The 56,596-nt window shown below is 71.2% G+C and carries 56 protein-coding genes and 2 tRNA genes (2 of these 58 running past the window's edge); 46 read left to right on the top strand and 12 right to left on the bottom strand.

Annotation, left to right across the window (positions count from 1 at the left end; all coding sequences use genetic code 11):
* The 8 genes from obgE to IM770_RS02680 form a co-directional block, all read left to right on the top strand.
* On the top strand, positions 1-920 hold the 3' portion of the coding sequence (gene obgE / locus IM770_RS02715) for a GTPase ObgE (RefSeq protein WP_203579572.1). Its footprint begins 589 nt before the window's first position; 920 of the gene's 1,509 nt are visible here — the last part of the coding sequence; the start codon falls outside the window, past its left edge; it ends in the stop codon at positions 918-920.
* Positions 917-1,759 carry a glutamate 5-kinase gene (proB, locus tag IM770_RS02710; protein ID WP_203579571.1) on the top strand — a complete coding sequence of 281 codons (843 nt, stop codon included), beginning with the start codon at positions 917-919 and terminating at the stop codon, positions 1,757-1,759. The genes obgE and proB overlap by 4 nt, the downstream gene beginning before the upstream one ends.
* On the top strand, positions 1,756-3,015 hold the full coding sequence (locus IM770_RS02705; protein ID WP_203579570.1) for a glutamate-5-semialdehyde dehydrogenase: 1,260 nt from the start codon (positions 1,756-1,758) through the stop codon (positions 3,013-3,015). Before proB ends, IM770_RS02705 begins: the two co-directional genes overlap by 4 nt.
* A 54-nt stretch (positions 3,016-3,069) precedes the next feature.
* Positions 3,070-3,294: a hypothetical protein gene (locus tag IM770_RS02700; RefSeq protein WP_203579569.1), complete on the top strand. Its 225-nt coding sequence runs from the start codon at positions 3,070-3,072 to the stop codon at positions 3,292-3,294.
* Between the two features lie 10 nt (positions 3,295-3,304).
* Positions 3,305-3,901, top strand: coding sequence for a nicotinate-nucleotide adenylyltransferase (nadD, locus tag IM770_RS02695; protein ID WP_109211199.1), 597 nt, complete (start codon positions 3,305-3,307; stop codon positions 3,899-3,901).
* Positions 3,898-5,115, top strand: a complete 1,218-nt coding sequence (locus IM770_RS02690) for a hypothetical protein (RefSeq protein ID WP_203579568.1) — start codon at positions 3,898-3,900, stop codon at positions 5,113-5,115. The genes nadD and IM770_RS02690 overlap by 4 nt, the downstream gene beginning before the upstream one ends.
* On the top strand, positions 5,115-5,495 hold the full coding sequence (rsfS, locus tag IM770_RS02685) for a ribosome silencing factor (RefSeq protein ID WP_203579567.1): 381 nt from the start codon (positions 5,115-5,117) through the stop codon (positions 5,493-5,495). Before IM770_RS02690 ends, rsfS begins: the two co-directional genes overlap by 1 nt.
* 71 nt (positions 5,496-5,566) lie before the next feature.
* Positions 5,567-5,639: transfer RNA gene (locus IM770_RS02680), tRNA-Ala, on the top strand.
* A 111-nt stretch (positions 5,640-5,750) separates the two neighbouring features.
* Here IM770_RS02680 and IM770_RS02675 read toward each other — a convergent pair.
* A complete protein-coding gene (locus IM770_RS02675; RefSeq protein ID WP_203579566.1) occupies positions 5,751-6,320 on the bottom strand; it encodes a dihydrofolate reductase family protein in 570 nt (189 codons plus the stop codon).
* Between the two features lie 160 nt (positions 6,321-6,480).
* On the opposite strand from IM770_RS02675, the gene IM770_RS02670 reads away from it, so the two are divergent.
* From IM770_RS02670 to IM770_RS02650, 5 genes are all read left to right on the top strand, one after another.
* Positions 6,481-6,957 (top strand): VOC family protein, encoded by a 477-nt coding sequence (locus IM770_RS02670; RefSeq protein WP_203579565.1) that lies wholly within the window; start codon positions 6,481-6,483, stop codon positions 6,955-6,957.
* Complete coding sequence (locus tag IM770_RS02665; RefSeq protein WP_203579564.1) at positions 6,954-8,093, top strand: PQQ-dependent sugar dehydrogenase; 1,140 nt, start codon at positions 6,954-6,956, stop codon at positions 8,091-8,093. The genes IM770_RS02670 and IM770_RS02665 overlap by 4 nt, the downstream gene beginning before the upstream one ends.
* A 39-nt stretch (positions 8,094-8,132) precedes the next feature.
* Positions 8,133-9,218 carry a zinc-binding metallopeptidase family protein gene (locus IM770_RS02660; protein WP_203579563.1) on the top strand — a complete coding sequence of 362 codons (1,086 nt, stop codon included), beginning with the start codon at positions 8,133-8,135 and terminating at the stop codon, positions 9,216-9,218.
* Complete coding sequence (locus IM770_RS02655; protein ID WP_203579562.1) at positions 9,215-10,894, top strand: acyl-CoA dehydrogenase family protein; 1,680 nt, start codon at positions 9,215-9,217, stop codon at positions 10,892-10,894. The genes IM770_RS02660 and IM770_RS02655 overlap by 4 nt, the downstream gene beginning before the upstream one ends.
* A 130-nt stretch (positions 10,895-11,024) precedes the next feature.
* Positions 11,025-12,233 carry a glycoside hydrolase family 3 N-terminal domain-containing protein gene (locus IM770_RS02650; protein ID WP_203579561.1) on the top strand — a complete coding sequence of 403 codons (1,209 nt, stop codon included), beginning with the start codon at positions 11,025-11,027 and terminating at the stop codon, positions 12,231-12,233.
* Between the two features lies 1 nt (position 12,234).
* Here the strand turns inward: IM770_RS02650 and IM770_RS02645 are convergent, their stop codons facing one another.
* The 4 genes from IM770_RS02645 to IM770_RS02630 form a co-directional block, all read right to left on the bottom strand.
* Positions 12,235-13,104, bottom strand: a complete 870-nt coding sequence (locus IM770_RS02645; protein ID WP_307785352.1) for a 3-methyladenine DNA glycosylase — start codon at positions 13,102-13,104, stop codon at positions 12,235-12,237.
* A gap of 46 nt (positions 13,105-13,150) precedes the next feature.
* On the bottom strand, positions 13,151-13,864 hold the full coding sequence (locus IM770_RS02640; protein ID WP_203579560.1) for an SOS response-associated peptidase: 714 nt from the start codon (positions 13,862-13,864) through the stop codon (positions 13,151-13,153).
* Between the two features lie 125 nt (positions 13,865-13,989).
* The gene (locus IM770_RS02635) at positions 13,990-15,045 is read right to left on the bottom strand and encodes an App1 family protein phosphatidate phosphatase (RefSeq protein ID WP_203579559.1); all 1,056 of its coding nucleotides are present in this window, start codon (positions 15,043-15,045) and stop codon (positions 13,990-13,992) included.
* A 12-nt stretch (positions 15,046-15,057) separates the two neighbouring features.
* A complete protein-coding gene (locus IM770_RS02630; protein ID WP_203579558.1) occupies positions 15,058-15,726 on the bottom strand; it encodes a DedA family protein in 669 nt (222 codons plus the stop codon).
* A gap of 42 nt (positions 15,727-15,768) precedes the next feature.
* Between IM770_RS02630 and IM770_RS02625 the strand changes: the two genes are divergently transcribed.
* From IM770_RS02625 to holA, 5 genes are all read left to right on the top strand, one after another.
* Positions 15,769-17,082 carry an anthranilate synthase component I family protein gene (locus tag IM770_RS02625; RefSeq protein ID WP_203579557.1) on the top strand — a complete coding sequence of 438 codons (1,314 nt, stop codon included), beginning with the start codon at positions 15,769-15,771 and terminating at the stop codon, positions 17,080-17,082.
* A gap of 60 nt (positions 17,083-17,142) precedes the next feature.
* Positions 17,143-19,749, top strand: coding sequence for a leucine--tRNA ligase (leuS, locus tag IM770_RS02620; RefSeq protein WP_203579556.1), 2,607 nt, complete (start codon positions 17,143-17,145; stop codon positions 19,747-19,749).
* A gap of 91 nt (positions 19,750-19,840) precedes the next feature.
* Positions 19,841-20,467, top strand: coding sequence for a ComEA family DNA-binding protein (locus tag IM770_RS02615; protein WP_203579555.1), 627 nt, complete (start codon positions 19,841-19,843; stop codon positions 20,465-20,467).
* A gap of 2 nt (positions 20,468-20,469) precedes the next feature.
* Entirely contained in the window at positions 20,470-22,854 is a 2,385-nt protein-coding gene (locus IM770_RS02610; RefSeq protein WP_307785350.1) for a ComEC/Rec2 family competence protein, read from the top strand.
* Between the two features lie 94 nt (positions 22,855-22,948).
* On the top strand, positions 22,949-23,986 hold the full coding sequence (gene holA, locus IM770_RS02605; RefSeq protein WP_203579553.1) for a DNA polymerase III subunit delta: 1,038 nt from the start codon (positions 22,949-22,951) through the stop codon (positions 23,984-23,986).
* A 76-nt stretch (positions 23,987-24,062) separates the two neighbouring features.
* Here holA and rpsT read toward each other — a convergent pair whose 3' ends face one another.
* The gene (gene rpsT, locus IM770_RS02600; RefSeq protein ID WP_203579552.1) at positions 24,063-24,323 is read right to left on the bottom strand and encodes a 30S ribosomal protein S20; all 261 of its coding nucleotides are present in this window, start codon (positions 24,321-24,323) and stop codon (positions 24,063-24,065) included.
* A 244-nt stretch (positions 24,324-24,567) separates the two neighbouring features.
* Here rpsT and IM770_RS02595 point away from each other — a divergent pair, with 244 nt between their 5' ends.
* Both IM770_RS02595 and IM770_RS02590 read left to right on the top strand, forming a co-directional pair.
* Positions 24,568-25,944 (top strand): GH1 family beta-glucosidase, encoded by a 1,377-nt coding sequence (locus tag IM770_RS02595; RefSeq protein WP_307785349.1) that lies wholly within the window; start codon positions 24,568-24,570, stop codon positions 25,942-25,944.
* Positions 25,941-27,191: an MFS transporter gene (locus IM770_RS02590; RefSeq protein WP_203579551.1), complete on the top strand. Its 1,251-nt coding sequence runs from the start codon at positions 25,941-25,943 to the stop codon at positions 27,189-27,191. The genes IM770_RS02595 and IM770_RS02590 overlap by 4 nt, the downstream gene beginning before the upstream one ends.
* On the opposite strand, the gene IM770_RS02585 is transcribed toward IM770_RS02590, so the two are convergent.
* The gene (locus IM770_RS02585) at positions 27,180-27,905 is read right to left on the bottom strand and encodes an alpha/beta fold hydrolase (RefSeq protein WP_203579550.1); all 726 of its coding nucleotides are present in this window, start codon (positions 27,903-27,905) and stop codon (positions 27,180-27,182) included. The two genes, IM770_RS02590 and IM770_RS02585, sit on opposite strands and share 12 nt — an antisense overlap.
* Before the next feature lie 41 nt (positions 27,906-27,946).
* Between IM770_RS02585 and IM770_RS02580 the strand changes: the two genes are divergently transcribed.
* The 13 genes from IM770_RS02580 to IM770_RS02520 all read left to right on the top strand — a co-directional run bounded on the left by IM770_RS02580 (position 27,947) and on the right by IM770_RS02520 (position 40,676).
* Entirely contained in the window at positions 27,947-29,089 is a 1,143-nt protein-coding gene (locus tag IM770_RS02580) for a pyridoxal phosphate-dependent aminotransferase (RefSeq protein WP_203579549.1), read from the top strand.
* Positions 29,090-29,150: 61 nt separating this feature from the next.
* Complete coding sequence (lepA, locus tag IM770_RS02575) at positions 29,151-31,001, top strand: translation elongation factor 4 (RefSeq protein WP_203579548.1); 1,851 nt, start codon at positions 29,151-29,153, stop codon at positions 30,999-31,001.
* 27 nt (positions 31,002-31,028) lie between these two features.
* Positions 31,029-31,679 carry a DUF1990 domain-containing protein gene (locus IM770_RS02570; protein ID WP_203579547.1) on the top strand — a complete coding sequence of 217 codons (651 nt, stop codon included), beginning with the start codon at positions 31,029-31,031 and terminating at the stop codon, positions 31,677-31,679.
* Positions 31,680-31,686: 7 nt separating this feature from the next.
* Complete coding sequence (hemW, locus tag IM770_RS02565) at positions 31,687-32,904, top strand: radical SAM family heme chaperone HemW (RefSeq protein WP_203579546.1); 1,218 nt, start codon at positions 31,687-31,689, stop codon at positions 32,902-32,904.
* 236 nt (positions 32,905-33,140) lie between these two features.
* Positions 33,141-34,181, top strand: a complete 1,041-nt coding sequence (gene hrcA / locus IM770_RS02560) for a heat-inducible transcriptional repressor HrcA (protein WP_203579545.1) — start codon at positions 33,141-33,143, stop codon at positions 34,179-34,181.
* Positions 34,182-34,232: 51 nt separating this feature from the next.
* Positions 34,233-35,345 (top strand): molecular chaperone DnaJ, encoded by a 1,113-nt coding sequence (gene dnaJ / locus IM770_RS02555; RefSeq protein WP_203579544.1) that lies wholly within the window; start codon positions 34,233-34,235, stop codon positions 35,343-35,345.
* 3 nt (positions 35,346-35,348) lie between these two features.
* Complete coding sequence (locus tag IM770_RS02550) at positions 35,349-36,089, top strand: 16S rRNA (uracil(1498)-N(3))-methyltransferase (protein WP_203579543.1); 741 nt, start codon at positions 35,349-35,351, stop codon at positions 36,087-36,089.
* Between the two features lie 82 nt (positions 36,090-36,171).
* Positions 36,172-36,519 (top strand): HIT domain-containing protein, encoded by a 348-nt coding sequence (locus IM770_RS02545; protein WP_203579542.1) that lies wholly within the window; start codon positions 36,172-36,174, stop codon positions 36,517-36,519.
* A gap of 70 nt (positions 36,520-36,589) precedes the next feature.
* Entirely contained in the window at positions 36,590-37,621 is a 1,032-nt protein-coding gene (locus IM770_RS02540) for a PhoH family protein (RefSeq protein WP_239065724.1), read from the top strand.
* A complete protein-coding gene (gene ybeY, locus IM770_RS02535; protein ID WP_203579540.1) occupies positions 37,618-38,088 on the top strand; it encodes an rRNA maturation RNase YbeY in 471 nt (156 codons plus the stop codon). The genes IM770_RS02540 and ybeY overlap by 4 nt, the downstream gene beginning before the upstream one ends.
* Positions 38,085-39,446: a hemolysin family protein gene (locus IM770_RS02530; RefSeq protein ID WP_203579539.1), complete on the top strand. Its 1,362-nt coding sequence runs from the start codon at positions 38,085-38,087 to the stop codon at positions 39,444-39,446. Before ybeY ends, IM770_RS02530 begins: the two co-directional genes overlap by 4 nt.
* Positions 39,433-40,392: a GTPase Era gene (gene era, locus IM770_RS02525; RefSeq protein ID WP_203579538.1), complete on the top strand. Its 960-nt coding sequence runs from the start codon at positions 39,433-39,435 to the stop codon at positions 40,390-40,392. The genes IM770_RS02530 and era overlap by 14 nt, the downstream gene beginning before the upstream one ends.
* A 95-nt stretch (positions 40,393-40,487) precedes the next feature.
* Entirely contained in the window at positions 40,488-40,676 is a 189-nt protein-coding gene (locus IM770_RS02520) for a hypothetical protein (RefSeq protein WP_203579537.1), read from the top strand.
* Positions 40,677-40,682: 6 nt separating this feature from the next.
* Here IM770_RS02520 and IM770_RS02515 read toward each other — a convergent pair whose 3' ends face one another.
* Positions 40,683-41,312 (bottom strand): hypothetical protein, encoded by a 630-nt coding sequence (locus tag IM770_RS02515; protein ID WP_203579536.1) that lies wholly within the window; start codon positions 41,310-41,312, stop codon positions 40,683-40,685.
* Positions 41,313-41,572: 260 nt separating this feature from the next.
* On the opposite strand from IM770_RS02515, the gene leuA reads away from it, so the two are divergent.
* Positions 41,573-43,333 (top strand): 2-isopropylmalate synthase, encoded by a 1,761-nt coding sequence (leuA, locus tag IM770_RS02510; RefSeq protein WP_203579535.1) that lies wholly within the window; start codon positions 41,573-41,575, stop codon positions 43,331-43,333.
* A gap of 95 nt (positions 43,334-43,428) precedes the next feature.
* Here leuA and IM770_RS02505 read toward each other — a convergent pair whose 3' ends face one another.
* From IM770_RS02505 to IM770_RS02495, 3 genes are read right to left on the bottom strand one after another with little or no spacing between them, the layout of a single operon-like run.
* On the bottom strand, positions 43,429-44,115 hold the full coding sequence (locus IM770_RS02505; RefSeq protein WP_203579534.1) for a trimeric intracellular cation channel family protein: 687 nt from the start codon (positions 44,113-44,115) through the stop codon (positions 43,429-43,431).
* Positions 44,116-44,153: 38 nt separating this feature from the next.
* A complete protein-coding gene (locus tag IM770_RS02500; RefSeq protein ID WP_239065609.1) occupies positions 44,154-44,807 on the bottom strand; it encodes a hypothetical protein in 654 nt (217 codons plus the stop codon).
* Positions 44,804-45,271: a MarR family winged helix-turn-helix transcriptional regulator gene (locus IM770_RS02495; RefSeq protein ID WP_203579533.1), complete on the bottom strand. Its 468-nt coding sequence runs from the start codon at positions 45,269-45,271 to the stop codon at positions 44,804-44,806. The genes IM770_RS02500 and IM770_RS02495 overlap by 4 nt, the downstream gene beginning before the upstream one ends.
* A 136-nt stretch (positions 45,272-45,407) precedes the next feature.
* Between IM770_RS02495 and recO the strand changes: the two genes are divergently transcribed.
* The 11 genes from recO (at position 45,408) to IM770_RS02440 (ending at position 55,794) form a co-directional block, all read left to right on the top strand.
* A complete protein-coding gene (gene recO / locus IM770_RS02490; protein WP_203579532.1) occupies positions 45,408-46,145 on the top strand; it encodes a DNA repair protein RecO in 738 nt (245 codons plus the stop codon).
* Entirely contained in the window at positions 46,142-46,954 is an 813-nt protein-coding gene (locus IM770_RS02485) for an isoprenyl transferase (protein WP_203579531.1), read from the top strand. The genes recO and IM770_RS02485 overlap by 4 nt, the downstream gene beginning before the upstream one ends.
* 76 nt (positions 46,955-47,030) lie before the next feature.
* A complete protein-coding gene (locus tag IM770_RS02480; protein WP_203579530.1) occupies positions 47,031-47,777 on the top strand; it encodes a hypothetical protein in 747 nt (248 codons plus the stop codon).
* A complete protein-coding gene (locus IM770_RS02475) occupies positions 47,777-48,772 on the top strand; it encodes a hypothetical protein (RefSeq protein ID WP_203579529.1) in 996 nt (331 codons plus the stop codon). Before IM770_RS02480 ends, IM770_RS02475 begins: the two co-directional genes overlap by 1 nt.
* A 60-nt stretch (positions 48,773-48,832) precedes the next feature.
* Positions 48,833-49,513, top strand: coding sequence for a DsbA family oxidoreductase (locus tag IM770_RS02470; RefSeq protein WP_203579528.1), 681 nt, complete (start codon positions 48,833-48,835; stop codon positions 49,511-49,513).
* A gap of 175 nt (positions 49,514-49,688) precedes the next feature.
* Entirely contained in the window at positions 49,689-50,855 is a 1,167-nt protein-coding gene (dusB, locus tag IM770_RS02465; RefSeq protein ID WP_203579527.1) for a tRNA dihydrouridine synthase DusB, read from the top strand.
* Positions 50,845-52,209, top strand: a complete 1,365-nt coding sequence (locus tag IM770_RS02460) for a deoxyguanosinetriphosphate triphosphohydrolase (RefSeq protein WP_203579526.1) — start codon at positions 50,845-50,847, stop codon at positions 52,207-52,209. Before dusB ends, IM770_RS02460 begins: the two co-directional genes overlap by 11 nt.
* Complete coding sequence (gene dnaG, locus IM770_RS02455) at positions 52,209-54,083, top strand: DNA primase (RefSeq protein ID WP_203579525.1); 1,875 nt, start codon at positions 52,209-52,211, stop codon at positions 54,081-54,083. Before IM770_RS02460 ends, dnaG begins: the two co-directional genes overlap by 1 nt.
* A 50-nt stretch (positions 54,084-54,133) precedes the next feature.
* A complete protein-coding gene (locus IM770_RS02450) occupies positions 54,134-54,919 on the top strand; it encodes an ATP-binding cassette domain-containing protein (RefSeq protein ID WP_203579524.1) in 786 nt (261 codons plus the stop codon).
* Between the two features lie 77 nt (positions 54,920-54,996).
* Positions 54,997-55,069 (top strand) — tRNA-Asn (locus tag IM770_RS02445).
* Between the two features lie 65 nt (positions 55,070-55,134).
* Complete coding sequence (locus tag IM770_RS02440; protein WP_203579523.1) at positions 55,135-55,794, top strand: hypothetical protein; 660 nt, start codon at positions 55,135-55,137, stop codon at positions 55,792-55,794.
* Positions 55,795-55,831: 37 nt separating this feature from the next.
* Here the strand turns inward: IM770_RS02440 and def are convergent, their stop codons facing one another.
* Positions 55,832-56,398: a peptide deformylase gene (gene def / locus IM770_RS02435; RefSeq protein ID WP_203579522.1), complete on the bottom strand. Its 567-nt coding sequence runs from the start codon at positions 56,396-56,398 to the stop codon at positions 55,832-55,834.
* Between the two features lie 42 nt (positions 56,399-56,440).
* On the opposite strand from def, the gene IM770_RS02430 reads away from it, so the two are divergent.
* Positions 56,441-56,596, top strand: the 5' portion of a protein-coding gene (locus IM770_RS02430) for a DMT family transporter (RefSeq protein WP_203579521.1). 930 nt of this gene lie beyond the right edge of the window; the window shows 156 of its 1,086 coding nt (coding positions 1-156); the start codon lies at positions 56,441-56,443; its stop codon lies off the right edge, out of view.

Here is a 56,596-nt window from a genome sequence, read left to right as displayed (position 1 = left end):
ACCTCGGTGTCGTCCAGGCGGGCGAGCAGCGGTTCACCGTCGCCGACGTGCCCGGTCTCATCGAGGGCGCGAGCGAGGGGAAGGGACTCGGCCTCGAGTTTCTGCGCCACGTGGAGCGCTGCACGGCGCTCGTGCACGTGCTCGACTGCGCGACGCTCGACCCCGGCCGCGACCCGCTCTCCGACCTCGACGTCATCATCGCCGAGCTCGCCGCCTACCCCGTGCCCGAGGGACAGATCCCGCTGCTCGAGCGCCCGCAGCTGGTTGCCCTCAATAAGGTCGACGTGCCCGAGGCGAAGGAGCTCGCGGATCTGGTGCGCCCCGACCTCGAGTCGCGCGGCTTCCGCGTGTTCGAGATCTCGACCGTGAGCCACGAGGGACTCCGTCAGCTGACCTTCGCGCTCGGCGACATCGTGGCGCAGCATCGCGCCGAGCAGGCGGCCAGCCCCGCGCCCGAGCGCATCGTCGTGCGGCCGAAGGGCTCTCAGAAGGAATTCGCCGTCCGCGTGGAGGGCGGCACATACGGCAACATCTACCGCATCCTCGGCGACAAGCCGCTCAAGTGGGTGCAGCAGACCGACTTCCAGAACGAGGAGGCGGTGGGCTACCTCGGCGACCGCCTCGAGAAGCTGGGCGTCGAGGACGAGCTCTTCCGCGCCGGCGCCACGCCCGGGGCCACCGTCGTCATCGGCGAGGGCGACGGCATCGTGTTCGACTGGGAGCCCTCGATCTCGTCGACGTCCGAGCTCATGACCGCGCCGCGCGGCACCGACCCGCGTCTGCTGCGCGACACGCGCCGCACGACCTCCGAGCGCCGTGAGAAGTACCACGACCGCATGGACGCGAAGGCGGAGGCCCGCGCCGAGCTCGAGGCCGAGCGCCGCGCCGAGCGCGGGTGGGATGACGAGGCGGAGGAGTGAGCGCACACGAGCGGCGCGACATCCCGCAGGCCCGCCGGGTCGTCGTCAAGGTGGGCTCGTCGTCGATCAGCGGCGACAACGCCCACAAGATCAAGCCGCTCGTCGACGCCCTCGCGACGGCTCACGGCCGCGGGACCGAGGTGGTGCTGGTGTCGTCCGGCGCGATCGCGACCGGCATGCCGTACCTGCTCCTGGATGAGCGCCCCAGCGACCTCGCCACGCAGCAGGCCGCGGCGGCGGTGGGCCAGAACGTGCTCATCTATCGCTACCAGGAGGCCCTGCGCCCGTTCCGGATCGTCGCGGGTCAGGTGCTGCTGACCGCCGGCGACCTCGAGAACCCGACGCATCGCTCGAACGCCCGCCGAGCGATGGAACGTCTGCTCGGCCTGCGGATCCTGCCCGTCGTCAACGAGAACGACACGGTGGCCACGCACGAGATCCGGTTCGGCGACAACGACCGCCTGGCCGCCTTGGTGGCGCAGCTGATCGGCGCGGACGCCCTCGTCCTGCTCAGCGACATCGAATGCCTGTACACCCGGCCGCCGGATGAGCCGGGCGCTGTGCCCATTCCGCACGTGTCGTACGGCGACGACCTGCACGGCTTCGAGTTCGGGTCGGTCGTGGTCAACAGTGTCGGCACCGGGGGAGCGGCCACCAAGGTGTCGGCCGCGCGGCTGGCCGCGGCATCCGGAATCGGTGTCCTGGTGACCAGCGCCGACCTCGTCGGCGAAGCGCTCTCGGGCGACGAGATCGGCACGTGGTTCCAGCCCAATCCCGAGCCTGCGGCACCCGCCGCGACCGGACCGGTGCGCACGGCGGTCGATAGACTGGGCGGATGACCACCACCGTCACGACGGCACGGGAGCGGATGCTGCTGGCCAAGGACGCCGCCCGCAGCATCGGTCTTCTCAGCGACGACACGAAGCGCGACGCCCTCCTCGCGATCGCCGACGCGATCGAGGCCGCCACCCCGGAGATCGTGGCGGCCAACAGCGAGGATCTGCGCCGCGGGCGCGACACCGGTCTCTCGACGGGGCTGCAGGACCGCCTGCGCCTCGATGCGCCACGGGTCGCGGCTCTGGCCGCCGCCGTGCGCGAGATCGCGGCCCTTCCCGACCCGGTCGGACGCGTCCTCGACGAGCGCACGCTGTCCAACGGCGTATCGCTGACCAAGGTCGCGGTGCCGTTCGGCGTCGTCGGCTCGATCTACGAGGCCCGGCCGAACGTCACGGTCGACATCGCGGCGCTCGCCATTCGATCGGGCAACGCGGTCGTGCTGCGCGGCGGGACCGCCGCCGAGCACACCAACGCCGCGCTCGTGCGTGCGATGCGCGGTGCGCTGGCCGAGCGGGGCATCGATCCCGAGGCCATCCAGACCGTCGACGAGTTCGGGCGCGACGGTGCCCGCGAGCTCATGCACGCGCGCGGGATCGTCGACGTGCTCGTGCCCCGCGGAAGCGCCCAGCTCATCGAGACGGTCGTGACCGAGTCCTCGGTCCCCGTCATCGAGACCGGCGCCGGCGTGGTCCACATCCTGCTCGACGAGACGGCTCCGCTGGAGTGGGCCCGCGACATCGTCGTGAACGCGAAGACCCAGCGCCCGAGCGTCTGCAACGCGGTCGAGACGGTCCTGGTGCACCGCGGTGCCGCCGAGCGTCTGGTCGGCCCCGTCGTGGCGGCTCTGCAGCAGGGCGGCGTCACTGTGCACGGCGATGAGACCGTCGGGCGCCTCGCTCCGGGGGTGACCCCGGCCACCGAGGAGGACTGGGCCGCCGAGTATCTCAGTCTCGACCTCGCGATGCGCGTCGTGGACGACCTCGACGACGCCCTGGACCACATCCGCCGGTACTCCACGCATCACACCGAGTCGATCGTGACGACGGATGCCGCGAACGAGGCGCGCTTCCTCGCCGAGGTGGACTCGGCCGTCGTGATGGCGAACACGTCGACCCGGTTCACCGACGGCGGCGAGTTCGGATTCGGCGCGGAGGTCGGCATCTCCACCCAGAAGCTGCACGCCCGCGGCCCCATGGGCCTGGCTGAGCTCACGAGCTCGAAGTGGCTCGCGCGCGGTGCCGGGCAGGTCCGCGGCTGACGGAATAGACTTGACCAGTCCCGCGCCCCAGAGGCGAATCCGAACGGAGCCCGAATGACACTCGCCACGATCATCGCCCTCGCCGCCGAAGAGGCCGAGCACCACGGCAACGTCGCACTCGAGACGGTCGGGTACGGCATCGTCGCGATCATCGTCTTCGCCGCCCTCGCGCTCGTGACGGCGTCGTACCGCAACGTGGCCAACCGCCACGCACACAAGGCCGAGGCGTACGCCAAGGCCCACGCAAACGACGTACAGCGAGCGGGGCACGGCCACTGAGGCTTCCCGCATGTCGGTGACGACAGCCCCCCGGATCGGGGTCATGGGCGGCACATTCGACCCGGTGCATCACGGGCACCTGGTCGCCGCCAGTGAGGTGGCCCAGTGGTTCGACCTCGACGAGGTGGTCTTCGTGCCCACGGGCCAGCCGTGGCAGAAGGAAGACGTCTCGCCGAGCGAGCACCGGTATCTCATGACCGTCATCGCGACGGCATCCAACCCCCGTTTCACGGTCAGCCGCGTCGACATCGACCGCGAGGGACCGACCTACACCATCGACACGCTCCGCGATCTGAAGGCCCAGCGCCCGGACGCGGAGTTGTTCTTCATCACGGGCGCCGACGCCATAGCGCAAATTCTCAGTTGGAGAGACCATGATGAGTTGTGGGATCTCGCCCACTTCGTCGCGGTGTCCAGGCCCGGACACGTTCTGAACACCGACGGTCTGCCCAGCGACGACGTCAGCCAGCTCGAGATCCCCGCCCTCGCCATCTCGTCGACGGATTGCCGTGACCGAGTCCAGCGAGGACACCCCGTGTGGTACCTCGTGCCCGACGGGGTCGTCCAATACATTGCGAAGCACCATCTCTACCGGAGCAAGGAATGAGCACACCCGAGCACCCGGCCACACCAGCCCTCACGCGGAAGCAGATCCGCGAACTGCGGAACACCGGATCGACACCGGTCATCCCGCCGCAGGCCGACGACCACGCCGACGCTGACGCGGCTGACGCCCCCGAGGCGCCGGCCGTCGTCGCCCCGCCGGTCTCGCCGGCCCCCGCGCCCGTCGCCGCAGCACCGTTCCCGCGTCCGGCCGAACCCGCCGCGGTCGCGCCCGCGCCGGTGCCCGACGCCGCCGTCGACCTCGGGGTCTCCCCGCTGACCCGACGCCAGGCCCGACAGCAGGAGCGCATCCGCACCGCGTCGGTGCCGGTCATCACCCCCGAGGTCGTCGCCGCCCACGCGGCCGCTACCACCGGCGCCGCCCCCGCGTTCGCCTTCCCGGCGGCCCCGCCCGCCGTGGCCCCCTTCGCCGAGCCCGAGCGACCGCTCTTCGCGGCCCCGCAGGACGACTCCGCCGGCGTCTCGACCGACAGCGGGATGCACGCGCTGTTCGGCATCCCTCGCGAGGACGCGGCTCCCGCCGCCGCCCCGCGCTGGGAGCCGCCGGCTCCCGCCGCTGCGCCGATCTCGATGCCCGCGTTCGGAACGGGTACCGAGACCCGAGTCGCGGATGACGAGGACGACGACCTTTCCGACGTCTTCGGCGGCGTGGCCGCGCCTGACGAGGACTCCGAAGAGGCCACCGCGCCGAAGGCCGTCAGCCCGATGCTGGGAGCGAACCTGCTCGACCAGACGCCCGTCGCCGCCGCGCCCCAGGCCGTCGACGTCCCGCCGTCGTTCGATCAGCTGCTGTCGCGGACGACCGGGTCGATCGCGATCCCCAACACGCTGATCGTCTCGCAGGCGCCCGAGATCGCACCGCTCGTGGCACCGGTCACGGCGACGGGGGAAGTCCTCGTCACCGGAACGTTCAACCTGCCCGAAGGGCTCGGCTCGACCGGTCACGCCAAGGGCACGGCCGACGGCAAGGAGATCGACGCCACGCTGGTCGACGGCGAGCTGCCGTCGCACTCTTCGCCGACGCCGATCGCCGCCAGCGCGGCGGTGAGCACCGCGAAGGCGCCGGGCGACGTCATCAAGCCGCCTGCGCCCGAGAAGGGCGGCAAGCTCATGATGTCGCTCGCGATCACGGCCGGTGTCCTCGCGCTCGCGCTCGTCGGCGTGCTGATCCTCGCGTTCGCGACAGGAGTCTTCTGATGGTGGCCAGCGCCCAGTCCCACGACATGCTGCAGATCGCCGCGGCCGCCGCGGACGCGAAGGGCGGCGAAGACCTCGTCGCCCTCGACGTGTCGGAGCCGCTTCCGCTCGTCGACGTCTTCCTCCTCGTCACCGGTCGCAGCGAGCGCAACGTCGCCGCCATCGCCGACGAGATCGAGGACAAGCTCCTCGAGGCGGGCCACAAGCGCCTCCGCCGCGAGGGGCGCGAGGAGTCGCGCTGGATCCTGATCGACTTCGGCGACCTGGTCGTGCACGTCTTCCACGAGCAGGAGCGCGTGTACTACGGCCTGGAGCGGCTGTGGAAGGACTGCCCCGTCGTGCCGATCAGCCTGCCGGCGCGCACCGTGGTCGAAGAGTGACGCTGGTACGGAGCATCCTTCCGGGTGTTGTAAGCTAGACGAGTTGCCCCGCGAGAGCGGGAACGACATCTGGGCCTGTGGCGCAGCTGGTAGCGCACCTGCATGGCATGCAGGGGGTCAGGGGTTCGAGTCCCCTCAGGTCCACCGGAAAAGAGGCCGCCCGACAGGGCGGCCTCTTCCGTTTTCGCACCCACCCGCCCGGGCGGAGCGTCTCCGGATCCTCGCCCGACAACGCGGCCGGCGGGTCTGCACCGATCACGACGTCGCTTGCGCAGGCCGATACCTGAGCGCTACTGCTCCTGAGCGCAGCTCGCGGCGATGTACGAGGTCGAGCGGGACTCGTTCCCTCAGGCCGGCGAGCAGCGTGGGTCCGTGCCCGGCCACCACGGGATGCACCAGGAACTCGTACTCGTCGATCAATCCGAGGTCGGCCAGCCCGAGCGGAAGCGTGACTCCGCCCACCCACATCCCCTCACCCGGCTGCTGCTTGAGCTGCGTGATCGCGCGCTCGAGATCCCCCTGCAGCAGTTCGGCGTTCCAGTCGACGTTGGTCAGAGTCCGTGAGACGACATACTTCTTCGCCCGATCGATCGTCTCGGCGAACGGGATCTGCCACCCGGTCATCCATTCCGGCCACGTGCCGGCAGCAGGTCTCCGCCATGCGGACTGCATCATCTCGTAGGTGACGCGGCCGAACAGCAGTGCGTCGGCTTCCGCCAGCTGAGCAGTCCAGTACTGCATCGACTCCTCGTCCGGGGGAAGGCCGGCCTCGTGGTGGCAGCAGGCGTCGAGCGTGACGTTGATCGAGTATCGCAGTGGTCTCATCGCGTTTCCTTCCGTCGCAGCGCGGTGTCACTCATGCAACGAACGAGCCGCGCCGGATCGGACACTTCGTCGCAGCCCATCTCGTGCGGGCGCCGCACGCCCGCGTCATCCGTGTCCGCGCCCATTGCGCCCGCTGGAGCGGTCGGGGAGGGTGGATCGCATGAGCGCTGTGACTCCGTTCCTCTGGTTCGACGACTCCGCCGAGGAGGCTGTCGCGTTCTACACGGCACTCATCCCCGAGTCGGGGATCGTGACGATCGACCGCTACCCGGACGAGGTCCCGGGCATGGGCGGCAAGGTGATGCACGTGCACTTCCGCCTGGGCGGCCGCGACTACTACGGAATGGACGCCGGTCCCCAGTTCCCGTTCACCGAGGCGGTGTCGCTCTACGTGGCGTGCCGTGATCAGGCCGAGGTGGACCGGTACTGGGACGCCCTCACGGCCGAGGGCGGCCAGGAGCAGCCGTGCGGCTGGCTCAAGGACCGCTGGGGGCTCTCGTGGCAGATCATCCCCGATCGCCTGGTGGAGCTGATCCGGCACCCCGACGCCGAGGTTGCCCACCGAGCAGTCCAGGCGATGCTGCGGATGCGGCGGATCGACCTCGCCGTCCTCGAGGCGGCCGTGGCGGACGGATGACGAGACGGCTTCGCTGGGCGGCGGCCGGAGCGATCCTGCTGGCGCTGGCTGCGGCATCCGCCTGCAGCCCGCCCGCCGGCGCCCCCGCGCCCTCGAGCCAGGCTCCATCGGTCGGGCCCAGCCGCACCAGCCCCGGCGAGTCGTGGTGGCGGGTCGGAGCGGTCACCGGCACCCTCGCGTCGAGGCTCGATGCGCCGTGGTCGGTCGTGCCTCTCGCCAGCGGAGGAGCGCTCGTCTCGCAACGCGACGACGGCTCGGTGCGAGAGCTGACGGCCGGTGGCGAACTCCGGACGGTCGGGACGATCCCCGGCGTCGTGTCGGGCGGCGAGTCCGGCCTGCACGGCCTCGCACTCCTCACGGCCGATGAGCCGGCGATGCTGTACGCGTACTTCGGAGCGGCGGACGACAACCGCGTGGTGCGGATGCCGCTCCTCGGCGATCCGGGCGCGCTCACCCTCGGCGAGGCCGAGGTGGTGCTCGACGGCATCCCGCGGGCGAGCACCCACGACGGCGGCCGCCTCGCGTTCGGCCCGGACGGCTACCTGTACGTGACGACGGGCGATGCGCAGCAGCCGGATGCCGCTCAGGACGCCGATGCGCTCGGGGGGAAGATCCTCCGGCTCACCGCTCAGGGCGACCCGGCGCCCGGCAATCCCTGGGGCACACGGGTGTGGTCGATGGGCCACCGCAATGTGCAGGGGATCGCGTGGACGGCCGACGGCACGATGTGGGCGAGCGAGTTCGGCCAGAACACGTGGGATGAGCTCAACCGGATCGAGGCCGGTGCGAACTACGGCTGGCCCGTGGTCGAAGGGAGCGCCGGTCGCGCCGAGTTCGTCGACCCGGTCGCGCAGTGGCCGACCGGCGAGGCGAGCCCCAGTGGCATCGCCGCCGTGGGCGCCACCGTCTTCATGGCGGGGCTGCGCGGGGAGCGGCTGTGGCAGATCGACACGCGCGCGGGAGAGGTGGTGGGCGATCCCGTCGCAGCCCTCGCCGGCGAGCAGGGACGACTCCGCGACGTGGTCGCCCTGCCGGACGGGTCGCTGTGGATCCTCACGAGCAACACCGACGGCCGCGGAGCGCCCCGCGCCGAGGACGACCTGCTGCTGCGGGCGGAGCTGGTCCCGGGGACCTGATGCGTCTTCGGTGGCCGCGCGGGGCGCTACGGTGAGACCGTGACCACGCAGTCCCGCTGTCCGCATTGTCGCCACTTCGTCTATCTGGACACCCTGCGCTGTCCCAATTGCGAGGGCGAGCTCGGCTATCACCTCCCGACCCGCGCGTTCTACGGGATCCGTCACGGTCAGGTCGAGATCGACGGCGACACCTGGTACACGTGCTCGAACCGGGAGTGGGCGTGCAACTGGCTGGTCTGGGAGAACGCGCCGGCGGGTCGCTGCTTCTCCTGTCGGCTCACTCGACGCCGCCCCGCCGCGGACGACACCGTCGCGCTGGAGAAGCTCGCCAAGACGGAGGAGGCGAAGCGCCGGCTCCTGCTGCAGCTCGCGGATCTCGGCCTGCCCATCGTCGGCTGGGACATCCGCACAGGGGGCCTGGGCTTCGACCTCATCTCGAGTCTGTCCGACGGCAAGCCCGTGACGATCGGCCACGCGAACGGCATCATCACGATCGATCTGGCGGAGAGCCTCGACGACCGGCGCGAGGCGCTGCGGGTTCGCCTGGGAGAGCCGTACCGCACCATCCTGGGGCACCTCCGCCACGAGGTCGGCCACTACTACCAGAACGTGCTGCTCACCGACGACGGACTGTGGGCCCGCTGCCGCGATCTCTTCGGCGACGAGCGGGTCAGCTATCGAGACGCGCTGAAGCGCCACTACAAGTTCGGGGCGCCGTCGAACTGGCAGGAGTCGTTCATCTCGGAGTACGCCACGATGCATCCGTGGGAGGACTTCGCCGAGACCTTCGCGCACTATCTCCACATCACCGGCACCCTGCAGACCGCCGCGATCATCGGCATCCATCTCGACGCGTCCGTGACGAATCTGCGCGACACGGATGTGGTGCCGCTCGCCTCGTACGAGGGCGAGCCCATCCAGCGCCTGCTGACGGACTGGGAGTGGATGTCGCAGGGATTCAACCGCATCAATCGCTCCATGGGTTTCGGTGACCTCTATCCCTTCACGATCGTCACGCCGGTGCGGCACAAGCTCGCGTTCGTGCACGACATCGTGACGCGGGCACCCTTGAGCCCAGGAGAGCAGTACGCCCTCGCGATGGTGGGGGAGCAGGAGAAGGCATGACGTCGTTCGCGCGCGGGCAGCGGGTGATCGGCGCGGCGACGCACTACGTCGACAACCAGCCGCCGTGGCGCGTGGACATCGACGAGTATGCGGTCAATGCGCCGCTGCGCGAGGCCGTCGCCGCGTTCGGCGCGGACTGGGCGGATGCGAGCCTCGCCGAGGCGGGGACGATCGTCGGCTCGGGCGCGTTCCAGCGCGACGCGCATTTCGCGAACGTCCACACGCCGGTCGCCCACGCGCACGACCGGTGGGGCTACCGCCTCGACGAGGTGGAATACGACCCCTCGTACCACCGCGTCATCGGCGAGGCGATCGCGCGGGGCGCACACACGTCGGCCTGGGCGGAGCCGCGCCCGGGCGCTCACGTCGCGCGAGCGGCCATGTTCATGCTGTTCGCCCAGGTGGAGCCCGGGCACGCCTGCCCGATCTCGATGACGCACGCCGCCGTCGCCTCGATCGAGGGATCACCCTGGGTGGCCGACGACTGGCTGCCCCGCCTGTACTCGCGGGAGTACGAGCCGCGCCTGCTCACCGAGGAGCCCAAGCGCAGTGCGCTCGTCGGGATGGCGATGACGGAGAAGCAGGGGGGATCCGACGTGCGCGCCGGCACCACCGTGGGCGAGGCGATGGGCGGGCACGCGTACCAGCTCACCGGCCACAAGTGGTTCTGCTCCGCGCCGATGTCGGACGCGTTCCTGGTTCTCGCCCAGACCCGCAGCGGAGGCCGCGACGAGGGACTGTCGTGCCTCTTCGTGCCGCGCATCCTCCCGCACGGAATGCGGAACGTCTTCCGCATCCAGCGGTTGAAGGACAAGCTCGGCAACCGCTCCAACGCCTCGGCCGAGGTCGAGTTCGACGGCACGGTCGGCTTCGTCGTCGGCGACCCCGGACGCGGCGTCCGCACGATCATCGAGATGGTGCAGCGCACCCGCCTGGACTGCGTCCTCGGCACGGCCGCCGGCATGCGGCAGTCGGTGGCCGAGGCGCTGTGGCATGCCCGGGGGCGCGAGGCGTTCGGCGCCCTGCTCGTCGATCAGCCCGCCATGACGTCGGTGCTCGCCGACCTGGCGCTGGAGTACGAGGCGGCGCTCCTCACCGGCATGCGCCTCGCCCAGATGTTCGAGGCCGAGCCATCGGACCACGATCGCGCGCTGCGCCGCCTCGCGACGCCGGTGTCGAAGTACTGGGTGTGCAAGCGCGGACCGCACCACGCCTACGAGGCCCTCGAATGCCTCGGCGGCAACGGCTACACCGAGTCGTTCCCGCTGGCTCGCCGCTATCGCGAGCAGCCGGTGATGGCGATCTGGGAGGGTTCGGGCAACGTCATCGCACTCGACGTGCTGCGCGCGCTGACGCGCGACCCCGAGAGCGGCGAGGCGTTCGCCGACGAGCTCGGGGCGACGGCCGGCGCCTCATCGGTGCTCGATCGGCACGTCGAGCGCACCCTGACGCTGTTGCAGCGAGTCTCCCGTGCCGATCCGGCCGACGCCGCCGCGCAGGCCCGCCGTCTCAGCGAGGGCCTCGCCCTCGCGTTCCAGGCTTCGCTCATGCTCCGCCACGCCCCGTCCGCGCATGCGGATGCGTTCATCGCCGCGCGGCTTGGCGAGGATCGCGGGGCGCAGTACGGCGTGCTGCCGACGGGAACGGATGCCGCGGCTATCGTGGCCCGCCACTGAGCAGCGCCGGAGCGAGGCGCGTGACCGGCGCTGCAGCGTGACCGGCGCCAGGCGGGGTGGAGGCGTGTCCGGTATTCACGCGGGGCGGAGGCGTGACCGGCACCGAGGCCGTCGCGCCTAGGCTGGAGACATGACGACCGCGCGACGCCCCGCCCTGCTGGGGGCGCTCCTCGCGATCACCGCGACGCTGTGCGCAGCCTGCGCGGCCGCCCCTCAGGAGGCGCGGACGCCGACACCCACGGCTCCGCCGAGCGCGCGCCCGACCGCGGCGGCGACCCCGGAAGCAGCCGACCCCGCCGCGGCGGCGGTCGCGGTGATGTCGCTGCGCGACCGCGCCGCCAGCGTCGTCATGGGGCACATCCCCACCACGGATCCGGCCGCGCTCCGCTCCTACATGGAGTCCGACCGCCTCGGGGGATTCCTCGTGATGGGCGCGAACGTCCCCGGCGATCCGGCAGCGCTGCAGGCGCTCACAGCGGCCATGACGATCGATCCCGCTCTGCCGCCGCTGATCGCGATCGACCAGGAGGGCGGCGATGTGTCGCGCCTGCCCTGGGACGACCTGCCCGCGCCGTACGAGCTGCAGCAGGCGGATCCGTCGGCCACGGAGACCGCTTTCGCCGGTCGCGCCGCGCTCGTGCGGCAGGCGGGCATCCCGCTGAACTTCGGGATCGTCGCGGACGTGAGCGCCGACCAGGGCTCGTTCATCCATCGGCGCGCCCTCGGCACGACCCCCGACGCCGCAGCGGCGCGCGTGGCTGCCGCGGTGCGCGGCGAGAAGGGCACCGTCTTCTCGACGCTCAAGCACTTTCCCGGCCATGGCGCCGCGCCGGGCGACTCGCACTCCTCGATCCCGTCGACGGCGATGCCGAAGGACCAGTGGCTCGCAGGCGACGCGGTGCCGTTCCGGGCGGGCATCGACGAGGGCGCGGACCTGCTCATGTACGGCCATCTCGCGTACACCGCCGTCGACCCGGCGCCGGCGAGCATGTCGGCCGAGTGGCATCGCATCGCGCGCGACGAGCTCGGGTTCGACGGCGTCATCGTCACCGACGATCTCGGCATGCTGCAAGCCTCGGGTCTGCCCGAGTACGCCGACCCGGTGGCCAACGCCGTGACCGCGCTCGCGGCCGGCAACGACCTGGTGCTGACGGTCGTCCACTCGACGCCTGAGACGGCGCCCGCGATCGTGGACGGCATCGCGGCGGCGGTCGAATCGGGCGTCCTCGCCGAGGAGCGGCTCGACGAGGCCGCCACGCGCGTCATGGAGCTGCGTCGCGCGCTCGCCGCAGCCGGTGGCGGCGAGCTGCCCTGCACGGCGTGCGAGCCGGAAGGCTGAGTCAGGTCGCGGCAGCGAGCAGCCGCGACCGGATCCCCTGGCCGCGTTCGGCGAACACCCGCTGCGCGCGCACGTAGGCCGCCTTCCCCTCAGCCGTCTCGATCGGGACCGGCTCATACCCCCGGTCGGAGAGGTCGTAGGGCGAAGCGCGCATGTCGAGGACCCGGATGTCGCGCGCGAGCTCGAACGCGTCCAGCAGCAGATCGCCCGGCACGAGGGGGCCGAGCTTGACCGCCCACTTGTAGAGGTCCATCCCGGCGTGCAGGCAGCCGGGCTGCTCGAGATCGACCTGACGTTCGCGCGTCGGCTGGTCGCGGTTGCGCGGCACCGCGGCGGGGGTGAAGAAGCGGAACGCGTCGAAGTGCGTGCAGCGCAGATCGTGCGCTTCGACGACCGCGTCGGTCGCGTCCTGCCCCAGACGCAGCGGAACAGGATGCCGGTGCTCCGGCTGCCGGTAGACCATCGCCCATTCGTGCAGACCGAAGCAGCCGAAGCCGGGCGCGCGGTCCGCCGTCGCCCGGAGGATGCGCCCCACGTTGGCCACGAGCGCGCCTCGCTCCGACCGGAAGCCCTCACCGTCGACGACCACCGAGCCGGGAACCGTGCCCGCGCGGTACCAGCGCCACGTCGCACGGGCGTCGGCTGCGGCATCCGCCAGCTCCACGCCCTCGCCCGGATGCCACCGGTGCAGTACCGCCGGCTTGTAGGAGTAGTACGTGAAGAGGAAGTCCTCGACGGGGTGCGCTTCGCGGCGGGCGGCGCGCTCTCGGTGCGCCCGCGTCAGCGCTCGGGCCCGCTCTTCGTGGGCGGCTTCCCGGTCACGCCACAGGGCGGCCGGCAGCACCGGCGCGGCGGGGAGGGCGGTCGTCACCGTTCGAGGATACGCGGGCGCTCCCGAGGTGCGGCTGCGAGCGGCGTCAGGACTCCGCGGGCTCGATGAGCTCGGGGGAGTTGTTGCGGACGTTGCCGACCGCCTTGGACACCTCGTGGTCTTCGAGCGTGTCGGCGAGGGCGGGCGCGGCGTCGATCGCGGCGTCGAGTACGTCGCGGACGTTGTCGGTCGTCGGATCCAGCCACGCGTCGGCGTGATCGGGATCGAGGAACAGCGGCATGCGGTCGTGGATCGAGCCGAGGTGCCCGATCGAGTCGCGGGTGAGGATCGTGAAGCTCAGCAGCCAGCGCTCGGGATCGTCGTCGCCCTTGGTCTTGTCGCGCCACCACTCGTAGAGCCCCGCGAGGAAGAGCGGCTCGCCGTCGGCCGGATGGATGTAGTGCGGGATCTTGACCCCGTCGACGTTCTTCCATTCGTAGTAGCCAGATGTCGGCACCACCGCGCGCCGCTTCTCGAGGGCGCTGCGGAACATCGGCTTGTCTTCGAGTTCCTCCGCCCGGGCGTTGAAGGCGCGGGCGCCGATCTTCGTGTCTTTGGCCCACGACGGGATGAGCCCCCACCGTGCGGCCTCCAGTCGCCGGGTCGGTGGCTCGGACTTCGCGGAGTCGAGCACGATCGCAACGCTGTTGGTGGGCGCCACGTTGAAGGAGGGGGCGGGCAGATCGTCGCCCTCGACATCGACGCGCAGGACACCGACGAGGTCGGAACCGGCGTTGGCCACTACGAAGCGTCCGCACATGCCGCCAGCCTACGCGCGGGCACCGACGCCGGTCGCCGGAGGCCCGGGGCGCCGGGGACGGCGGGGCCCCCCGCGGACCGGGTGCCGCGGACGGCGGGCCCCGCGGACCGGGTGCCGCGGAGGGGTCAGGCCTCGATCGTCCCCGCGCTGCCGAGCACGCCGACGTCCTCGAGCCGCTCGAGCAGGCCCGCGCCGTCGTTGTCGCTCACCCAGGGCACCTCGGCCGCTGCGTGGTCGTTGACGGCCGTGCGGCCGCCGGCGAGCACCGCCTCGGCGGGGGACAGGCGGCGGATCGCGACGGCCACCACCTGCGACGGGTGCTCGTCGGTGAAGGTGGTGTAGATCTCATCGTCGTGCTGGCCGTCATCGCCCACGAGCAGCCAGCGCACGTCGGGGAACTCGTCGGCCAGGCGGCGCAGGTTCGACAGCTTGTGCGCCTTGCCGCTGCGGAACCAGCGGTCGTGGGTGGGCCCCCAGTCGGTCAGCAGGAGCGAGCCGGGCGGGAAGACGTGACGGCTGAGGAAGCGGATGAGCGTGGGCGCGATGTTCCAGGCGCCCGTCGAGAGGTAGACCAGCGGGGCGCCGGGGTTCTCGCGGACGACGCGCTCCATGAGCACGGCCATGCCCGGCACCGGCTGACGCGCGTGCTCGTTGACGACGAACGAGTTCCAGGCGGCGAGCAGCGGACGGGGGAGCGCGGTGACCATGACGGTGTCGTCGACGTCCGACACGATGCCGAACCGCACGTCGGGTCCGACGACGAAGACGCGGGTCTCGACAGGCTCGCCGTTCTCGACGGTCATGGTGAAGGTCTGCCAGCCAGGTTCGAGCTGCGCCGGCAGACGCGTGTCGATCACCCCGCCGCGGTCCGCCACCACCTCGTGCTCGATGCCGGCGATCGTGACGGTGACCTGCGCATACCCGATGGGCACCGCGGCGAAGCTGCGCCAGCCGCGCACCCCGGCGTACTCGCCGGACTCGGTCTGCTTCACCGGCGGGACGATCATCACCCGGCCGAGTACGCGCACCCAGCCGGGGCCGCCGTAGCCGGGGAAGGGCGCGACGGTCGGGATCTGGCCGCGCCTGCGCGCGCGGCGCTCGCGCCACGCGTGGAACCGGTACTCCAGGCGCGCGAGCCAGAGCACTTTGGCGCGCACCGGTGGGGAATCGGTCTGGGGCATCAGTTCAGTCTTTCACGTCTCCACCGACGACTCGTCCGGACCCTCGCGGTCGAGGTGCTTGCTCTCGGCGCGCTCGATGACCTTCTTGCTCACGTACACGAGCAGCAGGAAGAGGACGATGACGCCCACGAAGATGTACCCGGCGTAGTGGAGCTGGTCGGCGAGCTCCCGGTACGTGCCCGCCGCCAGCGCCGCGACCGAGATGTAGAGCGTCGACCAGATGACGCACGCGGGCACCGTCCAGGCGAGGAAGCGCCGATAGGGGTAGCCGCTCATCCCGACCGTGAGCGGCACCAGCGAGTGCAGCACCGGCAGGAAGCGGGAGATGAAGATCGCCGGTCCGCCGCGCCGGCGCAGGTAGCGCTCCGAGCGCTCCCAGTTCTCCTCGCCGATGCGCCGGCCGAGGCGAGAATGGCGGATCCTCGGACCCAGGAAGCGCCCGAGCGCGAAGCCGATGCTCTCGCCCACGAGTGCCCCCAGCACCACGACGATGCCGAGGATGATGCCCTCCCACAGGGATGCGACCGCCGTCCCGGCGACGATCACGATCGTGTCGCCCGGGACGATGAGGCCGATGAGCACGCTCGTCTCGAGCATGATCGCGAGCCCCGCCAGCAGAGTCCTGACGACCGGGTCGACGCTCTGAACGGCGTCGAGCAGCCAGGTCAGGAACTCGTTCACGCCACGAGCCTAGAGGCCCGGGCGTCGCTCTAACCTGGGAACATGTCGGACCCCCTCGCCTCTGCGGACGTCGCGCACTGGGCGGATCCGGCATCCGTCTTCGCCGCGATCTTCGCCCACGAGCCCCACGCGTTCTGGCTCGATGCCGGTCCCGACGCCGCCGAGGGCTGGAGCTGGATGGGTGCGGGCCCGCCCGCCGATCCGAGGCAGCTGAGGGCGGTCGTGTGCGCCGGTGGCCTGCGCGACGACGAGCAGGGGCTGTTCCGGGGCGGCTGGGTCGGCTGGACCGGGTACGACGACGCCGCGGCGCGGGCCGGCGCCCCCGCCTCACGCGGCGACGACGCCGTTCCGCAGGAACGATGGCTGCGGGTCGAGCGACTCGTCGCCTTCCACCACGCGACCCGCCGCGCACGGGCGTTCGCGGCACCCGACGAGGTGGCGGCACTGGCCGCCGCCGTCGCATCCGCTGCGCCCGCGCCGTCGAACGGCCCGGCCGCCGTGATCGGCTCCGCGCGCGGCCGCCATCTCCCCGATGAGTACGCCGCGCTCATCGAGCGCTGCCGCGACGCCATCCGCGAGGGCGATGCGTATCAGCTGTGCCTCACGACGCGCTTCGAGGTCGAGGCATCCGTCGATCCGCTCGCAGCGTACGCCCGCCTGCGCGCGGCGACGCCCGCCCACCACGGCGGCTTCATCCGCTCCGGCGACGTCGCACTCCTGAGCGCGAGCCCCGAGCGATTCCTCCACGTCGAGCCGGGGCCGGACGGCTCCGGGCTGGTGAGGACGCGCCCGATCAAGGGCACCCGTCCCCGCGGGACGGATGCCGCGGCCGACGCCGCGCTGGCCGCCGAGCTCAGCGCGAGCGAGAAGGAGCGTGCCGAGAACGTCATGATCGTCGACCTCATGCGCAACGACCTGTCGCGCGTCTGCGTCGACGGCACGGTGGGCGTCGACGCGCTCCTGGAGGTCGAGTCGTACCCCGCCGTGCACCAGCTGGTGAGCACGGTGTCGGGGCGGCTCGCGCCGGGGACGACCTTCGATGCGCTGCTGGCGGCGACCTTCCCGGCCGGGTCGATGACGGGCGCCCCGAAGCTCTCGGCGATGACGATCCTCCACGACCTCGAGAACGCGCCGCGCGGCGTGTTCTCGGGATGCTTCGGCTGGGTCGGCGACGACGGCGCCCTCGACCTCGCCATGGTGATCCGCTCGATCGTGGTGACGCCGGAGCTGGCCTATGTGGGGGCGGGCGGCGGCATCACGTGGGGATCGGATGCCGCGGCCGAGGTCGCCGAGGTGGGCATCAAGGCGCGCGGGCCCCTGGCCGCACTCGGCGCCTCCCTCCCGCCGGGTTGGTGAGCACCCCCGTCCGCTAATCTGGAAGACGCGCTTCGCGCGCTGCGCGCTTTCCGGCATTCCATGATTGGTGCTTCCCTCGTGAGTCAGACCGAAACCCCCGACACCTCTGCGCCCGCCGAGGGCTACGACGCCTATGCGATCCAGCAGAAGTGGCAGGCGCGCTGGGCCGAGGCGGACCCCTTCCGTGCGGGCGGCCAGGACGACACCCGTCCGCGCAAGTACGTGCTCGGCATGTTCCCGTACCCCTCCGGCGACCTGCACATGGGCCACGCCGAGAACTACGCGTACGTCGACGTCGTCGCGCGCTTCTGGCGCCACCGCGGATACAACGTCCTCAACCCGATCGGCTGGGACTCGTTCGGGCTCCCCGCCGAGAACGCGGCCATCAAGGGCGGCGCCGGCTCCGACCCCCGCGAGTGGACATACGCCAACATCGACCAGCACAAGAAGAGCTTCCACGAGTACGGATCCTCGTACGACTGGTCGCGCATCCTGCACACGAGCGACCCCGAGTACTACCGCTGGAACCAGTGGCTGTTCCAGCGCCTGTACGAGCGCGGGCTGGCGTACCGCAAGGCGAGCCCGGTCAACTGGTGCCCGAACGATCAGACGGTCCTCGCGAACGAGCAGGTCGTCGACGGCCACTGCGAACGCTGCGGCGCCGAGGTGGTCAAGAAGAACCTGACGCAGTGGTACTTCAAGATCACCGACTACGCCGACCGGCTGCTCGACGACCTCAACCAGCTCGAGGGGTTCTGGCCGCAGAAGGTGCTGCGCATGCAGCGCAACTGGATCGGACGCTCGGTGGGCGCCGACATCGACTTCGAGATCGAGGGGCGCGCCGACAAGGTCACCGTCTTCTCGACGCGTCCCGACACGCTGCACGGCGCGACCTTCATGGTCGTGGCCCCCGACAGCGACCTGGCAGCCGAACTCGCCGCGGGCTCGACCGCCGAGGTGCGCATGCGCTTCCAGGACTACCTGGAGCGGGTGCAGCGCGAGACCGACATCGAGCGTCAGTCGACCGACCGCCCCAAGACCGGCGTGTTCCTCGACCGGTACGCGATCAACCCCGTGAACGGCGAGCGGCTCCCGATCTGGGCCGCCGACTATGTGCTCGCCGACTACGGCCACGGTGCCGTCATGGCCGTGCCCGCGCACGACCAGCGCGACCTCGACTTCGCTCGCGCCTTCGATCTGCCGGTGAAGGTCGTGGTCGACACCACCGCCCCGATCACCGGCGCCATCCCCGTCATCGAGCTCGACGACGACGGCGTGCCGATCGATCCCGGCCCGCTCGAGACCCTCGACGACATCGATCCCGCCCGGACGGGCATCGCACTGACCGGCGAAGGCCGCCTCATCAACTCCGGGGCGCTCGACGGGCTGTCCAAGCGCAACGCCATCGCCCGCATCATCGAGCAGCTCGCGGCGGCCGGCACCGGCCGCGCGGCGAAGTCGTACCGCCTGCGCGACTGGCTGATCTCGCGGCAGCGCTTCTGGGGCACTCCGATCCCCATGATCCACACGCAGGACGGCCGCATCGTCCCGGTGCCTGAAGACCAGCTCCCGCTCGAGCTGCCCGATGCGCGAGGGCTCGATCTGAAGCCGAAGGGGACGTCGCCGCTGGGCGGCGCGACCGAGTGGATGCAGACGACCGACCCCGAGACCGGCGAGCCGGCGCTGCGCGACCCCGACACGATGGACACGTTCGTCGACAGCTCGTGGTACTTCCTGCGCTTCCTGGCGCCGAACGACTCCTCCCAGCCGTTCCCGTCGTCCGAGGCGAACCGCTGGGCTCCCGTCGACTCGTACATCGGCGGTGTCGAGCACGCGATCCTGCACCTGCTGTACGCGCGCTTCATCACGAAGGTGCTCTTCGACATGGGGCTGATCGACTTCACCGAGCCCTTCACGAGCCTGATCAACCAGGGCATGGTGCTGCTGGGCGGGTCGAAGATGTCGAAGTCGAAGGGCAACCTCGTCGAGTTCGCCTCGAGCATGGTCGACCCCGGTGCCGACGCGTCGCGCGTGGCGATGGTGTTCGCCGGCCCCGTCGAGGACGACATCAACTGGGAGGACGTCTCGACCACGGGCGCCCAGAAGTTCCTCGCCCGCGCCTGGCGTGTGGCGCACGACGTCAGCAGTGACCCCGACGTCGTGTGGGCCGACGGCGACGCGGCGCTCCGCCGAGTGACCCATCGCCTCCTGGCGGAGGCTCCCGGACTCGTCGAACAGACGAAGTTCAACGTGGTCGTCGCGCGCCTGATGGAACTCGTCAACGCGACCCGGAAGGTGATCGACACCGGAGCCGGGCCCGCGGATCCGGCCGTTCGCGAGGCCGCAGAGGCCACCGCGATGATCCTCGATCTCTTCGCACCCCACACCGCCGAGGAGATGTGGGAGATCCTCGGCTACGACGGCTTCGTCGGTCTCGTGCCGTGGCGGACCGCCGATGCGACCCTCTTGGTGGAGGAGAGCGTGACGGCGGTCGTGCAGATCGACGGCAAGGTGCGCGGCACCCTCCAGGTGCCCGCGCGCATCGATGCCGCTGAGCTCGAGCGGCTCGCCCGCGCCGACGAGAAGGTCGTGCGCTCCCTCGCGGGCCGCGAGATCACCCGCGCGGTCGTGCGTCCGCCCAAGGTCGTGAGCTTCAGCACGCACTGACCCTCCTCCACAGGAGCGCGCGGTCCCGGGGTGTCCACATCCCGGGACCGCGGTGCGTCTCGCGCCGGTGCCGGGCTTCTAGCGTGAGTCCGTGACAGCCGGTGATGTCGACGGGGAGGGGGCGACGGATGCCGCATCCGCGCGGCGGCGGCTGGGCGCCGGGGCCGTCGTGGTGCTGGTGGTGGCCGCGCTGGCGGTGACGGTCGGGATCGGGATCGTCCGCGGTGCGATCGCGCCGGTCGAGCAGGTGGTCGTCGAGGCGACCCCTTCCGCGGCGGCCGAGGCGACCGCGGAGCTGTACGTGCACGTGTCGGGTGCGGTCCGGTCTCCCGGGCTCTACGTCCTCGTTGCCGGAGCACGTGCCGTCGACGCGATCGCGGCGGCCGGCGGCTTCGCGGACGACGCCGACCGCGGGGCCGTGAACCTCGCCCGCACGCTCGACGACGGCGAGCAGCTGGCTGTCCCGCGCCAGGGCGAGGCCGCGGCGACCGTGACGGGCGCCGCAGGCCCGCCAGGCGCCGCGGGCGCGCTCGTCGACCTCAACACCGCGGATGCGGCACAGCTCGAGACGCTGCCGCGCATCGGGCCGGCACTCGCGGAGCGCATCGTCTCGTGGCGTGAGGACAACGGCGGCTTCACGAGCGTGGAGGATCTGCTCGCCGTGCCGGGCATCGGCGACAAGATGCTCGAGGCGCTGCGCGACCTGGTGCGGGTGTGAAGGTGCGGCAGCGGGCCGGGCTCCGGCTGGCACCCGTCGCCGCGGCGACGTGGGCGGCCGCCGCGTTCGCGATCCTCGTGCCCGTCGCGTCGCCCTGGCTCGCCGTGACGCTGTGGGCGACGGTCGCGGCGGCAATGGTGACGGTGCTCCGCCTCGGCGGGCAGGGCAGGGTATCCGCCGGTCCTCGTCCGGACCGGCTCCGCGTCCGCCGGGACAGGCTCCGACGCGTGCTCGTCATCTTCGCGCTGGCGGCAGCCGCGTCGGCCGCAGCGGCGTCGCACGTCGCCTGGAGCCTGCCCGACCGGGCCGACGTGGCGGAGCTCGCGCTCGGCGGCGGCCGGGCCGTCGACGTGCGTGCGACGGTCGTCGGGAAGGTCGAGCGGCGCGCGGATGGCAGCCTGTCGTTCGACGCACGCTCGTCGCGGGTGACGACCGGCGACGAGGCACGCCGTGCCGAGATCGAGGTCGCGGTGCGCGTCCGGCCAGATGACGTCGACGACCTCGCGGGACTCGATGTCGGGGCGAGCGTGGACGCCAAAGGCACAGCCCAGCCCGCGCGGGCGGGGGAGCGGGCGGTGCTGGTGCTCTGGGCGTCACGTGGCGTAGAGGTGCGGCAGCCGCCGGTCGGCGCCGCCCGCGTCGCGGCCGATCTGCGCCGCGGCCTCGTGGGCGCCGTGCGCGGGCTGCCCGGCGAAGGCGCAGGACTGGTGCCGGGGCTGGCGGTCGGCGACACCTCCGTCGTATCGCCGACGCTCGACGCCGCGATGAAGGAGGCGTCCCTGTCGCACCTGACCGCGGTGTCGGGAGCGAACTGCGCGCTCGTCGTCGGCATCGCCTTCACGGTGGCCGCGGTGTGCGGTGCGTCGCGCGGGGCACGGGTCGCGTGCGGCATCGGCGCGCTGGTCGGATTCGTGCTGCTCGTGACACCGGAGCCCAGCGTCGTGCGGGCCGGCGCGATGGCGGCGATCGCCATGCTGGCGGTCCTCCTCGGCCGCACCGGGGCGGGAGTGGCGGTGCTCTCGACGGCGGTGGCTCTCCTGCTCGTGCTGGATCCGTGGCTGGCAGCCTCGCTCGGCTTCGCCCTCTCGGTCGCGGCGACCGGCTCGCTGCTGCTGGGCACGCGTCCGCTGGCGACCGGGCTCGCGCGCGCGGTGCCCCGGCCGCTGGCGCTCGCGATCGCCGTTCCGCTGGCCGCGCAGCTCGCCTGCGGTCCGCTCCTGATCCTGATCCAGCCGACGGTGCCGGTCTACGGCGTCCTGGCCAACATGATCGCCGGCCCCGCGGCACCGGCGGCCACCGTCCTCGGCTTGGCGGCGTGCCTGAGCGCACCGCTGCCGTGGCTGCAGTCCGGTCTCGCGGCGATGGCGTGGCTTCCCGCGTCGTGGATCGCGGCGACGGCGACGACGGCGGCGGGGCTGCCCGCCGACGCCATGCCGTGGCTCGAGGGGTGGCCGGGTGCAGTGGCGCTGGCGCTGCTCGGCCTCGCGATCGGGCTGGCCATCACTCTCGCCCGCGGCGGCACCTCCCGCCGGCGATTCGCTCGGGTCGCCTCGATCGTGATCGTCGCCGTGGTCGGGGGCACCGGGCTGGGTGCCGGCGCGCTGACCACCGTCGCCGGACGATGGACCCTGCCCGCGGACTGGTCCGTGCTGGCGTGCGATGTCGGTCAGGGCGACGCCGTGCTGCTCCGGTCTGCGGGCGCCGTCGCCCTCGTCGACACCGGGCCGGCGCCGGAACCGCTCGCCGCCTGCCTGTCCCGGGCCGGGATCGACAGGGTGGACCTGCTGGTGCTCACGCACGGCGACCTCGACCATGTCGGCGGTCTCGACACCGTGCGAGGTCGGGTGGGAACGGTTCTCCACGGGCCCACTGATGCGGACGCCGCGGAACTGATCGCCTCACTGGCCGCCGAGGGTGCGCGAACCCTGGAGGTGTCGACAGGGGTGACAGGGTCACTCGGCGAGGCACGATGGCGGGTGCTCTGGCCGAAGCCTGAGAGCCGTGCCTTCCCCGTCGGCAACGACGCGAGTGTCGTGCTCGACGTCCGAGGCGGCGGCATCCCGGCGACCCTGCTGCTCGGCGACCTCTCCGCATCTCCGCAGCGCCTGCTGCACGCCTCGGGCGCTCTCGCGCCGCCGTATGCGGTGGTCAAGGTCGCGCACCACGGCAGCGCCGACCAGGACGCCGAGATCTACACCCGCGCGCAGGCGGCCGTCGCGCTCATCACCGTGGGGACCGACAACGACTACGACCACCCGCGCGACGAGGCGCTCGACATCCTCCGCGCCGTGGGCGCGCGCGTCCACCGGACCGACAGGGAGGGCATCATCGCGCTCTGGCCGTCGGCGGGAGACGACGTGAACGTGTGGCGGGAGCGCGGCGGCTGATCGCGCAGCGTTCAACCCCACGGCCGGACACGGCTGGGCGCCCGCGCCAGGGCGGGAGCACGCCGGCGTCGGCGGCCGTCGGTAGGCTGGTTCCATGGCCCCTCCCGCACGCCGAGCACCCGCGAAGGCGACGCGCAGCGCCATCCCGCAGCTGTCGTGGCGGTCCCCGCAGCCCGCGCCGATCGTGCTCGTCTCCGGCCCCGAAGAGGTGTGCGCGGAACGCGCGATCGCCGGCGTGCGGGAGTACCTGCGTGCGGAAGACGCGTCCCTCGAGGTGTCCGACATCCGCGCCGACGACTACGCGGCCGGGACTCTGCTCGCGGTCACCTCGCCGTCGCTGTTCGGCGAACCGCGCCTGGTGCGCGTGAGCGGCGTCGAGAAGTGCTCCGACACCTTCCTCGCCGAGGCGATCTCGTATCTGTCGGCCCCGCAGGACGGTGCGACGGTGGTGCTGCGCCACACCGGCGCGAGCGTGCGCGGCAAGAAGCTCCTCGATGCGATCCGCGCGGGCGAGGGCTCGGGTGTGGAGATCGCCTGCCCCGCGGTGAAGCGGGATTCCGACCGCTTCGACTTCGCGGCCGGCGAATTCCAGGCCGCGAAGAAGCGCATCGCCCCCACCGCGCTGCGCGCCCTCGTGTCGGCGTTCGCCGACGATCTGACCGAGCTCGCCGCCGCGTGTCAGCAGCTCATCGCCGACGTGCCCGGTGACATCACCGACCAGATCGTCGAGCGCTACTACGGCGGTCGCGTGGAGACCTCGGCGTTCGCCGTCGCCGACACGGCGATCGCGGGCCGCTACGGCGAGGCGTTGATCGCCCTTCGTCATGCGCTCGCGTCCGGCGCCGACCCGGTCCCGCTCGTGGCCGCCGTCGCGATGAAGCTGCGGACCATGGCGCGGGTGGCCGGCAACCGCGAGTCCTCCTCCGCCCTCGCCGCGCGCCTGGGCATGAAGGACTGGCAGGTCGATCGCGCCCGCCGGGATCTCGTCGGCTGGAACGAAGAGAGTCTCGGCCGCGCGATCCAGGCGACGGCGCGGGCGGATGCCGAGGTCAAGGGCGGCTCGCGAGACGCCGTCTTCGCGCTCGAGCGAATGATCACGGTCATCGCCACGCGCGCGCCGTACGGCGCCTGAGCGAGGGCATGCGAAAGGCCCGCCCCTTGCGGGACGGGCCTTCTCGAGTGTCATGCCCGGCGGAGCCGGGGCAGCGTCAGAGCGCCGAGACCTGCTTGGCGATGGCCGACTTGCGGTTCGCCGCCTGGTTCTGGTGGATGACGCCCTTGCTGACGGCCTTGTCGAGCTTCTTGCTGGCCTTGCCGAGCGCCTTCTCGGCAGCCGCCTTGTCGCCCGCGGCGACGGCCTCGCGGGTGCGACGGACGAGCGTCTTCAGCTCGCTCTTGACGGCCTTGTTGCGCTCGCGCGCCTTCTCGTTGGTCTTGTTGCGCTTGATCTGCGACTTGATGTTCGCCACGTGTCGACGGTTCTTTCGTTCGGAGGTGAATCGGTTTGATGTGCCGTTCGGCGAGAGAGGGGCGCCTGGCGGCGGTCGTGAGGGCGAACCCACACGCAAGCCAAACAAGGATTCTATCAGGTGATCGGCGGCCTCGTTGACGACGGAGGGGATGGCACGATCTGTCCACAGCCCGCACACACCGCCTGCCGTCCATGATGCATGATCGACGCGTGGGTGCTCGCACACGCCCGACGTGCGGCCCGTGACGAAGGAGTCCGTCGTGCCGCAGCATCCGTCCGTCGACCTCTCGCCCTTCCCGCCTGGCTTCCGGTGGTCGACCGCCACGGCCGCGTTCCAGGTCGAGGGCTCGCGGCGCGCCGACGGCCGCGGAAGGTCGATCTGGGACGACTTCGTCGACACCCCCGGGGCGGTGCACGACGGCGCCACCGCCGAACCCGGGCCAGACAGCTATCGCCGGCACACCGAGGACGTCGCGCTCGCGGCCCGGCTCGGCGTCGACCGCTACCGCTTCTCGATCTCGTGGGTGCGCGTCCAGCCCGAGCCGGGCGGCCCTGTCCTGCAGGCCGGTCTCGACTACTACCGGCGTCTCGCCGACGACCTTCTGGACGCCGGAGTGACCCCGTTCGCGACTCTCTACCACTGGGATCTGCCCAGCGGTCTCGAGGCGCAGGGCGGGTGGCTGCAGCGCGACACGGCGCTCCGCTTCGGGGACTACGCCGAAGTCGTCGCGGACGCGCTGGGCGACCGCATCCGGCACTGGTACACCCTCAACGAGCCGGTCTCGACGTCGCTGCAGGGCTACGCGGTCGGCACCCTCGCGCCCGGCCGGCAGCTGCTGTTCGGCGCGCTTCCGACCGTGCACCACCAGCTGCTCGCGCACGGCCTCGCGCTGCGGGCGCTCCGCGCCGCCGGCGCGCAGGAGGCGGGCATCGTCAACAATCACACGCTCGTCATGCCGGCATCCGATGCCGGGGCCGACCGCGAGGCGGCCGCCGTGTACGACGTGCTGCACAACCGCGTCTTCGCCGACCCCGTGCTGATCGGCTCGTACCCGGATCTCGAGGCGCTCGGCATTCCCGCGATGCCCGTGGAGGCCGGCGACCTCGAGCTGATCTCGGCGCCCGGGGAATTCTACGGCGTCAACTTCTACAACCCCACGACGATCGCCGCCGCGGCGCCCGGAAGCCCGGTGCCGTTCGAACTCGTTCCGACCCCCGGCGCGCCGGTGACGGGCTTCGGGCCGGAGTGGCCGATCGTGCCCGCCGCACTCACCGACCTCCTGGTCGACTTCCACCAGCGGTACGGCGACCGCCTGCCACCGCTCGTGATCGGCGAGAACGGCGCGTCGTTCCCCGAACCGGACCATGTGGACGACGTGGTCACCGATTCGGACCGCATCGCCTACCTCGCGGGGCACATCGACGCCGTCGGCGCCGCTGTGCGCGACGGAGTTGATGTCCGCGAGTACACGGTATGGTCACTCCTCGACAACTTCGAGTGGGCCGACGGCTGGTCGCAGCGCTTCGGTCTCGTCCACGTCGACTTCGACAGCGCCCGACGAACACCGAAGGCCTCGTTCGACTGGTACCGCGGACTCATCACCGAGGCGCGCGCATGAGCGCGGCACGGGGCGCCAAGGTGGGCGCCGGGTGGTTCACCCTGTTCACGCTCGCGTGGCTCGCACTGTGGACGGTGCAGCTCACGCCGCTGCAGCTCCTCATCCCGCTGCAGCTCGACACGCCGGACGACGCGGACGGCTGGGTGACAGGCGTCGTCTCGTCCGGGCTCGTGCTCGCCATCGGGGGTGTCGCCGGCGTCATCGCGGCCCCTCTGGCGGGCGGGCTGTCGGACCGCACGAGGGGACGAATGGGCCGGCGCCGTCCCTGGGCGCTGGCCGGAGTCGGGCTCGCCACGCTGTCGCTGGTGGCGATCGCCTTCGCGTCGGGACCGTGGAGCGTAGGGCTGGCGTGGGTCGGCGTGTCGGTGGGCATCGCGGTCGCCTCGGCGGCGTTCACCGCGCTGATCGCCGACCAGCTCACGACGCAGCGCGGCGCGGCTTCGGCCGCCGTCTCTTCTTCGCAGGCGCTGGGGATCGTCGTCGGCGTGGGCGTCATCGTGCTGCTGGAGCTCGGTGTCGTCGTGGGATACCTCGTGCTGGCCGGATTCCTGGCGATCATCGGCACCGCGGCGGCGCTGCTCCTGCCCGACCCGCCCGCACCCGCGCAATCGGCCGTCGCACGTGAGGTGCGGACACTGGGCGAGCGTCTCGCCGCGCTCCGCGATCGCGACTTCGCGTGGCTCCTGGCCGGGCGCCTGACCGTCAACATCGGCAACGCACTGGGCACCGGCCTGCTGCTGTTCTTCCTCTTGTACGGACTGCACCGCGACCCGGCGACCGCCGAGGACGAGCTGCTGCTCCTGATCCTCGTCTACACGTTGTTCGTCGTCACCGCGTCGATCGTCTCGGGCCGGATCTCGGACCGGACCGGGCGCCGCATCCCGTTCGTCGTCTGGTCGGCGGTGCTGCAGGGCGTCGCCTCGATCGTGCTCGTCGTGGCACCGTCGCTGACCTCGGCGATGATCGCCGCGGCCCTGCTCGGCATCGGCTACGGCGCGTACATGTCCGTAGGGCTCGCCCTGGGGACCGACCTGCTGCCGCATCCCGAGGACCACGCCAGAGACCTGGGCTTCGTCAACGTCTCAGCAAGTCTCGGGCAGCTCATCGGCCCGCTGCTCGGTGCCGGGCTGGTCGCCCTCGTCGGCGGGTTCTGGCTGCTGTTCCTCGTGGGCGGGGTCGTCTCGGTGGCCGGCGGTCTCATGACGTACGCGATCCGCAGTCGGGAGCGCGCCGGCTCAGCGGTCTGACGTCTCGAGGGTCGTGAGTGCGACCTCGAGCAGCGCGTTGAACACGCGCGGGCGCATCACGGTCACGTGGTGGGTGGTGCGGGGGACGACGACCAGCTCGGCGTGCCGCGCGATCCGCAGGAACAGCCGCTCGTTGACGCGGAGCTGGTCGTACTGGCCGTTGACGAACCACAGCGGCACCTCGATGCGCCGCAGCGCCGCGAGCAGGTCCAGCACCGAGAGGCTGCGCAGCGCGATGTCCTGAGCGTCGAGCGCGTAGCCGCCGGCCCCGAAGTCCCCGCGCGTCTCGTCGGGCAGGATCCGGTCGAGCATCCGGTCGGTCAGCCACATGCCGCGGTCGGGCAGCGAGTCGAAGCCGCGGGCGAGCACGCGGTAGGTCGCCAGGCCGACCCCGCGCGGGATGGCGGTGCACGATGCGGCGACGAAGCCCGCGACCGGCGGCGGCTGCTCGGCACCGACGTACTCGATGCAGAGCAGGCCGCCCATCGAGTGCCCCGACAGCAGCACGGGGCCGCGCTCCGCTGCAGTGCGCACGGCGTCGTCGATCGTCTCCAACGCCGAATCGAGCGTGAACTCCTCCGCCATCCGCGTGCCGTGACCCGGCAGGTCGACCGCGGTCACCGGGTTGCCGCGCGCGGCCAGATAGTCGACCTGCGAGCGCCACATCGTGGCGGACGTCCGGATGCCGTGCACGAGCACGACCTGGACCGCCATGACGAACAGGGTAGCCGTGGGAGCCCGCATAGCATGGCGGCATGCCCGAGATCGCCCCGCACGTCGCCCGGATGCCGGGCTCCGGCGTCCGCCACATCCTCGAGCGGGCACTGCGTCGGCCCGGAACCATCATCCTCGCGGTGGGCGAACCGGGCGAGGTCGCGGGGGAGCGGATCCGCGACGCCGCCGCCGAGGCATGGCGCGCCGGCGCGATCCGTTACACGCCGAACGGCGGCATCCCTCCGCTCCGCGAGGCGATCCGCGCCAAGCTGGCCCGTGAGAACGGCCTCGAGGTCGACACGGAGCAGATCTGGGTGACGGTGGGCGCAACCCAGGCGCTGCACCTCGCGATGGCGCTCACGCTGTCGCGCGGCGACGAGATCCTGGTGCCCGACCCCGGCTACACGACGTTCACCATGAACGCGCACCTGCTGCAGGCGGTCCCCGTGCCGTACCCGCTGCGACCGGAGCGCTCCTTCCAGCCCGACCTCGCCGAACTCGAGGGTCTGGTCACGCCGAGAACACGCGCCCTCATCGTGAACACGCCGTCCAACCCTCTCGGCTCGACCTTCGACCGCGACACGCTGCGCGCGCTCCTCGACGTGGCGCGGCGGCACGACCTCTGGGTCATCAGCGACGAGGTGTACGAGCGCTTCACCTGGGGTGAGCCGCACGTGAGCCCGGCGACCCTGGATGCGGACGACCGTGTGCTGTCGGTGTTCTCGATGTCGAAGACCTACGCCATGACGGGCGCGCGCGTCGGCTGGCTCGTCACTCCTCCGGGATGGCGGCAGACGATGCTGCGCGTGCAGGAGTCCGTCGTGAGCTGCGTGGACGAGCCGTCGCAGCGGGCCGCGGCAGCGGCCCTCGCCGGCGATCAGGCCGCGGTGCACCGCAGCGCGGCCCACTACCGCGACAACCTCGCCGCCGCCACGGCGGCGCTCGACGCCCGGGGGCTGCGATACCTCGCGCCCACCGGGGCCTTCTACCTGTGGATCGACGTCTCGCATGTGTCGGACGGCGACGTGGTGGCCTGGTGCGAGCGATTCCTGGACGAGCGCGGGGTCGCCGTCGCGCCCGGGAGCGCGTTCGGCGCCTCGGGCGAGGGATGGGTCCGGGTCTGTGTCGCGAGCGACCGCGACGAGCTGCTGGAAGGTCTCGGCCGGATCCCCGCGCCCCTCTGAACCCGGGCGATCCGGTCGCTCGCAGGGTTGCGGCATCCGTCACCCGTAGAATCGTCTCGACATGTCACCGCGCGCCCTGAAGCCCCTCGAGCCGTCCGCCACGCCGCCCGAGCTGATCCGCAACTTCTGCATCATCGCCCACATCGACCACGGCAAGTCGACGCTGGCCGACCGCATGCTGCAGATCACCGGCGTGGTCTCCGATCGCGACATGCGCGCGCAGTACCTCGACCGCATGGACATCGAGCGCGAGCGCGGCATCACGATCAAGTCGCAGGCCGTGCGCATGCCCTGGGCGACCGGCGACGGCACGTTCGCGCTCAACATGATCGACACGCCCGGCCACGTGGACTTCACGTACGAGGTCTCGCGGTCGCTGGCCGCGTGCGAGGGTGCCATCCTGCTGGTCGACGCGGCTCAGGGCATCGAGGCGCAGACGCTCGCCAACCTCTACCTGGCGCTCGAGAACGACCTGCACATCATCCCGGTGCTCAACAAGATCGACCTGCCGGCGGCCGACCCCGAGAAGTTCGCCGCCGAGCTCGCGAACCTCATCGGCGGCGACCCCGACGACGTTCTCCGCGTGAGCGGCAAGACCGGCATGGGTGTCGAGACGCTGCTCGACCGCATCGTCGAGCAGATCCCGGCTCCGAAGGGGAACGCGGATGCCCCGGCCCGCGCCATGATCTTCGACTCGGTGTACGACTCGTACCGGGGAGTTGTCACGTACGTCCGCATGGTCGACGGCAAGCTGGAGCCGCGCGAGCGCATCCAGATGATGTCGACCCGCGCGACGCACGACCTCCTCGAGATCGGCGTCTCCAGCCCCGAGCCCGTCCCCACCAAGGGCCTCGGCGTCGGCGAGGTCGGCTACCTCATCACCGGTGTGAAGGATGTGCGGCAGTCGAAGGTCGGCGACACGATCACGAACCAGCGCAAGCCCGCCTCCGAGGCTCTGCCCGGCTACACCGATCCGAAGCCCATGGTGTTCTCCGGCATCTATCCGATCGACGGCAGCGACTACGCCGACCTTCGCGAGGCTCTCGACAAGCTGAAGCTTTCAGACGCGTCGCTCCAGTACGAGCCCGAGACGTCCGTGGCGCTCGGCTTCGGCTTCCGCTGCGGCTTCCTCGGCCTCCTGCACCTCGAGATCATCACCGAGCGGCTCTCCCGCGAGTTCGACCTCGACCTCATCACGACCGCACCGTCGGTCACGTACGAGGTGCTCACCGACACCGGCGAGACCGTGGTCGTCACCAATCCGAGCGAGTACCCCGACGGGCGCGTGGCCGAGGTGTCCGAGCCGGTCGTGAAGGTCGGCATCCTGCTGCCCAAGGACTACGTCGGCACGGTCATGGAACTCTGCCAGTCGCGGCGAGGCTCGCTGCTCGGCATGGACTACCTCAGCGAGGACCGCGTCGAGCTGCGCTATCACATGCCCCTCGGCGAGATCGTGTTCGACTTCTTCGACCAGCTGAAGTCGAAGACTCAGGGCTACGCGAGCCTCGACTACGAACCCGCGGGCTCGCAGACCGCCGACCTCGTCAAGGTCGACATCCTGCTGCAGGGCGACAAGGTCGACGCGTTCAGCTCGATCGTCCACCGCGAGAAGGCGTACGCCTACGGCACGATGATGACCGAGCGGCTGCGCAAGCTGATCCCGCGCCAGCAGTTCGAGGTGCCGATCCAGGCGGCGATCGGTGCGCGCATCATCGCGCGCGAGAACATCCGCGCCATGCGCAAGGACGTCCTGGCGAAGTGCTACGGCGGCGACATCTCGCGAAAGCGCAAGCTGCTCGAGAAGCAGAAGGAGGGCAAGAAGCGCATGAAGATGGTCGGTCGCGTCGAGGTTCCCCAGGAGGCGTTCATCGCCGCGCTCTCGGGGGACGTCGAGGGTCCTGCCAAGAAGTGATGCGACTCGCGAAGTAGGCTGGAATCCATGCGTCGAGGCACCTTCCGTGACGACACCGTCGACTACGCCGCCGTCGGGGCGACGCAGGCGCCGGATCTCATGCACTATCCGCCGGAGCGCAGCATCCCCGCGGAGCAGTCGTGGCGCATCGGCAGCGGCGAGGCGCGCTTCCAGGCCGCCGGCGAGGCGCTGATGTCGTGGACGGCGCAGCGCGGCGCAGGCCTCGAGGTCAGCGATGTGCGCCCCGCATCCGGTCCGATGTACTCGGGCGTGAGCTTCGACGCCGAAGGCACCCCGATCGCGCCCAGCCGCTCCGAGACCGAGCAGCGCTTCGACGCCGACGGCACGCCGTACGTCGGGGCAGGGACCACGATCCGCGTCGACGGGCGGGTGCGCGGACTCCGCGTCGATGCCGAGCTGCGGGTCATCTTCGCCGTCGAGGAGCCCCGCCGCGTGGGGTTCGCGCTCGGCACCGTGGGCGACTCCGTCGTCAGCGGCGAAGAGTCGTTCATGATCGACTGGTACGACAACGACGAGGTGTGGTTCACCGTCCGCGCGTTCGACGCCCCTCGCGCTCTGCTGTACCGGATGCTTCCCGCGCTCACCAAGCGCCGGCGCCGCGAGCTCTTCACGCGCTATCTGCGCGCGATCTCGCCGCTGTACACGACTCCCGCGTGAGGCTCTGATGGGCTCCGCGCTTCCGCTCGGCGAGCCCGTTCCCGCGGACGGCTCGCTGCCGCCGGGCACGCGCATCGACCCGGCGACCGATTTCGGCGTGTACCTCCACGTGCCGTTCTGCCGCGTGCGCTGCGGGTACTGCGATTTCAACACCTACACGTCGTCCGAGCTGCGCGGCACCCGTCAGGACGAGTACGCCGACACCCTGCTGCGCGAGGTCGATCTCGCCGCCGGCGTGCTCGCGCGCTCCGGCGGCAACCGCCCCGCATCGACGGTGTTCTTCGGGGGCGGCACGCCGACGCTCCTGCCGGCGGGCGACCTCGGCCGCATGCTCGACGGCGTTCGCGAGAGCTTCGGCATCGCCGACGGCGCCGAGGTGACGGTGGAGGCGAATCCCGACACCGTCTCGCCGGCGGTCGCGGCCGAGCTCGCCGCGGCCGGCGTGACGCGGATGTCGATCGGCATGCAGTCCGCCGTCCCGCATGTGCTGGCCGCTCTCGATCGCACGCACGATCCCGACAATGTCCGCACCGCCGTCGCGGCGGCCAGGGGCGCGGGCCTCGACGTCAGCGTCGACCTCATCTACGGAGCCCCCGGAGAGTCGCTCGACGACTGGCGGGCCTCGCTCGACACCGCCGTGGGCCTGGAGCCCGATCACATCTCTGCCTATGCCCTCATCATCGAGGACGGCACCAAACTCGCCCGTCAGATCCGCCGCGGTGAGGTGGTGGCACCCGACGACGACCTCCAGGCCGACATGTACGAGCTCGCCGACGACCTGCTCGGCGGCGCGGGCTTCGACTGGTACGAGGTGTCGAACTGGTCGCGCGGCCAGGGGCACCGCTCTCGCCACAACCTCGCGTACTGGATGAGCTCCGACTGGTGGGGCTTCGGTCCCGGCGCGCACAGCCACATCGCCGGCGTCAGGTTCTGGAACGTCAAGCACCCGGCGGCGTACGCACAGCGCCTCGCGACAGGCGAGTCGCCGGCAGCGGGACGTGAGATCCCGGATGCCGCGGCCCGGGCGCTGGAGGCCGTGCTGCTGCGGACGCGCATCCGGGAGGGGCTGCCGATCGACGAGCTCGCCGGCGAGCGGCGTCACGGCGTGGCGGCGCTGATCGCCGACGGTCTCATCGAGGGACCGGCCGCGGTGCGCGGACGGGTCGTGCTGACCCGCCGCGGCCGCCTCCTCGCCGACGCCGTGGTGCGAGCACTCACGGAGTGACCGCCCGCGCCGCGTGGGCGGCGCGGCGCAATCCTGGAGGCGCGGCGCAGTCCGGGAGGGGTGGCGCCGCCGGGTAGGGCCGGCGCAGACCGGTGCTCCGAGGTGAGGCAGCAAACTGCGGCGCTGCCGGGTGTCGACCGGGCGTCGCTCGGCGATCCGGACGGGGCATCGGATAGAATTGGCACTCGAGTCATGCGAGTGCCAGAACCCTGGCCTGCACAGCGTGAGGAGGCGGGATGGTCAGCGAGCGAGGTCTGCAGGTGCTGCGGGCGATCGTCCAGGACTACGTCGACACGCGCGAGCCCGTCGGCAGCAAGGCGATCGTCGAGCGGCACGCGTTCGGCGTATCGGCCGCGACCATTCGCAACGACATGGCCCTGCTCGAGGACGAAGAGCTCATCGCCGCCCCGCACACGTCGTCGGGCCGCGTGCCCACCGACAAGGGCTACCGCGTCTTCGTCGATCATCTGGCCGAGCTGCGGCCTCTGTCGCCTGCCCAGCGTTCGGCGATCGCCGCGTTCCTCGAAGGCCCCGGAGACCTCGACGACGCGCTCGTGCGCACCGTGCGCGCCCTCACGCAGCTGACCGGCCAGGTCGCCATCGTCCAGTACCCGTCGTTCGCGCGCGCGAACGTGACGCACGTCGAGCTGGTGCAGCTGGGGGGCGGACGGATGCTGGTGATCGTGGTCACCGACACCGGCCGGGTGTCCCAGCGCCTCACCCACGTCGGCGACGAGTTCGACGACAGCGACCTCGCGCACATCCGCGCGGGGCTCGGCACGCTGCTCGTCGGCCGCCCCGTGCGCGAGGGTCTCCAGCGCATCGCGGAGCGGCTCGACGTCCCGCAGGAGCAGGCGCCCGCGCGAGAGCGCGCGACCGACGAGATCGTGCGAGCCGTGGCCGAAGAGCTCGAAGAGTTCCGTCAGGACCGCCTCGTGATGGCCGGCAGTGCGAACCTCGCTCGTCGCGAGTCCGACTTCCGGGGCAGCATCTATCCGCTCCTCGAGGCGATCGAGGAGCAGGTGACCCTGCTGCGGCTGATGGGCGAGATGGTGGCCGACGAGCAGGGACTCGCCGCCAGCATCGGACGAGAGAACGACGCGTTCGGCCTGGGCGAGGCATCCGTCGTCGCGAGCGACTACGACGCGACAGGCTCGCTCGCTCGCGTCGGCGTGCTCGGGCCGACCCGCATGGACTATCCCACGAACCTCGCGGCGGTCCGTGCCGTCGCGCGCTATCTCACGCGCATGCTCGAGCAGGACGAGAACTCCCGCTGACGCACGCGCGCACCCACGAATCCGCGGCCCGACCGCGGCAGGAAGGCGAAAGTGGCTGACCACTACGAGGTCCTCGGCGTCTCACGCGACGCCTCCACCGACGAGATCAAGAAGGCGTACCGCAAGCTGGCCCGACAGCTGCACCCGGACGTCAACCCCGGCGAGGAGGCATCCGAGCGCTTCAAGCTGGTGACGCACGCCTACGACGTGCTGAGCGACCCCGATCAGCGCGCCCGCTACGACATGGGCGGCGGCGACTCGCCGTTCGGTGGTGCCGGCGGCTTCGGCGGGTTCAACGACATCTTCGAGACGTTCTTCGGCGCCGCGGGCGGGGGGCGTGCCGGCCGGCCGCGCTCGCGCCGCGAGCGCGGCCAGGACGCCCTCGTCCGCGTGACGCTCGAACTGGGCGACGTCGTGTTCGGCACGCACCGCGACATCGAGGTTGACACCGCGGTGGTCTGCGAGACGTGCCAGGGCTCGTGCTGCCAGCCCGGCACCAGCCCCGTCACGTGCGACATCTGCCACGGCACCGGCAACGTCCAGCGCCAGGTGCGGAGCCTCCTCGGCAACGTCGTGACCACGCAGCCCTGCAACGTCTGCCAGGGCTACGGCACCACGATCCCGTACCCCTGCGCCACGTGCCAGGGCCAGGGGCGGGTGCGCGCCCGCCGCACGGTGTCGCTCGACATCCCCGCCGGCGTCGAGACGGGCCTGCGCCTGCAGCTTCCGGGCTCGGGCGAGGTCGGTCCGGCGGGCGGACCCAACGGCGACCTGTACATCGAGGTCACCGTCCAGCCGCACGAGGTCTTCAGCCGCGACGGCGACGACCTGCTCGCAACGCTCGAGGTGTCGATGCCCGACGCGATCCTCGGAACCACCACCACGATCGAGTCGCTCGACGGCCCGGTGGATCTCGAAGTGCGACCGGGCGTCCAGGCCGGTGATGTGCTGACCATCAAGGGCCGCGGCATCACGCCGCTGCGCGGCTCGCAGCGCGGCGATCTGCGGGTCGGCGTGCACGTCGTGACGCCGACGCGCCTGGACCACAAGGAACGCGCGTTGATCGAGGAGTTCGCCAAGCGCACCAAGGCGCCCGCGCCGAAGCTCGCGGAGTTCCACCAGGGCCTGTTCGCCAAGCTGCGCGACCGCTTCCGGAACGCCTGACCGGTGGCACTGCACTTCCTCCTCGACGAGCCCACGTCTGCGGCGCCCGGCGATGCGGTGACGCTGACGGGCGCCGAGGCGCACCACGCCTCGACGGTCCGCCGGCTGCGGGTGGGCGAGGAGGTCACGGTCGGCGACGGCCGGGGTGCCTGGCTGGTCGGCGACGTCGAGTCGGTCGCCCCCCGCGAGGTCGTGGTGCGGGTCCGCGAGCGGACGGATGCCGCGGCCCCCCGCCCGCGCGTCGTGCTCGTGCAGGCGCTGGCCAAGGGCGACCGCGACGAGCTCGCCGTGCAGGCGGCGACCGAACTCGGCGTCGATGAGATCGTGCCGTGGCAGGCGGCGCGCAGCGTGTCGCGCTGGGACGCCGGAAAGGCGGCCAAGGGCCGTGCGCGCTGGGCGACCATCGTGCGCGAGGCCGCCAAGCAGGCGCATCGGGCCTGGGTGCCCGACGTCGGAGAGCTGACCACCACCGCCGCGCTGACGCGCCGCGCCGCGGCATCCCGTCTTCTCGTTCTCGAGCCGACCGCCGACGAGCCGCTCAGCGCGCTCACGCTCGACGCCGACGACGACGACCGCGAGATCGTGCTGGTCGTCGGGCCGGAGGGCGGCATCGCGGCCGAGGAGCTCGACGCGCTGCGAGCGGCGGGTGCACGACCGGTGCGGCTCGGCGACACGGTGCTGCGCACGTCGACGGCCGGCCCCGCCGCCATCGCGGTGCTGAGCACCGCACTCGGTCGCTGGTGACGGGTCGCCGGGCCCGCCGACCGGCTTTCGAGCCCGTGCCCGGGCCGAGCCTGTCCCGCACCCCCGTCGCTAGACTTGCGGCATGAGCGAACCGTCGATCTTCACGCGCATCCGCAACGGGGAGATCCCGTCCGAGATCATCGCCGAGACCGAGAACGCGTTCGCGATCCGCGACATCGCCCCCCAGGCGCCGGTGCACCTGCTGGTGATCACCAAGTCCGAGGAGTACCGCAACGTCGTCGAGCTCGCCGCCGGCGACCCCGCCCTCATGGCCGAGCTCGTGGGGCTCGCCAACAAGCTCGCCGCGGAGCACTCCGACGGCGACTTCCGCCTGGTGTTCAACACCGGCCCGAACGCGGGCCAGACCGTCTTCCACGTGCACGCCCATGTGCTCGCGGGAGGCCTCGAAGAGAAGAGTGTCGGTGGCTGATCACGACAGTCAGGAACCCGCGGGCGACCGCGACAGCACGGTCGAGCGCATCTATGCGGACGGCGTCGCGATGGTGCAGCTGCTCGGCCCGCAGGACCGCCTGCTGAGGGTGGTCGAGAAGGAGCATCCCGGGGTGGATGTGCACGTCCGCGGCAACGAGATCACCCTCACGGGCGAGCCTGGCGCGGTCGCGGCCGCCCGGTCGCTCGTCGACGAGCTGCTCGCCATGACCAAGGCCGGCCACGCGCTCGGCGAGGAGGACGTCGCCTCGTCCAACCGCATCCTCCGCAGCGAGGGCGGTCCACGTCCGTCCGAGGTGCTCGGCGAGGCGATCCTGTCGTCGCGGGGGAAGGTCATCCGCCCGAAGACGCTCGGTCAGAAGGCGTACGTCGACGCGATCGAGGAGAACACGATCGTGTTCGGCATCGGTCCGGCCGGCACCGGCAAGACATACCTCGCGATGGCCAAGGCGGTACAGGCCCTGCAGCGCAAGGAGGTCAGCCGCATCATTCTGACGCGCCCCGCGGTCGAGGCGGGGGAGCGGCTCGGGTTCCTGCCCGGGACGCTGACCGACAAGATCGACCCGTACCTGCGCCCGCTGTACGACGCGCTCAACGAGATGATGGACCCCGATCTCGTGCCCAAGCTCATGGCGACGGGCACGATCGAGGTGGCGCCGCTGGCGTATATGCGCGGCCGGACCCTGAACGACTCCTTCGTCGTGCTCGATGAGGCGCAGAACACCACGCCCGAGCAGATGAAGATGTTCCTCACGCGTCTCGGCTTCGGAACCCGCATGGTGGTGACCGGCGACATCACGCAGATCGACCTGCCGCAGGGGGCGTCGGGCCTGCGGCTGGTGACGCGCGTGCTCGGCGACATCGACGACATCCACTTCGCCTACCTCACCAGCGAGGACGTCGTCCGGCACACTCTCGTGGGTCGGATCGTCGACGCTTACAGCGAGTACGACGAGCGCCGGATCGCCGCCCGCCGCGAACGGGACGAGGCATCCGAATTCGCCAACCGCGCGGAGCGCCGCGCGGCCACCGCCCGCACCGGCGGCCCCCGTGACCACCTTCCGAAGCGAGGACGCGCATGACCATCGAGATCGGGAACGAGTCGGGCATCGCCGTCGACGAGACGGTGCTGCTGCGGCTCATGGAGCACAACTTCGCCGAGCTCCACGTCAGCCCCGACGCCGATGTCGCCATCCTCCTGGTCGACGAGGGCGCCATGGAGGCCCTGCACGTGCAGTGGATGGACGAGCCGGGCCCCACCGACGTCCTCAGCTTCCCGATGGATGAGCTGCGCCCGGGCACGGAGGACGCACCCACGCCGGCAGGACTCCTCGGCGACATCGTGCTGTGCCCGCAGGTGGCGGAGGCGCAGGCGGTCGCCGCGAAGCACTCGACGCTCGACGAGCTCATCCTGCTGACGACGCACGGACTCCTGCACCTTCTCGGCTTCGACCACGCCGAGCCGGAGGAGGAGCGCGAGATGTTCGGGCTGCAGCGCGAGCTCATCGCCTCGTTCCAGGCGTCCGAGCGTCGCCGACCCCGCGCATGACCGCGGCTCTCCTCCTCGTCGCCGCCGCGCTGCTGCTCGCCTTCGGCGCGCTGATGGTCGCGATCGACGCGGCGCTGGGCGTCACGTCCCGCGCCGACCTCGCCGAGCTCGGTGCCGACGGTCGCAACGCGGCGTCGCTGCGCCGCATCGCCGCCGACCCCGATGCGCATGCCAACGCCGTGATCTTCATCCGCGTGCTCGCGGAGACGACAGCGGCCGTGCTCGTGACCGTCGCCTTCGTCGACCTCTTCAACAACATCTGGTGGGCGATGCTGGCCGCGGCCCTGCTCATGACCGGCGTCTCGTACGTCGTGGTGGGCGCGAGTCCGCGCACCGTCGGCCGGCTGCACGCCCGCGGGCTCCTGCGCGGTGCGGCACCCGTCATCCGCGGCGTCCGCATCCTCCTCGGTCCGCTGGCGCACGGTCTGGTGGCCCTCGGCACCCGCATCACACCGGGTGCCTCGCGCGGGTCGTCGTTCGCGTCCGAGGAGCAGCTGCTCAGCATCATCGACGAGGCAGCCGAGAACGAGCTCATCGAACAGGACGACCGCGAGCTCATCCACTCGGTGTTCGACTTCACCGACACGTTCGTGCGTGCGGTCATGGTGCCGCGCACCGACATGGTGACGGTGGATGCCTCGACCTCGACACGCGAGGCCATGACGATCTTCCTCGAGAAGGGCGTCTCGCGCGTGCCCATCGTCGACGACGACGCCGACGACGTCGTGGGCGTGCTCTACCTGAAGGATCTGGTGCAGTTCGGCTTCCGCGACGAGTCCGGCTGGCGCGACGCCCCCATCAGCCGCATCGCGCGCCCCGCCGTCTTCGTGCCCGAGTCGATGAAGGCCGAGACCCTGCTGCAGCAGATGAAGCGCGACGCGGTGCACGTGTGCCTCGTCATCGACGAGTACGGCGGCGTGTCGGGACTGGTGACGCTGGAGGACCTCATCGAGGAGCTCGTCGGCGACATCTCCGACGAGTACGACCCGCGTGCGTCCGAAGTCACCGAGCTCGAGCCCGGTCACTACCGGGTGAGCGCGCGCCTCGGCCTCGACGAGGTGGGGGACCTGTTCGGCCTCGAGCTCGAGGACGAGGATGTCGATTCCATCGGCGGACTGCTCGGCAAGGCGCTGGGGCGCGTGCCCCAGCCGGGCGCGACGGCCGAGTACGCCGGGCTCGTGCTCACCGGCGGCGCTTCGCGCGGTCGCGGGCGCGGCATCTCGACGGTCTTCGTCGAGCGCGGCGACCCCGCCACCGAGATCGGCAGACCGCCGCGTACGGGCGAGATCCGCGTCGTGAGCCCCCGCACCGGCGAGATCCGGCTGCCGAGGAAGGAAGACACCCATGAGCGACAGTGACACCGCGCCCGAGGCCGCGCCCGAAACGGCCGCAGAGCCAGGGGCTCCTGCTTCCTCCGAAGGACGATCCGGCTTCGTCACGTTCGTCGGCCGCCCGAACGTCGGCAAGTCGACGCTCACCAACGCCCTCGTGGGCGAGAAGGTCGCCATCACCAGCGACAAGCCCCAGACGACGCGCCGAGCGATCCGCGGCATCCTGAACCGCCCGGGCGGCCAGCTCGTGATCGTCGACACGCCGGGACTGCACAAGCCCCGCACACTCCTCGGACAGCGGCTCAACGACCTCGTGGAGCAGGTGCTCGGAGACGTCGATGTGATCGGCTTCTGCGTGCCGGCGACGGAGAAGGTGGGCCCCGGCGACCGCCGCATCGCGGAGTCGCTCAGCGGCTACGGGCGCGCCAAGAAGGTCGCGATCGTGACCAAGACCGATGCCGCCACACGCGAGCAGATCACCGAGCGGCTCATGGAGGTCGACCAGCTCCGGGAGGACTGGGCGGCGGTCATCCCGCTCTCGGCGCTGACGCGCGACCAGCTCGACGTGCTCAGCGACGAGCTGCTCGCCCTCATGCCGGCAGGCCCCGCGCTGTACCCGGAGGGCGTCGTCACCGACGAGTCCACCGAGGACCGCATCGCCGAGATCATCCGCGAGGCGGCACTCGACGGCGTGCGCGACGAGCTGCCCCACTCGATCGCGGTCGTCGTGCAGGAGGTGGAGCCTCGCGAGGACTCCGACCTCACCGACGTCTTCGCCGACATCGTGGTGGAACGAGACAGTCAGAAGGGCATCATCATCGGGCACAAGGGCTCCCGGCTGCGAGACGTGGGCGCTCGCGCGCGGGCGCAGATCGAGCCGCTGCTGGGCACCAAGGTGTTCCTGAAGCTGCACGTGCGCATCGCCAAGGAGTGGCAGCGCGACCCGAAGCAGCTGGGACGCCTCGGCTTCTGACGGCGTGCGCGACGGACCAGGAGGGATGCCGCTCCCGGCCCTCACGCGCCGCATCGGGCGTAGCCTGGCGGTGAGCCGATCCGAGAGGAGCGCCGATGGCCGGGTCCACACAGCCCCTTGCGTGGAACGACCCCCGCGAGGACATCGCGGTGGGGGTTCTCATGTCGAACGGCCGGTTGGCGCCGCGCAGATTCTCCACGCGCGCCGAGGCGGAGGCGTGGGCACGCCCTGACGAGGGGGACCGCGTCGTCGAGTGGAACCTCATCTGCGAGTGCGATGACTGAAGACTCTCAGCCGCCCGTCTCGGTGAGCGCCGAGCGGATCACGATCGTCTTCTCGCCGTACTCGGCGTCTGCGGCCTCCTGCCAGCTCCCGTCGTCCCAGACGACATCGACCCACAGCCACCCGTTCTGCGGGGATGAGCCCAGGTACGGGTCGCCCAGCAGCTCCGGCAGATCCTCCTGGATGGACGCGAGGGTGGCGTCGTCGCCCGCGCCGGGCTCGCCGCCGGTGGGATCCTCGGGCCGGATGGGGTCGTAGAGCGCCAGCATGATGGGCGGCTGCGTGGACGTGAACGTGTCGCCGTCGTAGATCCCGCGCACCGCGTACGCGCCCCAGGTGACGTCGCCCGACGACTCGGCACCGTCCACGCCGTCCCACGTCCACCCCTCCAGCGGAATGCCGGAGCACTGCGGCGGATACGACTCCGCCACCGCGCCCAGGCAGAGTTGCGTCTCGCCGGCCGCGTCAAGCACGGTGCCCGTGGCGGCCACTTCGCCCTCCGGAGGCACCGGCGTGACCGATCCGAGCGAAGGGGAGTCCGGGGCGCCTCCCGGGGTCGAGCCGGCGCACGAGGCGGCGACGAGCATGACGAAAGCGGCCGTGGCGGCGATGCCGAGCGGGCGACGAAGACCTCTCATGACCGGTTGGTGTCGCGCGTGCGCCGATCGTCTCAGAATGCCGGGATGCGGCATCCGTATTCCGACGCGGTTCGCAACCGGTCCGCAACCGGGTGTAGCCTGGTGCCATGCGCTTCGGCGGGCTCCTCCTTCTTAGCCGCCGCGACGAGACCTCGTTCTAGGGCCTTCCTCGTCGCGGAGCTTTCTGTTGGCCCGCATCATCAGGCACCGAGCCGACCCGATCGGGTGACCGCTCGAGCAGACGAGAGAAGCGACCAATCATGGAGAACACCCAGAAGCCCTCGGGCATGCCGATCCACAAGTATCGTCCGTTCCACGAGCAGATCACCGTGCATCTGCCCGACCGCACGTGGCCCGACCAGCGCATCACCACCGCGCCCCGCTGGTGCGCGGTCGACCTGCGCGACGGCAACCAGGCGCTCATCGACCCGATGAGCCCCGAGCGCAAGCGCATCATGTTCGAGCTCCTCGTGGGCATGGGCTACAAGGAGATCGAGGTCGGCTTCCCGTCGGCGAGCCAGACCGACTTCGACTTCGTGCGCCAGCTGATCGAAGAGGACCTCATCCCCGACGACGTGACGATCCAGGTTCTGACACAGGCCCGCGAACATTTGATCGAGCGTACGTACGAGTCCATCGCCGGCGCGAAGCAGGCGATCGTGCACCTGTACAACTCGACGAGCGTGCTGCAGCGCGACGTGGTGTTCCGCACCGACCAGCAGGGGATCATCGACATCGCCCTCGAGGGCGCACGGCTGTGCCGCGAGTTCGAGAAGCGCATCCCCGAGACCAAGGTCTTCTACGAGTACTCACCCGAGAGCTACACCGGCACAGAACTCGAGTTCGCCCTCGACGTCTGCAACCAGGTGATCGAGGTGTTCGAGCCCACGCCCGAGCGCAAGGTCATCATCAACCTGCCCGCGACGGTCGAGATGGCGACACCCAACGTCTACGCCGACTCGATCGAGTGGATGAGCCGTCGCCTCGCCCACCGCGAGAACGTCATCCTCTCGCTGCACCCGCACAACGACCGCGGCACCGCGATCGCCGCCGCGGAGCTGGGCTACATGGCCGGCGCCGACCGCATCGAGGGATGCCTCTTCGGCAACGGCGAGCGGACCGGCAACGTCGACCTGGTCGCGCTCGGCATCAACCTGCTGACGCAGGGCATCGACCCGCAGATCGACTTCAGCGACATCGACCAGGTCAAGCGCACCGTCGAGTACTGCAACCAGCTGCCCGTGCACGAGCGCAGCCCGTGGGCCGGGGACCTCGTCTTCACCGCGTTCAGCGGTTCGCACCAGGACGCCATCAAGAAGGGCTTCGAGGCGATGGAGGCGCGCGCCGGCGAGGCCGGCGTCTCGGTCGACGAGATCGAATGGGCCGTCCCGTACCTGCCCATCGACCCGAAGGATCTGGGCCGCTCGTACGAAGCGGTCATCCGCGTGAACTCGCAGTCGGGCAAGGGCGGCGTCGCCTACCTGCTGAAGACCGACCACTCGCTCGATCTGCCGCGCAAGCTGCAGATCGACTTCTCGGGCGTCGTCCAGGCCAAGACCGACACCGACGGCGGTGAGGTCACGAGCGAGCAGATCTGGAAGATCTTCACCGACGAGTACCTGCCCTCCGACAACGCCGACGAGCGCTGGGGCCGGTTCGAACTGCTCGCGACGAGCACGCGCAGCGACCTGTCGGGCGACGTCTCGCTGGACATCACCCTGCGCGACGGCGACGACCGGTACGAGGCATCCGGGCGGGGCAACGGTCCCGTCGCCGCGTTCCTCGAGATCGTCCGCGCACAGGGGTTCGACGTCACGCTGTACGACTACGTGGAGCACGCGCTCAGCGCCGGCGGCGACGCCCAGGCAGCCGCGTACATCGAACTCCAGATCGATGGCGAGCGTCTGTGGGGCGTCGGCATCGATTCGGACATCTCGACCGCATCGCTCAAAGCGATCGTGTCGGGCGTGAACCGCGCCATCCGCACGCGGCAGCGCTCCGGAGCCCTCGCGGGCGTCTGAGCGCGAACCGTCGACGGGTGTGCGCGGGTGATCCCCGTGCGCACCCGTCGGTGTTCGTCGGGAATCCCCGCAGCGCGCCGCCGCCGGGTGCCGCCTCAGGGCTTGACGATCGGGATCGTCGAGGTCTCCACCGCCACCTTGCGGCGATACAGGGCACGCTGCTCGGGCAGCGAGATGTCGAAGATCACGGCGAGCAGCCGGATGACCGCGGTCACGACGATGCCGATGACGGCCGCGATGACCACGTCGAGCCCGAGCTGCTGGGCGGTCGCGAGGACGAGGCATCCGGCTCCTGCGGCGACCGCGTAGAGCGAGCCGACGTGCATGACCGCGACCGGCAGCCCCATGATGACGTCGCGCAGGATGCCGCCGCCCACGGCGGCGCACACGCCCACGAACACCGCCGGGACGAGCGGCAGGCCCAGCACCAGCGCCTTGCTCGTGCCGAAGGCGCCGAACAGGCCGATCACGAGCGCGTCGAGGCCGACGATCACCGCGTTGAGCCGCTGGAACAGCCCCGCCAGGAGCATCCCGAAAAGGGCGGCCCCGGCCGCCGTCAGCAGGTACCAGTTGCTCTGCAGGGTGGTCGGCGCGACATTCAGGAGCAGGTCGCGGATGAGTCCGCCGCCCATGCCGACCAAGATGCCGATGAGCGCGACCCCGAGCAGATCGAGGCGTCGCTCGCCGCGGAATCCGGACGCGAAGAGCGCGCCCTGGATGCCGCCGAGGCCCACGGCGACGAGGTCGGCCCACAAGGGGATCACGAAGACCGGCTCGTTCACCCCTCCATTGTCGTCGCCGCCGAAGCCAGTGCGCGCATTCACGGGATGTGCGTGCGCACCGCGTCGAGGAACCCGTCGACGTCGTCCGCCCACAGCCGCACCGCGTCGATCTCGACCGTCGCGCCGGAGAGCTTGACGGCCACCGGCTTCTCGAGTGCGACGAGCAGGTTCGTCTCGTTCGCCATGCGCAGCGACAGCGTCGTGCCGTGCGCCTCCTCCCGGATCTTCGGCGCCTTCTCGGCCACGTCGCGAGACCGCTCCACCGACGCGACCACGTCCCACGGCAGGTCGACGTCGATGTCGGCGCCCAGCCGGGCACGGATTCCGGCGGGCCCGACGGCGTGAGGACGGGTCACGTAGCTGAGCGCAAGGCCGATCATCCAGGTGAGGCCCCAGATGCCGAGCACCAGCAGAGGGATGCGCACCCACGGCCACGGGTGCGCGATGAGGTCGATGATCGGGATCTCCACCGCAGACAGCACGATGAAGATCATCAGGATGGTGAAGACGGGCGCGTGATACGCGAAGCCGCTGGCACCGGCGGGCACGCGCGGCCGGCGGAAGATCCAGCGGTACAGGCTCTGCCAGATGCCGACCTCGGCGCGCCAGGCGATCCGCGCGATGCGGCGCACCTGACCGAGGGGGGAGAGCCGCCCGGGCGGGGCGGGGGAGGCCACCGTGCGGCTGCTCACTCCTGCGCCTCCCGCTCGTCCTGGCGCGCCGCGTGTTCGTCGACGAGCGTCTGCAGCCGCTCCAGCACGTGCTGGAGCGCGGCGGCGGTGTGTCGGACGGTATCTTCGTCGAGCCCCGCGACGAGGTCGGCGCCGAGCGTCTCGTGCTCGGCATCCATCGTCTCCATGATCGACAGCCCACGCTCGGTGAGGTGCACGAGCACTGCCCGGCGGTCGGTCGGATGCGGATCCCGTCGGGCGAATCCGGTCGCCTCGAGCGCGTCGACGAGCGACGTCACATTGCGGGGGGTGACACCGATGGCCTCCGCGAGGACCGCCTGCGTGACGGGACCGCCGTGGTAGAGCACCCACAGCAGATGCGTGCGCGGTCCGGTGAGCCCGCGCCGTTCCAGCTCACGCTCCTGGTCGGCCTCAAGCACCTGCGAGATGGCGAGGAGGGTGTCTAGGATCTGCGTGCCGGACATAGTGAATAGTATACATAATGAAGCTCTGGCGCCCTGACATGAGCGCTGCGCCGCACCCGCCGCCGCCGCGGCTCGTCGGTGGCGCCGCGGCTCGTCGGTGCCGCCCGGTCGGCGGGCGCCAAGGGATAATTGACGGGTGCCCACTTACCGCGACGAAGTCGTGGTCCTGCGCACCCACAAGCTGGGGGAGGCCGACAGGATCGTGACGATGCTGAGCCGCCGCCACGGCAAGGTGCGCGCGGTCGCCAAGGGGGTGCGGCGGACGTCGTCGCGGTTCGGCGCCCGGCTCGAGCCGTTCATGGTCGCCGATGTGCAGCTGTACCAGGGCCGCTCGCTCGACATCGTGCAGCAGGCCGAGTCTCTCGGCTCGTACGGGGCGGAGATCGTCGCGCATTACGACCGCTACACGTCGGCGCACGCCATGGTCGAGGCGGCCGACCGCCTGAACGAGGCCGAGGCGACGCCGCAGCAGTATCTGCTCCTCGTGGGCGGTCTGCGCGCGCTCTCGCGCGGCGAGCACGCGTCGCGCAGTGTCCTGGACTCCTACCTCCTGCGGGCGATGGCCCTCTCGGGGTGGGCTCCCGGGCTCGCGGAGTGCGCGCGCTGCGGTCGCAGCGGACCACATGACACCTTCGTCGCGCAGCAGGGCGGCATGATCTGTCGCGACTGCGCACCCACGGGTGCGGCCCGCGTCGACCCGGCCACGGTGGCGCTGCTGCAGTCGCTCATGGCAGGGGAGTGGGACGTGGTGGATGCCGCGTCCCCCGGCTCGACGGCGGCGGCTTCGGGGCTCATCGCGGCCTACGCGCAGTGGCACCTCGAGCGCGGCATCCGCGCGCTCTCGCACGTCTCAGCACCGGAAGGCCCCAGGTGACTCCGAAGCCCTATACGCACCGCGAGGCGGTGCCGTACCGTCCGCTCGACTGGACCGGCGTCTACCCGCCCGAGTACCCGCGCGGGAGTGTGCCGAACCACATCGCCATCGTCATGGACGGCAACGGACGCTGGGCCAATCGCCGCGGCCTCACGCGCATCGAGGGGCACAAGGCAGGCGAGGCCGCGCTGCTGGACGTCGTCGCCGGTGCGATCCAGGCGGGCGTGAAGCACCTGTCGGTGTACGCGTTCTCGACGGAGAACTGGTCGCGTTCGCCCGACGAGGTCCGCTTCCTCATGGGCTACAACCGCGACGTGCTGCACCGGCGCCGCGACCAGCTCAACGAGTGGGGCGTCCGCATCCAGTGGGCGGGTCGCAAGCCGCGTCTGTGGGGCAGCGTCATCAAGGAGCTCCAGTACGCCGAGCAGCTGACGACCGGCAACGACGTCTTGACGCTGACGATGTGCGTGAACTACGGCGGCCGTGTCGAGCTCGTCGACGCCATGCGCTCGATCGCCGACGACGTCGCGGCGGGGCGGCTGAAGCCGTCGGCGGTGTCGGAGAAGCTCATCCAGCGCCGTCTGTACCGGCCTGACATGCCGGACGTCGACCTTTTCCTCCGCTCGAGCGGAGAGCAGCGCACGTCGAACTTCCTGCTGTGGGAGTCCGCGTACGCCGAGTTCGTCTTCCTCGACACGCTGTGGCCGGATTTCACGCGGAAAGATCTGTGGCACGGCATCGACGTGTTCCTCGGCAGGAACCGGCGGTTCGGCGGCGCCGTCGATGCCCCCGACGCCTCGGCATCCTGACACGGCGTATCCAGCGCGCCGTCACACCCCTCCTGCATGATGTGAGCCGCGTCGGCGGCCGGTCAGGAGGCGTGTCATGGCGCTGTCGCGATCAGGGGTCGGCGCTGTCGCGCTCCTGGCTGTCGGCGCGTTGCTCGTGCTCGCGGGCTGCGCGGCGCCGATGGAGGAGACGGATGCCGGCGGCACGGCGTCCGCGACCCCGTCCCCGGCCCCGTCGACCAGCCAGCCGTCGGACACGGACGACGGGGAAGATGACGGGCTGGCGGATGCGGACGGCGAGGCGGATCCGACCCAGAGCCGGGTGCGCGTCGGACCCGCCGTCGACTATGGCGGTCCCGACGGCGGCGACCAGGGTGACGCCGAGTTCGTCGCCGACGGAGTGTGGTGCGAGACGATCGCGGTGTTCTGGGGTGGTCCGGTGCCTGACGGCGTGCGGTTCACCTTCCAGTCCGCGCTCATCGATGGTCCGGGTCTGCTGGTGCAGGAAGGCGCATGCGGATCGGCGCAGAACCCCGCCTGCCTGGGGCTGACGCTCGAGGCGGGCGACCAGACGGTCTTCTGCAGCCTCACCGTTCTGCCGCAGACGGACTTCGAGAACGGCACGGGCATCTCGTTCGCCGGGAGACTCGAGTGCCCGACGGTCGAAGACTGCGATGCCGTCGGCGCGCGCGACGTGCAGCGAGGCTCGCCGATCACGGTGACGGCCCCCGCGGAGGCGAACCAGGACGAGAATGACCAGCAGGACCAGGGCGACCAGCAAAACCAGGACGACCAGCAAAACCAGGACGACCAGCAAGACCAGGACGATCAGGACCAGGGCTGATGGGTCGCCGCACCCGCACCGCGGGATCCCACCCGTCCTCCACCACCGAAGCCGGAGACGAAACGGCCTCAGGACCGGTCGAGGCGACGACCGAGCCCGGTCTCGGCTTCGAGAAGTGGATGGCGTTCCTCTCGTCGTTCGTGGCACCGCTCACGCTCGTCACGACACTGCTCTTCTACTTCGGCTACGTGTCCACGCGCGAGTTCTTCCGCTACTTCGGTGTCGACGTGGACATCATCGGGCTGAGCACGCAGGAGTTCGTCATGCGGAGCCCTGGCGCCCTCTTCATCCCGGTGATGGCGCTCATGCTGCTCGCAGCCGCCGTCATCATCGGCCACCGCGCCCTGAGACGCCGGATCATCGCCAAGCCTCAGGCGACGCGCCGTCGAGTGATCGCTGCGATCGCGTGGACCGGAATCGTGTTCCTCCTTGCAGGCCTGGCTGCAGCCTTCATCGTGCCGCTCGTCGACGGCTGGACCGTCGGCGAGCTGCTCACGCCGTTGTTCCTGGCGATCGGCGCAGGCCTCTGCGCCTACGCCGCCTCGACCGTTCGCGTGCTCGTCGGCGCGACCGTGGGCCGTGCGGTGGTGGTGCTGCTCGTCCTCGTGATGGTGGCAGGCACCTTCTGGGCGACGGCGACGATCGCGAAGTGGTGGGGCCTCGGTCAAGCGCGCGAGCTCGCCGCCGACCTCGAGACGCTGCCGGCCGTGGTGCTGGACACTCAGGAGCGCCTCTATCCCGGCAACGACGCCATCACGTTCCGGCGACTCGGAGAGGCGGCATCCGCCGACGAGACCGTCCCGCAAGCCGTCGCCGCACCGGCGATGTTCGGTTACCGGTACTTCGGTCTCCGCCTGCTCGCGCAGGGCGACGGGCGACTGTATCTCGTCCCCGATGCCTGGTCAGCGGATGCCTCGACCATCGTCGTGCCGTACGACGATGTGCGCGTGCGGTTCCGGTTCGTGCCCGACGCCTATCCGCCGACGGCGCCGTGACTGCCGTCGCTCGACGCATTCGGTGGAATAGAAGCGCCGACGTCCTCGGTTGTCCCCAGCATGACGGACGCCATCAAGATCGACGTGTGGAGCGACATCGCCTGCCCCTGGTGCTACATCGGCAAGCGCAACCTCGAGAACGGGCTGGCGGCGGCATCCGCCGACGACGACGCCCCCGCCGTGGAGGTGACGTACCACTCGTTCGAGCTGTCGCCCGACACTCCGGTGGACTTCGAGGGCGACGAGCTCGACTTCCTCGCCCAGCACAAGGGCATGCCGCGGGCACAGGTGCAGCAGATGCTCGAGCGCGTCACCGGCGTCGCTGCCGACGCGGGACTGGAGTACCGCTTCGACCTGCTGAAGCACACCAACACCGTCAAGGCCCACGAGCTCCTGCACTTCGCCAAGGAGCGGGGGCGCCAGCTCGAGCTCGCCGAGCGTCTCATGTCGGCGTACTTCACCGAGGGCCGCCACCTCGGCCGCGAGGACGAGCTGGTGGACCTGGCGACGGATGCCGGACTCGACGCCGACGCCGCGCGCGAGGCGCTGCAGAGCGGCCGCTATCTCGACGCCGTGCGCGCCGACCAGGCGCAGGCCGCGGCGTACGGCATCAACGGCGTGCCGTTCTTCGTGATCGACGGCAAGTACGGCGTGTCGGGCGCGCAGCCCGCCGACGCGTTCGCGCAGATCGTCCGCCAGGTGTGGGCTGAGCACCGCGAGCCCGCCGACGTGGACGCCTGACACGTCACCCGCACAGGCCCGCCGCGGATCGCGGCGGGCCTTCATCGTCTCCGGAGTCGCGAACGCCGTGGTCGACGACCCGTCGGCACCGACCGGGTCGGCCGCGCACGCGGCGCCTTCCCACAGCCCTGAGGCCGTTCAGCCAAGGGACGGATTCCTGTAAGAGAATGGAACCGTGACGACTGCCCTCGCTCCCGCGCGCACTCTGCGCATCGGGCCCATCGAACTCGACGCCCCCGTGGTGCTCGCGCCGATGGCGGGCATCACCAACACGGCTTTCCGGCGACTGTGCCGCGAGTATGGCGCGGGCCTCTACGTCAGCGAGATGATCACGACGCGGGCGCTGGTCGAGCGCAATGCGACGACGATGCGCCTGATCACGCACCACGAGTCCGAGAAGCCGCGCTCGATCCAGCTGTACGGCGTCGACCCGGCGACGACGGAGGCCGCGGTGCGCCTGCTCGTCGAGGAGGACCGCGCCGACCACATCGATCTGAATTTCGGATGCCCCGTCCCGAAAGTCACCCGCAAGGGCGGGGGAGCCGCGCTCCCGTGGAAGACCGGCCTCTTCCGCGACATCGTGACGCGCGCGGCGCGCGCTGCCGGCGACGTTCCGCTCACCGTCAAGATGCGCAAAGGCATCGACGCCGACCATCTGACCTACCTCGACGCGGGACGCATCGCGGAGGACGCGGGCGTCGCGGCGGTCGCGCTGCACGCGCGCACCGCCTCGGAGTTCTACTCGGGGGAGGCCGACTGGTCGGCGATCGCGAAGCTCAAGGAAGCGGTCACCAGCGTGCCCGTCCTCGGCAACGGCGACATCTGGTCGGCCGACGATGCGGTCCGGATGATGGCGGAGACCGGCTGCGACGGCGTCGTGGTGGGACGAGGATGCCTCGGTCGCCCGTGGCTGTTCGGCGACCTCGCACGTGCGCTGGGCGCCCCCGGGGCCGCGCCGGCCGCGCCCGTCGATGCGACGCTCGGATTCGTGGCGCAGGCGTTCCGGCGCCACGCGGAGCTGCTCGTCGAGTTCTTCGAGGACGAGGGCCGCGGCTGCCGCGACGTCCGCAAGCACGTCGCGTGGTACTTCAAGGGCTACCCGGTCGGCGGCGAGCTCCGCGCCAGCCTGGCGACCGCCTCGACGCTGGGCGAGATCGACGCCCTCCTGACGACCATGGACCTCGACGCGCCGTACCCGGGCGCGGCCGCCGAAGGCCAGCGCGGACGCGCGGGCACACCCAAGCGGCCGGCCCTGCCCGACCGCTGGCTGGAGTCGCGCGAGCTCAGCGCCGAGGCATCCACCGCCATCGCCGAAGCGGAACTCGACCACAGTGGCGGCTGAGGTCACGGACGCGGCGTCCGATCGGCCGGGCGGCTACGACGACGCCGACGCCGCGCGCTTCCTCGCCGAGCGCCACCGATCGCAGCGCGACGACTTCGCGCGCGATCGCGCCCGTGTGCTGCACTCGGCGGCCCTGCGCCGCCTCGCCGCGAAGACGCAGGTGCTCAGCCCCGCGAGCCCTGCGGATTTCGCCCGGAACCGGCTCACGCATTCTCTCGAGGTCGCGCAGGTCGGTCGCGAGCTCGCGACGGCGCTCAGCCTCGCCGCGGACGTGGTCGACGCCGCCTGCCTCAGCCACGACCTCGGCCACCCGCCCTTCGGGCACAACGGCGAGCGCGCGCTGAACGAGTGGGCCGAGGGCTTCGGAGGGTTCGAGGGCAACGCCCAGACGCTCCGCATCCTCACGCGGCTCGAGCCGAAGGTGATCGACGCGGACGGCCGCAGCTTCGGACTCAACCTCACGCGCGCGAGCCTCGATGCGGCGTGCAAATACCCGTGGTCAGCCGATCACCCGCTGCCCGACCCCGGTGGGCGCCTGAAGTTCGGCGTGTACCCCGAGGACGAGGAGGTCTTCCGCTGGCTGCGCGCCGACGCTCCCGGCCGCGTGCGGTGCATCGAGGCCGAAGTGATGGACCTCTCCGACGACATCGCCTACTCGGTGCACGACTTCGAGGACGCCGTCGTGAATGGCTACCTCGATCCGGCGCGCCTGGCGGATCCGCGGGAGCACGAGTGGCTGCTGACGGCGATCCAGTCGTGGGTCGGCTTCGACTTCGCGCGCGATGAGCTCGAGGACGCACTCTTCCGGCTCACCCGCATGCCGGACTGGATCGACTCCTTCGACGGCACGCGTCCGGCCCTCGCGCGGCTCAAGAACCTCACGTCCGACCTCATCGGCCGCTTCGCGCGTGCCGCGACGACCGCCACCCGCGAGTCCTACGCCGCCTCGGTGCTGACGCGCTACCGCGGCCACCTCGTGGTGCCGCGCGTGGTCGAGGCCGAGATGGCCGTGCTGAAGGGCATCATCGGCGCCGCCGTCGTGTCGATCGAGGGGCGCAAAGACCTCTACAAGGAGCAGCGGCGGGTGCTCAAGCGCGTCGCGACCGCGCTGTGGGAGCAGCCCGGGGCGCTCGATCAGCTGCACGCGCAGGACTTCGCCGCGGCGGAGACGGATGCCGCACGCCGACGCGTCGTCGTCGACCAGGTCGCGAGCCTCACCGACCAGCTCGCGATCGCGTGGCACGGGTCGCTCGTCGGCCCGGTGGATCCGGCATCCGTCGGCGTCTGGGCGCCGGGTGCGCGACCCATGGACACGGCGACCGGCCGCGCGAGCGACTCGTTCGGGATCCGCTGATGGCGGGACGGATCCGTCAGGCCGACGTCGACGAGGTGAAGGCGCGCACGAACATCGCCGACATCATCGGCGAGCGCGTCGCCTTGAAGTCGGCGGGCGTCGGGTCGTTGAAGGGCCTGTGCCCGTTCCACGACGAGCGCAGCCCCAGCTTCAACGTGCGGCCGCAGGCGGGGTTCTACCACTGCTTCGGCTGCGGCGAGTCGGGCGACGTCTACTCGTTCCTGCGGGCGATGGACCATGTCACGTTCACCGAGGCCGTCGAGCGCCTCGCCGGGCGGATCGGGTATGCCCTGCACTACGAGGACGGCGGCGCCGCACCCGAGCACACCGGCCGCGCCCGCCTCTACGCCGCCAACGCCGCGGCGGCCGAGTTCTTCCGCGCGCAGCTGATGACGCCCGATGCCGACATCGCACGCCGCTTCCTGGGCCAGCGCGGGTTCGACGCGGGAGCGGCCGCCCACTTCGGTGTCGGCTACGCGCCCAAGGGCTGGTCCGGCATGCACGCCGCGCTGCGCGCGCAGGGCTTCACCGACGAGGAGCTCTCTTCGGCCGGCCTGGTGTCTCAAGGGCAGCGCGGGGTCTACGACCGGTTCCGCGGCCGTGTGGTCTGGCCGATCCGCGATGTCACCGGACAGGTCATCGGCTTCGGCGCGCGCAGGCTCTTCGACGACGACAACGGGCCCAAGTACCTCAACACCCCTGAGACGACCATCTACAAGAAGGCCCAGGTCCTGTACGGCCTGGACCTCGCGAAGCGCGACATCTCGCGCGAGCATCGGGTGGTCGTCGTCGAGGGGTACACCGACGTGATGGCGTGCCATCTCGCCGGGATCACCACGGCGATCGCGACCTGCGGCACGGCGTTCGGCTCGGACCACATTACCGTGCTGCGCCGCGTCATGGGCGACGACTCGACCGCGGGCGAGGTCGTCTTCACGTTCGATCCCGACGCCGCCGGGCAGAAGGCCGCGCTCCGCGCGTTCGCCGATGCCAAGCGCTTCAACGCCCAGACCTACGTCGCCACCGGCCCGCAGGGGCTCGATCCCTGCGACCTGCGCCTGGCCCGGGGTGACGGCGCGGTGCGCGCGCTGCTGGAGACGAAGGTGCCGATGGTCGAGTTCGTGCTCGATCAGCGCATCGCCGGGTACGACCTGCGGAGCGTCGAGGGCCGCGTCGGCGCCCTGCGCACCGCGGCACCGGTTGTCGCAGAGCTCCGCGACCCGTTGCTGCAGCCCGAGTACGTGCGGGTGCTCGCCCGCCGCCTGGGCATGGACACCGAGGACGTGCGCCGCGAGGTCGAGCGCGCCGCCCGGGGCGGGGCCGGCGGCAACGGCCGGCGCGATGCGCCGGCCGCCGGCGCCGAGGCGTCCCAGCCCCCGACCGTCGACGACGGTGCGCTCAAGGTCACGCTCGCCACGCTCCCGCGGACTCCCGATGCGGGCCTCGAGCGCGACGCGCTCATGGGCGTGCTGCAGTTCGGCCACCGCATGGACGCGTCCCTGGTCGGTCGCGCTCTCGAGCTGCCGTTCCGGAATCAGCCCCTCGACGCCGTGCGCAGCGCCGTGCGCGAGGCTCCCGACATGCAGCGGCCGGGATGGTCGGTGGATGCCGTGGCCACCGTCCGCGAGCCGTACCGGTCGCTGGCGGCCGAGCTGCTCGCCGGAGACTTCCCCGCGCTGAGCGACGAGGCGGCTGTCGCCTCCGCGGGCGACCTGGCCCGCCGGCTCGTGCTGCGCGGGCTCGATCGCGAGAAGGCGGAACTCCTCGGAGCGATCCAGCGCGTGCCGGCCGATTCGGACGAGGGGCGCGGCATCCGTCTGCGACTTCGCGAGCTGGACGCCCGGCGGCAGGCACTGGTGGACGAGGGCTCCTGATCCTTCCATCCCGAGTGGCGCCGCCTCCGGCCGCAGGGCAGGATGAAGGAATGGCTCGCCGACGAGACGCGGATGTCGCGATCGACTGTTCCGACCTTTCGATCGCTCGCGCGGGCCGCGGCGGACCTTCGCAGCGCGTGGTCGACGGCGTGTCCTTCCAGCTGCCGCACGGCGGAATCCTCGGCGTGATGGGGCCGACCGGCTCGGGGAAGTCATCGCTCGCGGCCGTGCTCGCGGGCGCTGACGAGCCCGGGCTGGCGGTCGTGGGCGGTCAGGCGCTCGTCGAGGGGATCCCGGTCCGGCGCCCGGGCCGCGCTCACCGCTACCTCACGTACTACGCGGGGTATCTGCCGCAATCGGCGGGCGCCCGTCTTCCGGCTCGCCTGACGGTGGCGGAGGTCATCGGCGAGCCGATCACGAGCCGCGACCGCCGCGTCAGCCAGCGCGGGCTGGCCGTGCGCGTGGCCTCGCTGCTCGACGAGCTGATGCTGCCGCTCGGCGCGGCGCCGAAGTACCCGTACGAGCTGAGCGCCGGCATGCGTCAGCGCGTCGCGCTCGCCCGCGCCCTCGTGCTCCAGCCGAAGGTGCTCATCGCGGACGAGCCTTTCGCCAACATGGACGTCGAGGTGCGTAAAGCCGCGCGCGAGGCGATGCTGCGCCGGCGAGCCGAGCTCAACATGGCCGCCGTCGTCGTGACCAACGAGGCGGAGGTCGTCAACGAGCTCGACGCGGACGTGCTCGTGCTCCGCGCCGGTCACGCGGTCGCCTTCGGGCACGGCACGCGCGATCTGCTGTGGACCCCCAGCGAGGCCGACCGGCGGCTGGTCAGCCCCTGAGAGATCGGGCCGTGGTCATGAGCACCGTCCGGGCTTTGCTAGTATGGACTGGTTGCCCGCACGCGAGTGCGGAACATTCCTCCATAGCTCAATTGGCAGAGCAATCGGCTGTTAACCGATAGGTTCTTGGTTCGAGTCCAAGTGGGGGAGCGAAGGCCTCGGGGCTCCACCCCCGGGGCTTTCTTCGTCTCCGGGGAACAGTACGAGGAGTGCACATGGCGGGTCGAGCGAAGCCTGCGCCGCGCCTGGCGGTGGAGGGCGGCGTCCCCGCTCCGGACCCCATCTACCGCTCCGTGCCGCTGCTGATCGCGCTGGGCCTGTTCGTGGCCGCGACGGTGTGGGTCGCGCTCGTCGTCCTCTTCGGTGGCGAGCCGCTGATGTTCCCCGTGTCAGCGCCGTCCCCGTGGCTCTTCCTGGCCCTCACGCCGTCGATCGCCGCCATCCTGCTCGCCGTGCGCGGCCTCGTCGCGTGGTCTCTCGTCTGCGCCCTCGCTTCGCTCTGGCTGGTGCCGACCGGCGCCGCGACGGTGATCGTGGTCGCGGTCGCGCTGGCGACCGCCCGCAGCATCCGTCGCCAGTGGGCCGCCCACGACCTCGACACCGTGATCGCCACCGCGGCCGCGCACGAGTTGCCGGTCCTCGTGGTCCAGCACGTCGCGGGCGACGGGCGCCGCCGCAAGACCACCGACACCACGCAGATCCAGGTGCGCGATGTCGACACGGGTGAGCTGTCGACCGCACGGGTGTGGGGGCCGATGCGCGTCGGCGTCACCTTCGTCCGTCAGGGGATGAATGTCATCGCTCAGGCCCCGCCCGGCGCAGACGCCGAACTGCGCCGCTGGGTGGAGCGCCAGAACCGCCGCGCCGCGGACTGAGCCGCAGCGAAAGCGCGGCGGTGCTGCGACGCCGCCGTCAGGCGTCGAGGTCGTCGATGCCGGGCGTCCAGGAGCTGCCCGGGCGACCCCAGCCGCGCTTGCGGGCGAGCTTCTGCACCGTCTTCCAGTCGCCGTCGTCGAGCCGATCGACGTAGAGGATGCCGTCGAGGTGGTCGAACTCGTGCTGCATGATCCGCGCCCGCCACCCGTCGACCTGGATGCGCACGGGCTGCCCCTCGAGGTCTGTGCCGGTAACGAGCACCTCGTCCGACCGGCGCAGCGGGAACCGCTCGCCGGGGAACGACAGGCAGCCCTCCGACTCCTCGTCGGGATCGGGCGCGCCGGGTTCGAGCGGCCTCATCCACAGCTCGGGGTTGATGATCACGCCGCGCCACGGCGCGCCCTCGTCGTCGGCGTAGGTGTACGTGTAGATGCGCAGCGGAACGCCGACCTGGGGCGCCGCGAGACCTACGCCGGGCGCGGCATCCATCGTCTCGAACATGTCCTCGACGAGCGTGCGGATCTCATCCGTGATCGCTTCGACGGGCGAGGCGGGGGAGTGGAGGACGGGATCGCCCATGATGCGAATCGGGAGAACAGCCACGCCTTCAGCCTATCGAGGGAGGCCTGCGGCTAGTGTCGATGTGTGGTGTGGACTGCGGCGGAGCTCGAGGACATCGGCGATCAGCTCGTCGGCGTGTTCCAGAACCCGAACATTCTGATCGGCATCCCGCTCGCGCTCCTCGGCGCGGTGTTCATGTCGTTCGGCGCGCAGTACCAGCACCGCGGGGTCACCAAGGTC

Source organism: Microbacterium hibisci, from assembly GCF_015278255.1.
Classification (GTDB): Bacteria; Actinomycetota; Actinomycetes; order Actinomycetales; family Microbacteriaceae; genus Microbacterium; species Microbacterium hibisci.
Note: the sequence above shows the minus strand (reverse complement) of the source record. Positions and strands in the feature narration are given on the sequence as shown.

Bases quoted from the DNA above. Each gene is read 5' to 3' on its own strand.
- IM770_RS02705 (WP_203579570.1), top strand. From the start codon at position 1,756: ATGACCACCACCGTCACGACGGCACGGGAGCGGATGCTGCTGGCCAAG.
- IM770_RS02700 (WP_203579569.1), top strand. From the start codon at position 3,070: ATGACACTCGCCACGATCATCGCCCTCGCCGCCGAAGAGGCCGAGCAC.
- nadD (WP_109211199.1), top strand. From the start codon at position 3,305: ATGTCGGTGACGACAGCCCCCCGGATCGGGGTCATGGGCGGCACATTC.
- IM770_RS02690 (WP_203579568.1), top strand. From the start codon at position 3,898: ATGAGCACACCCGAGCACCCGGCCACACCAGCCCTCACGCGGAAGCAG.
- rsfS (WP_203579567.1), top strand. From the start codon at position 5,115: ATGGTGGCCAGCGCCCAGTCCCACGACATGCTGCAGATCGCCGCGGCC.
- IM770_RS02675 (WP_203579566.1), bottom strand. From the start codon at position 6,320: ATGAGACCACTGCGATACTCGATCAACGTCACGCTCGACGCCTGCTGC.
- IM770_RS02670 (WP_203579565.1), top strand. From the start codon at position 6,481: ATGAGCGCTGTGACTCCGTTCCTCTGGTTCGACGACTCCGCCGAGGAG.
- IM770_RS02665 (WP_203579564.1), top strand. From the start codon at position 6,954: ATGACGAGACGGCTTCGCTGGGCGGCGGCCGGAGCGATCCTGCTGGCG.
- IM770_RS02655 (WP_203579562.1), top strand. From the start codon at position 9,215: ATGACGTCGTTCGCGCGCGGGCAGCGGGTGATCGGCGCGGCGACGCAC.
- IM770_RS02650 (WP_203579561.1), top strand. From the start codon at position 11,025: ATGACGACCGCGCGACGCCCCGCCCTGCTGGGGGCGCTCCTCGCGATC.
- IM770_RS02640 (WP_203579560.1), bottom strand. From the start codon at position 13,864: ATGTGCGGACGCTTCGTAGTGGCCAACGCCGGTTCCGACCTCGTCGGT.
- IM770_RS02635 (WP_203579559.1), bottom strand. From the start codon at position 15,045: ATGCCCCAGACCGATTCCCCACCGGTGCGCGCCAAAGTGCTCTGGCTC.
- IM770_RS02625 (WP_203579557.1), top strand. From the start codon at position 15,769: ATGTCGGACCCCCTCGCCTCTGCGGACGTCGCGCACTGGGCGGATCCG.
- leuS (WP_203579556.1), top strand. From the start codon at position 17,143: ATGATTGGTGCTTCCCTCGTGAGTCAGACCGAAACCCCCGACACCTCT.
- holA (WP_203579553.1), top strand. From the start codon at position 22,949: ATGGCCCCTCCCGCACGCCGAGCACCCGCGAAGGCGACGCGCAGCGCC.
- IM770_RS02590 (WP_203579551.1), top strand. From the start codon at position 25,941: ATGAGCGCGGCACGGGGCGCCAAGGTGGGCGCCGGGTGGTTCACCCTG.
- IM770_RS02585 (WP_203579550.1), bottom strand. From the start codon at position 27,905: ATGGCGGTCCAGGTCGTGCTCGTGCACGGCATCCGGACGTCCGCCACG.
- IM770_RS02580 (WP_203579549.1), top strand. From the start codon at position 27,947: ATGCCCGAGATCGCCCCGCACGTCGCCCGGATGCCGGGCTCCGGCGTC.
- lepA (WP_203579548.1), top strand. From the start codon at position 29,151: ATGTCACCGCGCGCCCTGAAGCCCCTCGAGCCGTCCGCCACGCCGCCC.
- IM770_RS02570 (WP_203579547.1), top strand. From the start codon at position 31,029: ATGCGTCGAGGCACCTTCCGTGACGACACCGTCGACTACGCCGCCGTC.
- hemW (WP_203579546.1), top strand. From the start codon at position 31,687: ATGGGCTCCGCGCTTCCGCTCGGCGAGCCCGTTCCCGCGGACGGCTCG.
- hrcA (WP_203579545.1), top strand. From the start codon at position 33,141: ATGGTCAGCGAGCGAGGTCTGCAGGTGCTGCGGGCGATCGTCCAGGAC.
- IM770_RS02545 (WP_203579542.1), top strand. From the start codon at position 36,172: ATGAGCGAACCGTCGATCTTCACGCGCATCCGCAACGGGGAGATCCCG.
- IM770_RS02540 (WP_239065724.1), top strand. From the start codon at position 36,590: ATGGTGCAGCTGCTCGGCCCGCAGGACCGCCTGCTGAGGGTGGTCGAG.
- ybeY (WP_203579540.1), top strand. From the start codon at position 37,618: ATGACCATCGAGATCGGGAACGAGTCGGGCATCGCCGTCGACGAGACG.
- IM770_RS02530 (WP_203579539.1), top strand. From the start codon at position 38,085: ATGACCGCGGCTCTCCTCCTCGTCGCCGCCGCGCTGCTGCTCGCCTTC.
- era (WP_203579538.1), top strand. From the start codon at position 39,433: ATGAGCGACAGTGACACCGCGCCCGAGGCCGCGCCCGAAACGGCCGCA.
- IM770_RS02520 (WP_203579537.1), top strand. From the start codon at position 40,488: ATGGCCGGGTCCACACAGCCCCTTGCGTGGAACGACCCCCGCGAGGAC.
- IM770_RS02515 (WP_203579536.1), bottom strand. From the start codon at position 41,312: ATGAGAGGTCTTCGTCGCCCGCTCGGCATCGCCGCCACGGCCGCTTTC.
- leuA (WP_203579535.1), top strand. From the start codon at position 41,573: ATGGAGAACACCCAGAAGCCCTCGGGCATGCCGATCCACAAGTATCGT.
- IM770_RS02495 (WP_203579533.1), bottom strand. From the start codon at position 45,271: ATGTCCGGCACGCAGATCCTAGACACCCTCCTCGCCATCTCGCAGGTG.
- IM770_RS02480 (WP_203579530.1), top strand. From the start codon at position 47,031: ATGGCGCTGTCGCGATCAGGGGTCGGCGCTGTCGCGCTCCTGGCTGTC.
- IM770_RS02475 (WP_203579529.1), top strand. From the start codon at position 47,777: ATGGGTCGCCGCACCCGCACCGCGGGATCCCACCCGTCCTCCACCACC.
- IM770_RS02470 (WP_203579528.1), top strand. From the start codon at position 48,833: ATGACGGACGCCATCAAGATCGACGTGTGGAGCGACATCGCCTGCCCC.
- dnaG (WP_203579525.1), top strand. From the start codon at position 52,209: ATGGCGGGACGGATCCGTCAGGCCGACGTCGACGAGGTGAAGGCGCGC.
- IM770_RS02450 (WP_203579524.1), top strand. From the start codon at position 54,134: ATGGCTCGCCGACGAGACGCGGATGTCGCGATCGACTGTTCCGACCTT.
- IM770_RS02440 (WP_203579523.1), top strand. From the start codon at position 55,135: ATGGCGGGTCGAGCGAAGCCTGCGCCGCGCCTGGCGGTGGAGGGCGGC.